This window comes from Clostridioides sp. ZZV14-6387 (genome assembly GCF_020657835.1).
Taxonomy (GTDB): Bacteria; Bacillota; Clostridia; order Peptostreptococcales; family Peptostreptococcaceae; genus Clostridioides; species Clostridioides difficile_A.
The window spans coordinates 1-56,935 of the sequence record NZ_JAGWCW010000029.1 but is presented as its reverse complement, the minus strand read 5'-3'; the positions used below and the strand labels follow the sequence as shown (position 1 = coordinate 56,935).

Annotated in this window: 53 protein-coding genes and 1 pseudogene; 46 read left to right on the top strand and 8 right to left on the bottom strand. The window is 29.9% G+C overall.

Annotated features, from left to right (window positions below; all coding sequences use genetic code 11):
- Positions 1–117 precede the first annotated feature (117 nt).
- The 5 genes and pseudogenes from KGF38_RS16180 to KGF38_RS16160 form a co-directional block, all read left to right on the top strand.
- Positions 118–330, top strand: a pseudogene (locus KGF38_RS16180) (winged helix-turn-helix domain-containing protein); the annotation flags it as partial.
- The gene (locus tag KGF38_RS16175) at positions 320–1,507 is read left to right on the top strand and encodes a sensor histidine kinase (protein ID WP_161803389.1); all 1,188 of its coding nucleotides are present in this window, start codon (positions 320–322) and stop codon (positions 1,505–1,507) included. The pseudogene KGF38_RS16180 and the gene KGF38_RS16175, both read left to right, overlap by 11 nt.
- A gap of 273 nt (positions 1,508–1,780) precedes the next feature.
- The gene (locus KGF38_RS16170; RefSeq protein ID WP_021386558.1) at positions 1,781–2,236 is read left to right on the top strand and encodes an S-ribosylhomocysteine lyase; all 456 of its coding nucleotides are present in this window, start codon (positions 1,781–1,783) and stop codon (positions 2,234–2,236) included.
- Entirely contained in the window at positions 2,226–2,945 is a 720-nt protein-coding gene (locus KGF38_RS16165) for a vitamin B12 dependent-methionine synthase activation domain-containing protein (RefSeq protein ID WP_074178765.1), read from the top strand. The genes KGF38_RS16170 and KGF38_RS16165 overlap by 11 nt, the downstream gene beginning before the upstream one ends.
- Positions 2,923–5,304, top strand: coding sequence for a homocysteine S-methyltransferase family protein (locus KGF38_RS16160; protein WP_074178766.1), 2,382 nt, complete (start codon positions 2,923–2,925; stop codon positions 5,302–5,304). The genes KGF38_RS16165 and KGF38_RS16160 overlap by 23 nt, the downstream gene beginning before the upstream one ends.
- Positions 5,305–5,508: 204 nt before the next feature.
- Here KGF38_RS16160 and KGF38_RS16155 read toward each other — a convergent pair whose 3' ends face one another.
- The gene (locus KGF38_RS16155) at positions 5,509–6,738 is read right to left on the bottom strand and encodes an aminopeptidase (protein WP_074178767.1); all 1,230 of its coding nucleotides are present in this window, start codon (positions 6,736–6,738) and stop codon (positions 5,509–5,511) included.
- Positions 6,739–7,106: 368 nt separating this feature from the next.
- On the opposite strand from KGF38_RS16155, the gene KGF38_RS16150 reads away from it, so the two are divergent.
- The 7 genes from KGF38_RS16150 to carB (KGF38_RS16120) all read left to right on the top strand — a co-directional run bounded on the left by KGF38_RS16150 (position 7,107) and on the right by carB (KGF38_RS16120) (position 18,794).
- On the top strand, positions 7,107–8,021 hold the full coding sequence (locus KGF38_RS16150; RefSeq protein WP_074178768.1) for a nitroreductase family protein: 915 nt from the start codon (positions 7,107–7,109) through the stop codon (positions 8,019–8,021).
- Positions 8,022–8,044: 23 nt separating this feature from the next.
- Positions 8,045–8,680: a DUF1847 domain-containing protein gene (locus KGF38_RS16145; RefSeq protein WP_054272024.1), complete on the top strand. Its 636-nt coding sequence runs from the start codon at positions 8,045–8,047 to the stop codon at positions 8,678–8,680.
- A gap of 375 nt (positions 8,681–9,055) precedes the next feature.
- Complete coding sequence (pyrF, locus tag KGF38_RS16140) at positions 9,056–9,772, top strand: orotidine-5'-phosphate decarboxylase (RefSeq protein ID WP_054272023.1); 717 nt, start codon at positions 9,056–9,058, stop codon at positions 9,770–9,772.
- 25 nt (positions 9,773–9,797) lie between these two features.
- Positions 9,798–10,841: a glutamine-hydrolyzing carbamoyl-phosphate synthase small subunit gene (gene carA / locus KGF38_RS16135; RefSeq protein ID WP_054277796.1), complete on the top strand. Its 1,044-nt coding sequence runs from the start codon at positions 9,798–9,800 to the stop codon at positions 10,839–10,841.
- Between the two features lie 52 nt (positions 10,842–10,893).
- Positions 10,894–14,100: a carbamoyl-phosphate synthase large subunit gene (gene carB / locus KGF38_RS16130; protein WP_074178769.1), complete on the top strand. Its 3,207-nt coding sequence runs from the start codon at positions 10,894–10,896 to the stop codon at positions 14,098–14,100.
- Positions 14,101–14,357: 257 nt separating this feature from the next.
- The gene (carA, locus tag KGF38_RS16125) at positions 14,358–15,407 is read left to right on the top strand and encodes a glutamine-hydrolyzing carbamoyl-phosphate synthase small subunit (protein WP_054272032.1); all 1,050 of its coding nucleotides are present in this window, start codon (positions 14,358–14,360) and stop codon (positions 15,405–15,407) included.
- A gap of 180 nt (positions 15,408–15,587) precedes the next feature.
- Positions 15,588–18,794 carry a carbamoyl-phosphate synthase large subunit gene (gene carB, locus KGF38_RS16120; RefSeq protein ID WP_074178770.1) on the top strand — a complete coding sequence of 1,069 codons (3,207 nt, stop codon included), beginning with the start codon at positions 15,588–15,590 and terminating at the stop codon, positions 18,792–18,794.
- Between the two features lie 57 nt (positions 18,795–18,851).
- Here carB (KGF38_RS16120) and KGF38_RS16115 read toward each other — a convergent pair whose 3' ends face one another.
- The 3 genes from KGF38_RS16115 to KGF38_RS16105 all read right to left on the bottom strand — a co-directional run bounded on the left by KGF38_RS16115 (position 18,852) and on the right by KGF38_RS16105 (position 20,079).
- Positions 18,852–19,229, bottom strand: a complete 378-nt coding sequence (locus tag KGF38_RS16115) for a DNA polymerase III subunit delta (protein WP_074178771.1) — start codon at positions 19,227–19,229, stop codon at positions 18,852–18,854.
- 66 nt (positions 19,230–19,295) lie between these two features.
- Entirely contained in the window at positions 19,296–19,745 is a 450-nt protein-coding gene (locus KGF38_RS16110) for a permease prefix domain 1-containing protein (RefSeq protein ID WP_054272019.1), read from the bottom strand.
- A 4-nt stretch (positions 19,746–19,749) separates the two neighbouring features.
- Positions 19,750–20,079: a PadR family transcriptional regulator gene (locus KGF38_RS16105; RefSeq protein ID WP_054272018.1), complete on the bottom strand. Its 330-nt coding sequence runs from the start codon at positions 20,077–20,079 to the stop codon at positions 19,750–19,752.
- Between the two features lie 360 nt (positions 20,080–20,439).
- On the opposite strand from KGF38_RS16105, the gene KGF38_RS16100 reads away from it, so the two are divergent.
- The 4 genes from KGF38_RS16100 to KGF38_RS16085 all read left to right on the top strand — a co-directional run bounded on the left by KGF38_RS16100 (position 20,440) and on the right by KGF38_RS16085 (position 25,420).
- On the top strand, positions 20,440–21,126 hold the full coding sequence (locus tag KGF38_RS16100) for a response regulator transcription factor (protein ID WP_054272017.1): 687 nt from the start codon (positions 20,440–20,442) through the stop codon (positions 21,124–21,126).
- Positions 21,113–22,102: a sensor histidine kinase gene (locus tag KGF38_RS16095; RefSeq protein WP_074178772.1), complete on the top strand. Its 990-nt coding sequence runs from the start codon at positions 21,113–21,115 to the stop codon at positions 22,100–22,102. The genes KGF38_RS16100 and KGF38_RS16095 overlap by 14 nt, the downstream gene beginning before the upstream one ends.
- 82 nt (positions 22,103–22,184) lie before the next feature.
- Positions 22,185–22,874: an ABC transporter ATP-binding protein gene (locus tag KGF38_RS16090; protein ID WP_054272015.1), complete on the top strand. Its 690-nt coding sequence runs from the start codon at positions 22,185–22,187 to the stop codon at positions 22,872–22,874.
- Entirely contained in the window at positions 22,871–25,420 is a 2,550-nt protein-coding gene (locus KGF38_RS16085; RefSeq protein ID WP_074178774.1) for an FtsX-like permease family protein, read from the top strand. The genes KGF38_RS16090 and KGF38_RS16085 overlap by 4 nt, the downstream gene beginning before the upstream one ends.
- A gap of 146 nt (positions 25,421–25,566) precedes the next feature.
- Here the strand turns inward: KGF38_RS16085 and KGF38_RS16080 are convergent, their stop codons facing one another.
- The 3 genes from KGF38_RS16080 to KGF38_RS16070 are packed head-to-tail and all read right to left on the bottom strand — an operon-like array spanning position 25,567 to position 27,982.
- Positions 25,567–26,424 (bottom strand): MerR family transcriptional regulator, encoded by an 858-nt coding sequence (locus KGF38_RS16080; protein WP_054272013.1) that lies wholly within the window; start codon positions 26,422–26,424, stop codon positions 25,567–25,569.
- 20 nt (positions 26,425–26,444) lie between these two features.
- On the bottom strand, positions 26,445–27,110 hold the full coding sequence (locus KGF38_RS16075) for an RluA family pseudouridine synthase (protein WP_074178775.1): 666 nt from the start codon (positions 27,108–27,110) through the stop codon (positions 26,445–26,447).
- Entirely contained in the window at positions 27,110–27,982 is an 873-nt protein-coding gene (locus KGF38_RS16070) for a class I SAM-dependent methyltransferase (RefSeq protein WP_054272011.1), read from the bottom strand. The genes KGF38_RS16075 and KGF38_RS16070 overlap by 1 nt, the downstream gene beginning before the upstream one ends.
- Before the next feature lie 168 nt (positions 27,983–28,150).
- Between KGF38_RS16070 and KGF38_RS16065 the strand changes: the two genes are divergently transcribed.
- Positions 28,151–28,894 (top strand): DUF3298 and DUF4163 domain-containing protein, encoded by a 744-nt coding sequence (locus tag KGF38_RS16065; protein ID WP_074178776.1) that lies wholly within the window; start codon positions 28,151–28,153, stop codon positions 28,892–28,894.
- A 219-nt stretch (positions 28,895–29,113) separates the two neighbouring features.
- Here the strand turns inward: KGF38_RS16065 and KGF38_RS16060 are convergent, their stop codons facing one another.
- Positions 29,114–29,341, bottom strand: coding sequence for a single-stranded DNA-binding protein (locus tag KGF38_RS16060; protein WP_054272009.1), 228 nt, complete (start codon positions 29,339–29,341; stop codon positions 29,114–29,116).
- Positions 29,342–29,543: 202 nt separating this feature from the next.
- Between KGF38_RS16060 and KGF38_RS16055 the strand changes: the two genes are divergently transcribed.
- The 29 genes from KGF38_RS16055 to KGF38_RS15915 all read left to right on the top strand — a co-directional run bounded on the left by KGF38_RS16055 (position 29,544) and on the right by KGF38_RS15915 (position 56,717).
- Complete coding sequence (locus tag KGF38_RS16055; protein ID WP_074178786.1) at positions 29,544–30,113, top strand: recombinase family protein; 570 nt, start codon at positions 29,544–29,546, stop codon at positions 30,111–30,113.
- A 565-nt stretch (positions 30,114–30,678) separates the two neighbouring features.
- Positions 30,679–31,833 (top strand): trans-sulfuration enzyme family protein, encoded by a 1,155-nt coding sequence (locus KGF38_RS16050; protein WP_054277785.1) that lies wholly within the window; start codon positions 30,679–30,681, stop codon positions 31,831–31,833.
- A 49-nt stretch (positions 31,834–31,882) separates the two neighbouring features.
- The gene (locus KGF38_RS16045; RefSeq protein ID WP_054272007.1) at positions 31,883–33,136 is read left to right on the top strand and encodes an MFS transporter; all 1,254 of its coding nucleotides are present in this window, start codon (positions 31,883–31,885) and stop codon (positions 33,134–33,136) included.
- 127 nt (positions 33,137–33,263) lie between these two features.
- Positions 33,264–34,658 (top strand): sodium:solute symporter family protein, encoded by a 1,395-nt coding sequence (locus tag KGF38_RS16040; RefSeq protein ID WP_054277784.1) that lies wholly within the window; start codon positions 33,264–33,266, stop codon positions 34,656–34,658.
- A 14-nt stretch (positions 34,659–34,672) separates the two neighbouring features.
- Positions 34,673–34,903, top strand: coding sequence for a hypothetical protein (locus KGF38_RS16035; RefSeq protein WP_074178777.1), 231 nt, complete (start codon positions 34,673–34,675; stop codon positions 34,901–34,903).
- A gap of 16 nt (positions 34,904–34,919) precedes the next feature.
- Positions 34,920–35,450, top strand: a complete 531-nt coding sequence (locus KGF38_RS16030; protein ID WP_054272004.1) for a hypothetical protein — start codon at positions 34,920–34,922, stop codon at positions 35,448–35,450.
- 144 nt (positions 35,451–35,594) lie between these two features.
- A complete protein-coding gene (locus tag KGF38_RS16025) occupies positions 35,595–36,305 on the top strand; it encodes a UPF0489 family protein (RefSeq protein ID WP_074178778.1) in 711 nt (236 codons plus the stop codon).
- Positions 36,306–36,420: 115 nt separating this feature from the next.
- A complete protein-coding gene (locus tag KGF38_RS16020) occupies positions 36,421–36,918 on the top strand; it encodes an SEC-C metal-binding domain-containing protein (protein WP_054272002.1) in 498 nt (165 codons plus the stop codon).
- A gap of 9 nt (positions 36,919–36,927) precedes the next feature.
- The gene (locus tag KGF38_RS16015) at positions 36,928–37,089 is read left to right on the top strand and encodes a hypothetical protein (protein ID WP_054272001.1); all 162 of its coding nucleotides are present in this window, start codon (positions 36,928–36,930) and stop codon (positions 37,087–37,089) included.
- 109 nt (positions 37,090–37,198) lie between these two features.
- Entirely contained in the window at positions 37,199–38,137 is a 939-nt protein-coding gene (locus KGF38_RS16010; protein ID WP_054277782.1) for a dipeptidase, read from the top strand.
- Between the two features lie 83 nt (positions 38,138–38,220).
- Positions 38,221–39,081, top strand: coding sequence for a sporulation peptidase YabG (yabG, locus tag KGF38_RS16005; RefSeq protein WP_021386497.1), 861 nt, complete (start codon positions 38,221–38,223; stop codon positions 39,079–39,081).
- A gap of 147 nt (positions 39,082–39,228) precedes the next feature.
- Positions 39,229–39,495, top strand: coding sequence for a Veg family protein (locus KGF38_RS16000; protein WP_009892135.1), 267 nt, complete (start codon positions 39,229–39,231; stop codon positions 39,493–39,495).
- A gap of 92 nt (positions 39,496–39,587) precedes the next feature.
- A complete protein-coding gene (locus KGF38_RS15995) occupies positions 39,588–41,138 on the top strand; it encodes a DUF3794 and LysM peptidoglycan-binding domain-containing protein (protein ID WP_074178779.1) in 1,551 nt (516 codons plus the stop codon).
- Between the two features lie 117 nt (positions 41,139–41,255).
- Positions 41,256–42,146, top strand: a complete 891-nt coding sequence (ispE, locus tag KGF38_RS15990; RefSeq protein ID WP_054271998.1) for a 4-(cytidine 5'-diphospho)-2-C-methyl-D-erythritol kinase — start codon at positions 41,256–41,258, stop codon at positions 42,144–42,146.
- Entirely contained in the window at positions 42,130–42,810 is a 681-nt protein-coding gene (locus KGF38_RS15985) for a GntR family transcriptional regulator (protein WP_223195706.1), read from the top strand. The genes ispE and KGF38_RS15985 overlap by 17 nt, the downstream gene beginning before the upstream one ends.
- A 144-nt stretch (positions 42,811–42,954) precedes the next feature.
- Positions 42,955–43,614 carry a stage II sporulation protein R gene (gene spoIIR / locus KGF38_RS15980; RefSeq protein WP_054271996.1) on the top strand — a complete coding sequence of 220 codons (660 nt, stop codon included), beginning with the start codon at positions 42,955–42,957 and terminating at the stop codon, positions 43,612–43,614.
- Between the two features lie 50 nt (positions 43,615–43,664).
- Positions 43,665–44,150: a cell wall hydrolase gene (locus KGF38_RS15975; protein WP_054271995.1), complete on the top strand. Its 486-nt coding sequence runs from the start codon at positions 43,665–43,667 to the stop codon at positions 44,148–44,150.
- A 200-nt stretch (positions 44,151–44,350) separates the two neighbouring features.
- Positions 44,351–45,157 (top strand): glutamate racemase, encoded by an 807-nt coding sequence (gene murI / locus KGF38_RS15970; protein ID WP_054271994.1) that lies wholly within the window; start codon positions 44,351–44,353, stop codon positions 45,155–45,157.
- 16 nt (positions 45,158–45,173) lie between these two features.
- Positions 45,174–45,602 carry a DUF1934 domain-containing protein gene (locus tag KGF38_RS15965; protein ID WP_054271993.1) on the top strand — a complete coding sequence of 143 codons (429 nt, stop codon included), beginning with the start codon at positions 45,174–45,176 and terminating at the stop codon, positions 45,600–45,602.
- A gap of 182 nt (positions 45,603–45,784) precedes the next feature.
- Positions 45,785–47,173: a tRNA lysidine(34) synthetase TilS gene (gene tilS / locus KGF38_RS15960; protein ID WP_054271992.1), complete on the top strand. Its 1,389-nt coding sequence runs from the start codon at positions 45,785–45,787 to the stop codon at positions 47,171–47,173.
- A 33-nt stretch (positions 47,174–47,206) separates the two neighbouring features.
- Positions 47,207–49,174 carry an ATP-dependent zinc metalloprotease FtsH gene (gene ftsH / locus KGF38_RS15955; RefSeq protein ID WP_054271991.1) on the top strand — a complete coding sequence of 656 codons (1,968 nt, stop codon included), beginning with the start codon at positions 47,207–47,209 and terminating at the stop codon, positions 49,172–49,174.
- Positions 49,175–49,473: 299 nt separating this feature from the next.
- On the top strand, positions 49,474–50,451 hold the full coding sequence (locus KGF38_RS15950) for a biotin--[acetyl-CoA-carboxylase] ligase (RefSeq protein WP_054271990.1): 978 nt from the start codon (positions 49,474–49,476) through the stop codon (positions 50,449–50,451).
- Positions 50,444–51,412, top strand: a complete 969-nt coding sequence (locus tag KGF38_RS15945) for a P1 family peptidase (protein WP_074178782.1) — start codon at positions 50,444–50,446, stop codon at positions 51,410–51,412. The genes KGF38_RS15950 and KGF38_RS15945 overlap by 8 nt, the downstream gene beginning before the upstream one ends.
- Before the next feature lie 156 nt (positions 51,413–51,568).
- Positions 51,569–52,186 carry an ECF transporter S component gene (locus KGF38_RS15940; RefSeq protein ID WP_227832531.1) on the top strand — a complete coding sequence of 206 codons (618 nt, stop codon included), beginning with the start codon at positions 51,569–51,571 and terminating at the stop codon, positions 52,184–52,186.
- Between the two features lie 18 nt (positions 52,187–52,204).
- Positions 52,205–52,975, top strand: coding sequence for a type III pantothenate kinase (locus KGF38_RS15935; protein ID WP_021386477.1), 771 nt, complete (start codon positions 52,205–52,207; stop codon positions 52,973–52,975).
- A 138-nt stretch (positions 52,976–53,113) separates the two neighbouring features.
- Positions 53,114–54,082 carry a tRNA dihydrouridine synthase DusB gene (gene dusB / locus KGF38_RS15930; RefSeq protein ID WP_054277779.1) on the top strand — a complete coding sequence of 323 codons (969 nt, stop codon included), beginning with the start codon at positions 53,114–53,116 and terminating at the stop codon, positions 54,080–54,082.
- A gap of 108 nt (positions 54,083–54,190) precedes the next feature.
- Positions 54,191–54,670, top strand: coding sequence for a transcription elongation factor GreA (gene greA / locus KGF38_RS15925; protein ID WP_054271987.1), 480 nt, complete (start codon positions 54,191–54,193; stop codon positions 54,668–54,670).
- A 14-nt stretch (positions 54,671–54,684) separates the two neighbouring features.
- Entirely contained in the window at positions 54,685–56,214 is a 1,530-nt protein-coding gene (lysS, locus tag KGF38_RS15920) for a lysine--tRNA ligase (protein ID WP_074178783.1), read from the top strand.
- A gap of 308 nt (positions 56,215–56,522) precedes the next feature.
- A complete protein-coding gene (locus KGF38_RS15915) occupies positions 56,523–56,717 on the top strand; it encodes a hypothetical protein (protein ID WP_054271985.1) in 195 nt (64 codons plus the stop codon).
- The last annotated feature ends 218 nt before the right edge of the window (positions 56,718–56,935 follow it).

The following is a 56,935-nucleotide window of genomic DNA, read 5'->3' as shown; positions in this document are numbered from 1 at the left end:
AATAAATAACTTATGTAAGAACCGTAGGAACTATGGGGATAGCCTGTGGAGAATTAGTAAGACATATTTTAGTATGCAAAATTCTATGAAGCAGGAACCCTGTGACTTTAGTCATGGGAGGTTCAGATATTGTACTTACTAGCAAATAATAAGGGAAGAGTATATAGTACAGAAGAAATATTTGAAAAGGTATGGAAAGAGAAATATTATCAATCTAATAATACTGTAATGGTCCATATGAGTAGAATAAGAGATAAAATTGAAAAATATACAGATGGAGAAAAAATAATTCATACTGTATGGGGAGTAGGATATAAAATTGAAAAATAAAAGCTTATTAAATCATATGTTTCGTCCTATAATAGATTTTGCAATAAGTTGCATTATTACTTTAATAATTATGTTAACAAGCATTTATATAATAAAATTGTTATATGTTAATACTCATTTATCTACAATTAATTATCTTGTATATAATTTAAGAGATTTAAGAGCATCTATGGGAGAGGGATTGTTTTATCCATCTTTATTTCTAATTTCATCGTTAGCAATTTACTCTTTAATATCATACAAGAGAAATAAGCAAGTTGTAGATTTTATAAAAAAAGCTAATAAAAAGAATCAGAAGTTAGAAGTTATTTTAGATGCTGTAAATTCAATGGATGAAAGTGATTTACAAAAGAATATAGATATCGAGTATGATTTAGAAGAATTAAAGGATAAAGAAGTTGATGATATTGATGAACTAGCACATAAAATTAATAGTATTATTCATCAACTTAGAAACATAACTGTTGAAGAGAGACAAGCTCAGCAAACCAAAACAGATTTAATAACAAATGTGTCACATGATTTAAGAACACCTTTGACATCAATAATGGGTTATTTAGGATTGATAGAAGAAGGTAAGTATAAAGATGAAGTACAGATGATGTATTATGTTAATATTGCATATGAAAAATCGAAAAATTTAAATGTACTCATAAATGATTTGTTTGAACTTACTAAAATGCAAAACAATACAATGAGATTAAATAAGATAGAAATAAATTTAGTAGAGTTATTAAGTCAGATAGTATCTCAATTTGAAATTTATTTTAGGCAGGAATTTATGGTTAGTAGAGTTAATTTTAATGAAGAAAAATTAATTGTAAAAGCTGACCCAAATAAATTAGTAAGAGTATTTGAGAATCTTATGACTAATGCTATGAAGTATGGAAAAGATGGACTCTATGTAGATATAGTCACAGAGAAAAAAGAAGATATGGCGATTGTAAAGGTCATAAATTATGGAGAACCAATTCCAGTATTAGATTTACCAAATATATTTGACAGATTTTATAGAGTTGAAAAGTCAAGAAATAGAAATGCTGGAGGGTCTGGATTGGGTCTTGCAATCACAAAAAATATTGTAAACTTACATGGTGGAGAAATCACTGTTTCAAGCAATAAACATCAAACTGTATTTGAGGTACAACTGCCAATAATACAATCAGTTGAGTTATAAAATAAAAGTATAATTAGATGTATAAATAATATAGCGATAAAGTGTTTACAAAAATAAAAAAGTAATATATAATTTAAGTCAGTTTAATAAGATACTTATCAAGAGTTAGGGGAGAGAGTTAGCTCAGTGATCCTATACCAACCTTTTATTAGGTGGTCCTGCTAACGACGATGAGACGATTTGAAATAATATACTCTTCTTATCAATAATGGATAGGGGGAGTTTTTTTTAGAATTAATGTAATGAATTTAAAAGATAATGGAGGATTAAATAATGGAAAAAGTGGAAAGTTTTAAGTTAGACCATACAAAAGTAAAAGCTCCTTTTGTAAGAAAATGTAGCGTACTTGATGGAGTAAAGGGAGATAAGGTAAGTAAATTTGACCTAAGATTTTTACAACCAAATGTAGAGAGTTTTGGAACTGCTGCTATGCATGGTTTAGAGCATCTGTTAGCAACTTATTTAAGAGATACATTAGAGGGAGTAATAGACTTATCTCCAATGGGATGTAGAACAGGATTTTATTTAATACTATGGGGAGATGTAGATGCCAATACAGTTAAGGTTGGTTTAGAAGAAGCATTAAAAAAAGTGGTTGAATCAGATGAAATGCCGGCAGCTACAGCAATAGAATGTGGGAACTACAGAGATTTATCTTTATTTGGAGCAAAAGAATACGCAAAAGATGTTTTGGACAAAGGATTTTCTTTAAACATATATGGAGAATAATTTAATTGAAAAAGGAAATATAAACATAAATCAAAGTGAAGTTTTAAGATACTTACAATACAGAGGTCAAGAGATAGATAAAGACCTTAAAGATACTATTGATGAATGTGTAGATATAACTAAAAATAAAATAAATCCTAGATATTTATCTAGGATTTATCCTATTAAAATAAATAAAGATAATGTTGTAGAGTTAGAGGGGACAAATTTAACCTTAGAAAGTAAAGATATATATGAACTTTTAAAAGAATGTAATGAATGTGTAATTATGGCAGCTACATTAGGATTAGAGATAGAAAAAGAAATAAAAAGACATTCTTATTCAGATTTAACAAAAGGACTAATAATAGATTCATGTGGAACAACAGCAATAGAAGAAGTATGTGATATCATTCAAGATAATGTAGAAAAGGTTTTTTTAGAACAAAATAAATTTATAACTATGCGATATAGTCCAGGATATGGAGATTTACCAATAGAAAAAAATATAGATATATTAAATGTGTTAAATGCTCAAAAACAAATAGGTTTAACAATTACTTCCAATGGGATTATGATACCTAGAAAGTCAGTAGTGGCTATCATAGGTATTTCTAATATAAAAATAGATGAATCTAAAAAAGAAAAATCGTGTGAAAATTGTAAAAACTATAGAAACTGTACATATAGAAAAGGAGAGAATTCTTGTGGAAATAAGACAATATCTTAAGAATAATATACTAATATTTGATGGTGCAATGGGAACAATGCTTCAACAAAAAGGTTTAAAGTTAGGTGAAAACCCAGAAGTGTTTGGTATTCAAAATCCAGACAAACTTATAGAAATACATACCTCATATTTAGAGGCAGGTTCAAACGTAATTCTTACAAATACTTTTGGATGTAATGAGCTAAAATTAGATAGTAACTATACAGTAGAAGAAGTGATTGATAATGCTGTTTTAGTGGCTAGGAAAGCTATAGAAAATGTAGATAAAACTAAACCTAGATATGTAGCATTAGATATTGGGCCTATAGGAGAGATGTTAGAGCCTATGGGGACTTTAAGTTTTGATAGAGCATATGAAATATTTAAAAGACAAGTATTACAGGGCGCAAAATCTGGTGTTGATGTGATAGTAATAGAGACTATGATGGATTTATATGAAGCTAAAGCAGCTGTATTAGCTGCAAAGGAAAATTCTGATTTACCTGTTTTCTGTACTATGACATTTGATGAAGGAGGAAGAAGTTTTACTGGATGTATGCCAGAGAGTATGGTGGCTACTATAGAAGGATTGGGTGTTGATGCAATAGGAGTAAACTGTTCATTAGGACCGAAACAACTTTTACCAATAGTAAAAAAAATAGTATCAAGAGCTACAATACCTGTGATGGTTCAAGCAAATGCTGGTTTACCAAATATAGTTGATGGAGAGGCTATATATGATGTTGATGCAAAAGAGTTTTTTGAAGGTGTTAAGAAATTCGTTGAGGTTGGTGCTACTATAATAGGTGGATGCTGTGGTACAAATCCAAGTTTTATAAAAGAAATATCTGATAATATAAATTCTGTTGTAAAGGGAAATATAGAGAAAATTGACAAATGTGTAGTTTGTTCACCATCAAAATTTGTAGAAGTAGAATCACCTATAGTTGTTGGAGAAAGATTGAATCCTACAGGAAGAAAATCTCTTCAAGAAGCATTGAAAAATGAAAATTTAGATTATGCAATAAACTTAGGACTAGAACAAGTAAATGCTGGGGCACAAATATTAGGAGTAAATGTTGGTTTACCAGAGGTAGATGAGAAAAAATTAATGCCAAAATTAATAAGAGAAATACAGGCAGTAGTAGATACACCTTTACAAGTCGATTCTTCCAATGTAGAGGCATTAGAACAAGGGCTTAGATATTATAATGGTAGAACAATAGTAAACTCTGTAAATGGCAAAGAGGAGTCTTTAGAAAGTATATTACCAATAGTCAAAAAGTATGGTTCATGTGTAGTTGGACTTACTCTTGATGAAAAAGGTATACCTAAAAAAGCTGAAGAAAGGTTTGAAATAGCAAAAAGAATAGTAGATAGAGCAGTTTCTTATGGAATAAAGCCAAAAGATATATTTATAGATTGTTTATCATTAACTGTGTCAGCACAACAAGAGGAAGCAATAGAGACGATAAAGGCTATAACAATGGTAAAGACATTGGGAGTAAAAACTATTTTAGGTGTTTCAAATATTTCATTCGGACTTCCAAATAGAAAAGCACTTAATGCTTCTTTTCTAACATTAGCTTTAGGAGCAGGTCTTGATTTAGCAATTATAAATCCAAATGAATATAGTATGATGGAGGCTATTAACTCTTTTAGAATCTTAAATAATACAGATAAAGGATGTATCAAATATATAAATCAATATAGCAATATAAATAATTCAAAAAAATCAGACTCTTCTACGAAAACTGACAAAGATTTGTCTCTAGATGTTTTAGTTGAAAGAGGATTAAAAGATGAAGCAAAAAATGTAACACTGAATCTTTTGAAGGAAAAGGATGAAAATTATATATTAGATGAGATTTTAATTCCTGCCCTTGATAAAGTAGGAAAGAGATATGATAGTGGAGATATATTCTTACCGCAATTGATTCAATCAGCAGAGACAGTTAAAGCTTCATTAAATACAATAAAGGAAACTTTATTAAGTAAAAGTAGTGATAATGTATCTAAAGGAAAAATAATAGTTGCCACAGTAAAAGGCGATATCCATGATATTGGAAAAAATATAGTAAAAATAATGCTAGAAAATTATGGATATGAAGTTATAGATTTAGGGAAAGATGTTCCAATTGAAGAAGTAGTAGAAGTAGCCAAAAAAAGAAATATAAAATTAGTAGGATTAAGTGCACTTATGACTACAACTGTTCAAAGCATGAAAGATACGATTCAAGCATTAAGAGATAATGATATAAATGCGAAAGTATTTGTAGGAGGTGCAGTTTTGACAGAAGAATATGCAGAAGAAATGGGTGCTGACTATTATTCAAAGGATGCAAAATCTGCTGTTGAAATAGCAAAGTTAAATTTTTAGCATGTAAATTAAAATAAAGGTTTTACTAAATAGGATATTTTATATATAATATAGATATAAGTTTTAGATACTTATGTTTGAAACAATAGGAATTAATCTATAAAAATGAGATTAATTAATATAAAAAAATATTTATCATCAACATTAAAAAGGGCTGGGAAGTCTGGTATAACTTCCATCAGCCCTTTTTAGTTAAAGCATAGATTAAAAAGCCCAGTTGCCATTTTTAAAAATTTGTATTTGCTTTCCATCATAAGTTTCTCCTATAATATCCATATCATCAGACCCAACCATAAAGTCTACATGTGTTAAGCTATCATTTATACCATATTCATCCAACTCTTCATCTTTTAAATTGTTTCCACCATCTAGACAAGTTTTGTAAGCAGAACCAATTGCAAAATGGCAAGAAGCATTCTCATCATATAGAGTATTATAAAAAATTATATCTGTATTGGATATTGGTGAGTTGTATGGAACAAGAGCAACTTCTCCTAAATATTGAGAACCTTCATCTGTTTCAATAAGTTTCTTTAAAGTTTCAAGTCCTTTTTCAGCAGAAAAATCTATTATTTTTCCATCTTTAAAAGTTAAGAAGAAATTATCAATTATATTTCCACCATAAACAAGAGGTTTAGTACTATAAACAGTTCCATTCACTTTAAACTTATGTGGCATTCCAAAAATTTCTTCTGTTGGGATGTTAGGATTAAAGCTTATTCCATTAGGGTCTTTAGATGCTCCACTTAACCAAATATGACCTTTTGGCAAATCTAAAGTCAAATCAGTTTTTGAAGATTTATATTTTAAAGTTTTAAAATTATTTTTATTTAAGAAATCCATTTTAGACTTAAGATTTTTATTATGTTCCTCCCATGCTTTTATAGGGTCTTGACCATCTACTCTTGAACACTTAAATATAGCATCCCATAATTCTTCTATTGCTTTTTCTTCTGATAAATTTGGAAATACTTTTTTTGCCCACGCTTTTGTTGGCACAGAAACTATGCTCCATTTACACTTATCAGTTAGAGTATAAGAACGCCATTCTTTTAAAGCCTTACCAGATGCTTTTTGAAAATTTGCCACCCTTTCAGGGTCAACATCTTTTAGTAAGTCAGGATTTTGAGCATATACTGATAAAAATGCCCCGCCTTCTTTTGCTATATCTACATATTGTTCTGCTGTCCATTTTGGGAACTCATGAAATGCTTCATCTGGAGCATATAAATACTTAATAAGAGCACTTTCTTCATCAGACCATTCTATATATACATTTTTAGCACCACATTTATATGCTTCTTTAAGTGCATTTCTTGCAAAATCAGCACATTCTATTGGTGATTTTATAAGTAAAGTTTGACCTGGCTGTATGTTAATCCCGACCTTGATTGCCAATTCAGCATATTTCTCTAAATTTCTATTTAAATCCATGTTTATCCTCCTATATTTTTAATATTGAATAACCTATAAAGTATTATAACATTACTTAGATTTTGGGTCATATTTAAAATATTTATACTCTATAAACTAAGAAATAAAAAATATCTATTTTAATTAAAACAGATTGTTTAGAAGCACAAACTTAATTGGAAGAATATTTTTTGTTGATATTAGTATTAAAGTAGAAATAAAAATACTTTTTTAGTGAAAAGCTATACAAGAATACTGAAAAAAACTTATAATATAATAATGAGATAAATATAAATAATGAAATAAAAAATTTTCTGGCAAAGCTTATATATGTTTAAATATAGTAGTTTATATATTATGAACAGAAGATTTCAGTTAGGAGGGCATAAATGGAGCTTTATGAAGCCATTTTTTATAGAAAATCTGTAAGAAATTTTTCCAGTAATAAGATAAAAAAGCCATTAATGGAAGAAATAAAGAGAAGTTGTAAAAATTTAGAATATTTAAATGAAGATTTAAATATTAAAGCGCATGTTGTTGATAGAGGTCATATAATACATTTCTTAATGGGTAAGGAATGTAAAGTAAAAGCACCTCATTATATAGTAATCACATCAAATAAAGGAGAAGGTTATCTACAAAATATAGGTTTTGCTACAGAAGGTGTAGTTTTACGTCTTACAACATTGGGTGTAGCTACCTGTTGGCTGGAGGGAAACTTAAAGAGAGAAGATATTTTAGAATTTGTAGATATAGGAAATAAAAACTCTGAAGAAGATGAAGAAGACGATTTAGATTATTTAGCTGGAATAAAAACAGAAGAAGATAAGGAAGAAGAAATAGAGTATCCTTATATAATAATAGCTTTTGGATATCCAGCGAGAAATGAGGATTTATTTAGAACAAGATATGCTAGACCTGATAGAAAACCAGTAAAAGATATGATAAATAAAATAAACAGAAATAAAAAGTGGAAAGAAGTATTAGAATTTACAAGAAGAGCTCCATCTGTAAAGAATTCTCAACCGTGGTATTTCCATAAGGATGAACGAGGTCTTCATTTATTTGAAAAAAAACCTAAGAAACATTGTGAAGATATGAATAAAGTTAGCTTAGGCGCAGGATTAAGACATTTTGACATAGCATGTATAAAAAATAAAATAGATGTTTCATATGAAAAACTTCCAATAAGAAATAAAATAGGAAAATCATATTTTATAACTGTAGTTGAGCATGCCAAACCAGAAGAAGAGATACCAGAAGAAAGTGTAAGTCCAGAGAAAGAAGAATCACAAGAAGAATAAAATTTTGGAAGGGGATATTGGATATGTACAAGTGTGGAAAGTGTAATCTTAGGGGTTGTTCTGATGGAAATATGGATAAGCTAATGAAGATATGTCCTACTAGAGAAGTTGAACTACAACAAAAAGCAAAACAACTTTATGAGGAAGAGGAAAATAGAAAAATAGCTTATAATGCTGGATTAGTTGAGTCAGAAGGGTATTGTCAGTATACTAGACTAAAAGAGATAATAGAGTTTGCTAAGAAATGTGATTATAAAAAAATAGGTATAGCATTTTGTATTGGATTAAAAAGAGAAATGCAAACAGTACAAAAAATATTTGAACACCATGGATTTGAAGTATTTTCGGTTATATGTAAAAATGGAGCAATACCTAAGAGCACAGTTGGCTTAGAAGCATCTCAAACAATATCAAAGTGTGCAGATGAAATAATGTGTAATCCAATAGGACAGGCTTTGTTTTTAAATGAAGCTAAAGTTGACCTTAATGTAATTCTTGGATTATGTGTTGGGCATGATACATTAGCCATGAAATATATGGAAGCTCCTATAACAACTCTAATTGTCAAAGATAGAGTAACTGGGCATAATCCAGCTGCTGCGATATATAATGCAGAGTCATATTTTGAAAAAAAATTGTTTGATAAAGATGAAGAATAATTCAAAGACTTATTGACATAAAAAGCAATTAGTGGTTTAATTATAAAAAAAGATAAAACTTTAAATTATCTTAGAGATACATAAAGTTATATTAATAAAGAAAAATATTACAGCTAAATTCCTTAAATTAGTCCAGAGAGACTAAAGGGTTATAGATAGTGTTAATATATAACCTCTAGTAAATCTTCTAGAGGTTTTTGATGAGTATAAAATAAAAATTTAAATATAATAAAGTCTTTTAAACTAGTCCAGAGAGACTGGGAAAGATATCTCATAGCTAAGAATTGAGTTATGTATAGATAAAATCCTTGTGCCTCTTTTGGTGTGAGGATTTTTTTATGAAGATTTAGGCTTTATTAAAAAGGAGATGTAAAAATGATAAATGGTAAAGAAAAATTAATAGTTGCAATTGATACTGACGAATTTGATAAAGCTAAAGAATTAATAGACAAATTAGAGGATAGTGTAGATATATTTAAAGTAGGATTAGAACAATATGTTGCTACAAAAGGAAAAACAATAGATTATCTTAAAGAAAAAGGGAAAAAAATATTTTTAGACCTTAAATTCCATGATATTCCAAATACTATGAAAAGTGCAGTAAGAGCTGCAGTGAGAGATAATGTTTGGTTAATGACAATACATGTATCAGATATGGAAGGAATGAGACAGTGTGCACTAGTTGCTAAAGAAGAAGCAGAAAGATTAAATATAGAAAAGCCTTTAGTAGTTGGAGTAACAGTTCTAACTTCATTAAGCAATCAAGACTTACAAGATATAGGATGCAATATGACAACAGAAGAGTTAGCTATAAAGAGAGCTAAACTGGCAAAAGAATCAGGAATAGATGGGGTTGTTTGTTCAGCACAAGAAGTAGATAAGATAGTAGAAGCATGTGGAACTGATTTTATAACAGTTTGTCCAGGCATAAGACCTAAATCAGCAGAGGTTGGAGACCAAAAAAGAGTTGTAACTCCATTAGATGCAATAAAAAGAGGAGCTCATTATTTAGTTGTTGGAAGACCTATAACAAAAGCAGAAAATCCAAGAGAATCAGCGATTAATATTGTAAAAGAAATAGAAAATGCTTAGATAAAATATTTGGGAGGTAGCTTATATGAAGGGGAAATTAATTTTAGAAGATGGAACAGTATTTGAAGGAAAAGCATTTGGATATCTAAAAGAAACTGTTGGAGAAGTTGTATTTAACACTTCAATGGCTGGATATGGAGAGCTATTAACAGATGCAACTTATTATGGACAAATAGTTACTATGACTTATCCACTTATAGGTAACTATGGGATAAATCTAGAAGATGTAGAATCAAATAAAGTACAAGTAAAAGGATTTATTGTAAGAGAAAAAAGTGATAACCCAAATAATTTTAGATGTGAGATGGATATAGACACATACCTAAAGCAAAATAAGGTAATAGGGCTTGAAGGGATAGATACAAGAGCATTAACTAAAATTATTAGAAATAATGGAACAAAGAGAGGTATCATAACTTTAGAAAATGCATCATTACAAGATGTTGAATCTAAGTTAGCAGAGCATTGTAACAAGGATTCAGTAAAAAATGTTACAAGAAAAGAAATTGAAAATATTAAAGGGACTGGTGCAAAAGTTGTAGTTATAGATTTTGGTGTTAAAAATAGTATACTAGAGTCTCTTAAAGCTTGTAACTGTGATATAACTATAGTACCAGCGATGACTACATCAGAAGAAATTTTAAATATAAATCCTGACTTAATATTATTATCTAATGGACCAGGGAATCCAGAAGATGTAAATGATATAGTTGAAAATATAAAAAATTTAGTAGGTAAAAAGCCACTGACAGGAATCGGTTTAGGACATCAAATTTTAGCCTTGGCATTAGGAGGAAAAACTTCAAAGCTTACATTTGGACATAGAGGAGGAAATCATCCAGTTAAATGTTTAGAAACTGGAAAAGTGTTTATAACTTCTCAAAATCATGGATATAATGTTTCAGAAATGCCAGAAAATACAGAGATAACTCATATAAATTTAAATGACAATACTATAGAAGGAATGAAACATAAAGAATTACCAATATATAGTGTTCAGTACATTCCAGAATACACAACAATAGAAGATTTAGATTGTATATTTAACAAATTCTTAGCATTAATATAGATTTAGTATTATTTACAGATAGTAAAAACCATTTAGATAAGGAGAAAAATTTATGCCTAAATTAGATAGTATAAAGAAAACTTTAGTATTAGGGTCAGGACCAATAATAATAGGTCAAGCAGCGGAATTTGACTATTCAGGGACACAAGCTTGCCAATCTTTAAAAGAAGAGGGAATTGAAGTTGTATTAATAAACAGTAATCCAGCTACGATAATGACTGATAAAGAAGTGGCAGATAAAATATATATAGAACCATTAACAATAGAATTTATAGAAAAAATAATAGAAAAAGAAAGACCAGATAGTTTACTTGCAGGTATGGGTGGGCAAACAGGGCTAAACTTAGCAGTTGAGCTTTATGAAAAAGGGATACTAGATAAATATGGAGTAAAGATAATAGGAACTTCAGTAGAATCTATTAAAAAAGGTGAAGATAGAGATATATTTAGAGATGTAATGAAAGAAATAAATCAGCCAGTAATAGTTAGTGATATAGTTACGGATTTACAAGCAGGTCTTGACTATGCACTTACAATAGGTTATCCAGTAGTTGTAAGACCAGCGTATACATTAGGTGGAACTGGTGGAGGTATAGCCGATAATGAAGAAGAATTAAGAGAAATACTTTCACATGGATTACAATTAAGTCCAGTAGGTCAAGTTCTTCTTGAAAAGAGTATAAAAGGTTGGAAAGAAATAGAATATGAAGTAATAAGAGATTCAAAAGGTAACTGTATTGTTGTATGTAATATGGAGAATATAGACCCAGTTGGAGTTCATACAGGAGATAGTATAGTTGTTGCCCCAACTCAAACTCTAAGCAATAAAGAATGTGCGATGCTTAAAAAAGCATCTTTAGATATATTAAATGCAGTAGAAGTTCAAGGTGGATGTAATGTTCAATTTGCACTTAATCCACATAGTTTTGAATATGCAGTTATAGAGATAAATCCAAGAGTTAGTAGATCATCAGCTTTAGCATCAAAAGCTACAGGATATCCAATAGCTAAAGTTTCATCAAAAATAGCTCTAGGATACACTTTAGATGAGATAGAAAATGCAGTAACTAAAAAAACTTATGCTTGTTTTGAACCAACTATAGATTATGTAGTAGCAAAAATACCAAAATGGCCATTTGACAAATTTAAAAAAGCAAATAGAAAATTAGGAACTAAGATGATGGCAACTGGTGAAATAATGAGTATAGGAAGTAACTTTGAAGCGGCTATTCTTAAAGGAATAAGATCACTTGAAACAGGAAAATATTCATTGGTTCACACACCATCTGAAGAAAGAAGTATTGAGGAACTAAAGAAAAGAGTTGTAGTACCTGATGATGAGAGACTATTTGACTTAGCTGAAATGATAAGAAGAGGCTATAAAGTAGAAATGATAGAGCAAATTACAGGTATAGACAAATGGTTTATAAATAAATTTAAATGGATAGTAGAGCAAGAAGAAAAATTAAAAGTTATGAAAATTGAAGATTTAACTAAAGATTATCTTCTTGAATTAAAGAAAAAAGGATTTTCTGATAAAGGTATATCTGACTTAATGAAAATAAGTCCAGAAAAATTATATGAATTGAGAAGTCTATATAATATAAAACCAGCATATAAGATGGTTGATACTTGTGCAGGTGAGATAGATGCTATATCTCCTTACTATTATTCAACTTATGAACAATATGATGAGGTAGTTGTTAGTGATAAGAAAAAGGTAATAGTGTTGGGCTCTGGGCCAATAAGAATAGGCCAAGGTATAGAGTTTGACTATTGTTCAGTTCATTGTGTAAAATCTTTAAGAAAAATGGACATAGAAACTATAATTATAAACAATAACCCAGAGACAGTAAGTACAGATTTTGATACATCAGACAAGTTGTATTTTGAACCATTAACAGAAGAAGAAGTTCTAAGTATAATCGAAAAAGAAAAGCCAGAAGGTGTAATATTACAGTTTGGTGGGCAAACAGCTATAAAATTAGCTAAGTTCTTACACGAAAAAAATATACCTATATTAGGTACTGATTTTGATGATATAGATGCAGCAGAAGATAGAGAGAAGTTTGATGACTTATTAGAAAAACTAGATATAAATAGACCAAAAGGAAAAGGCGTATGGTCACTTAGTGAAGGTATTGAAATTGCTAATGAATTGGGTTATCCAGTATTAGTTAGACCATCTTATGTACTTGGTGGTCAAGGCATGGAAATAACTTATAATGAAGAAAAATTATCTCAATACTTACAGGATGCATTTGATAGGGACCACAAAAACCCAGTACTTATAGATAAATATCTAACTGGTAGAGAAATAGAAGTAGATGCGATATGTGATAGAGAAGATATATTAATACCTGGTATAATGGAGCATTTAGAAAGAGCTGGAGTTCACTCTGGAGACAGTACAACAATGTATCCAAGTCAAAATATATCTGATGAAATAAAAGAAAAGATAGTAGAATACACTAAAAAAATAGCTTTAGAACTTAATGTAATTGGTATGGTTAATATACAATTTATAGAATTCCAAAATGAATTATATATAATTGAGGTTAATCCTAGAGCTAGTAGAACAGTTCCATATATAAGTAAAGTTAGTGGAGTACCAATAGTTGACTTAGCAACTAAGTGTATGTTAGGAGCAAAATTAAAAGATTTAGGATATGGTACAGGAGTTTACAAAGAGCCAAAATTAGTATCAGTAAAAGTGCCAGTATTCTCAATGTCTAAATTATCTAAAGTTGAAGTAAGTCTAGGACCTGAGATGAAGTCTACAGGAGAGGTTCTAGGTGTAGGAGAAAACTTAGAAGAAGCTTTATACAAAGGATTTTTAGCAGCAGGTAGACATATGTCTGATGAAAGAGGAGTAGTGCTTGCTACTGTTAATAATCTTGATAAAGATGAGTTTATAGAGATAGCAAAAGATATGAAAGAGTTAGGATACACTTTTGTCGCTACAGAAGGAACAGCTAAGAGTCTAAGAGAAAATGGAATAGAGGCTGATACAGTAAATAGAGTAGAAGAATCTAGACCAAATATATTAGATGCTATAAGAAATAAACAAGTTGATATAGTAATAAATACACCAACTAAAGGAAATGATTCTACAAGAGATGGATTTAAGATAAGAAGAACAGCAATTGAGTTCTCTACCGAAATAATGACATCTTTGGATACATTAAAAGCTTTAGTAGAAGTTAAGAAGAAACATCTAAACAAAGATAAGTTAAAAGTTTACAATATAGCTGAATAGACATTAATTTGATTTTATAGTTTAAGAATTTAATTATTAAATTAAAAATAAGAAGTTATTTTTTCTATGAGTTTTTACTTTTGAGATAACTTCTTTTTTTTAAGAAATTTGTAGTATAATAGAAAAAGATAAAAAATAAGTGTAAATAAGTATAAAACTAGAATGTAAAAGTGAAAAATATATATAGATATTTAAAAGCTTATATTTAGTTAATGTTCTTTAGTTTACCTAAAGAGAATTATAGGAGGTACTGTAATATGAAAGCAAGGTTAATATTAGAAGATGGCACAATTTTTATAGGAAAGGCATTTGGATATTTAGAAGAAAGTGTAGGAGAAGTAGTATTTAACACTTCTATGATAGGATATGGTGAAGTTCTAACAGACCCTTCTTACTATGGTCAAATAGTTACTATGACTTATCCTCTTGTAGGGAATTATGGTATAAATTTATCATCAGCAGAATCTGAAAAAGTACAAGTAAAGGGATTTATAGTAAGAGAGAAAAGCGATTCTCCAAGTAATTTTAGATGTGAAATTGATATAGACCAATATCTAAAGCAAAATAAAGTTATTGGGCTTGAGGGAATAGATACAAGGGCTTTGACTAAGATACTTAGAAATAATGGAACAATGAAAGGGATAATTACATTAGAAGACAGTAAGTTAGAAGATGTTAAACATAAATTGGATAAGTTTTCGAATACAGAAGCAGTTAGAACAGTTACAAGAAAAGAAGTAGAGCATATAAAAGGAAATGGCCCAAAAGTGGCTGTTATGGATTTTGGAGTTAAGAGAAACATATTAAGATCATTTGCAGCTCGTGGATGTGATATAACAATATTTCCAGCCACAACATCTCCAGAAGATGTATTAAGTATAAATCCTGACTTAATATTCTTGTCAAATGGACCTGGAGATCCAGAAGACCTAGAAGATGTTATAGCAAATATAAAAGCTCTTATCGGTAAAAAACCTATAGTTGGAATATGCCTAGGACATCAACTTTTAGCTTTAGCTCTTGGAGGAAAGACTGCTAAACTTAAATTTGGACATAGAGGTGGTAATCACCCAGTTAAAGATTTAGAAGAGGGAAAAGTATTTATAACTTCTCAAAATCATGGATATTATGTTTCAGAAGTTCCTGAACAAATGAAAATGACACATATAAATTTAAATGATAATACTGTTGAAGGAATGAGACATGAGAGTCTAGATGTATACAGTGTTCAGTACCATCCTGAAGCTTGCCCAGGACCAAAAGATAATGATTATATTTTCGACAAGTTTTTAGAGTTAGTAAAATAAATAGTACTAAGATATAATTAAAAAATAAGAATAATTTAAATCAAAAAATCATTGGTTTAATTAACATAGATATGTATAATAAGGAAATCTAAATTTGAGATGAAATAAAGTAATTAAAATTGATTATATAGATGATAAAGATAAGAACCGTGAAAATTGTTTAGATAAGGAGAAAGAGTTATGCCTAAATTAGATAGTATAAAGAAAACTTTAGTATTAGGGTCAGGGCCAATAATAATAGGTCAAGCGGCAGAATTTGACTATTCAGGAACACAGGCCTGCCAAGCATTAAAAGAAGAGGGAATAGAAGTCGTATTAGTTAATAGTAATCCAGCTACTATAATGACTGATAAAGAGATTGCAGATAAAATATATATAGAACCATTAACAATAGAATTTATAGAAAAAATAATAGAAAAAGAAAGACCAGATAGTTTACTTGCAGGTATGGGAGGTCAAACAGGGCTTAACTTAGCTGTAGAACTACATGATGCTGGGATATTAGAAAAATACAATGTAAAAGTTATAGGAACATCTATAAACTCTATAAAAAAGGGCGAAGACAGAGACTTATTTAGAGAGGTAATGAAAGAAATAAATCAGCCAGTAATAGTTAGTGATATAGTTACAAATTTAGAAGCAGGGCTTGAATTTGCTGATAAAATAGGCTATCCAGTAGTTGTAAGACCAGCATATACATTAGGTGGAACTGGTGGAGGTATAGCCGATACTGAGGAAGAATTAAGAGAAACTCTTACACATGGTTTACAATTAAGTCCAGTAGGTCAAGTTCTTCTTGAAAAGAGTATAAAAGGTTGGAAAGAAATAGAATATGAAGTAATGAGAGATGGAAATGGTAACTGTATAACTGTATGTAATATGGAAAATGTAGACCCAGTTGGAGTTCATACAGGAGATAGTATAGTTGTTGCTCCAAGTCAAACTTTAAGTGATGAGGAGTATCAACTACTTAGAAAAGCATCAATAGATATAATAAATGCAATAGAAGTTCAAGGTGGTTGCAATGTTCAAATAGCTTTAAATCCACATAGTTTAGAATATGCGATAATAGAAATAAATCCAAGAGTTAGTAGGTCATCAGCTTTAGCATCAAAAGCTACAGGCTATCCAATCGCAAAAGTAGCAGCTAAGATAGCTCTAGGATACACTTTAGATGAGATAGAAAATGCAGTAACTAAAAAAACATATGCTTGCTTTGAGCCAACATTAGATTATGTAGTAGTAAAAATACCAAAGTGGCCATTTGATAAATTCAGACATGCCAATAGAAAATTGGGAACTAAGATGATGGCAACTGGTGAAATAATGAGTATAGGAAGTAACTTTGAAGCAGCTATTCTTAAAGGAATAAGATCGCTTGAGACAGGAAAATATTCATTAGTTCATGCTCCATCAGAAGGTAGAACATTAGAAGAATTAAAGGCTAGAGTAGTAGTACCTGATGATGAGAGACTATTTGACTTAGCTGAAATGATAAGAAGAGGCTATAAAGTAGAAATGATTTCAGAAATAACTGGTGTTGATAAGTGGTTTATAAATAAATTTAAATGGATAGTAGAGCAAGAAGAAAAATTAAAAGTTCTAAAAATAGAAAACTTAGACAAAGAGTATTTACACGAATTAAAGAAAAAAGGATTCTCTGATAAAGGTATATCTGACTTAATGAAGATAAGCCCAGAAAAATTATACGAGTTGAGAAGTCTATATAATATACAACCAGTTTATAAAATGGTTGATACATGTGGGGGAGAATTTGAAGCTTTATCACCTTACTATTATTCAACTTATGAGCAATATGATGAAGTAGTTGTTAGTGATAAGAGAAAGGTAATAGTATTGGGCTCTGGGCCAATAAGAATAGGCCAAGGTATAGAGTTTGACTATTGTTCAGTTCACTGTGTAAAATCTTTAAGAAAAATGGGTATTGAGACTATAATTGTAAATAATAACCCAGAGACAGTAAGTACAGATTTTGATACATCAGATAAGTTATATTTTGAACCATTAACAGAAGAAGAAGTTTTAAATATAATTGAAAAAGAAAAACCAGAAGGTGTGATATTACAGTTTGGTGGGCAAACAGCTATAAAATTAGCTAAGTTCTTACATGAGAAAAATATACCTATATTAGGAACAGATTTTAGAGATATAGATGCAGCAGAGGATAGAGAGAAGTTTGATGATTTATTAGAAAAACTAGACATAAATAGACCAAAAGGAAAAGGTGTATGGACAACTAACGAGGGTGTTGGGATTGCTAAGGAGTTAGGTTATCCAGTATTAGTTAGACCATCTTATGTACTTGGTGGTCAAGGTATGGAAATAACTTATAATGAAGAAAAATTAATTCAATATTTGGATGATGCGTTTGATAGAGACCACAAAAATCCAGTACTAATAGATAAATATCTAACTGGTAGAGAAATAGAAGTAGATGCGATATGTGATAAAGAAGATATATTAATACCTGGTATAATGGAGCATTTAGAAAGAGCTGGAGTTCACTCTGGAGACAGTACAACAATGTATCCAAGTCAAAATATATCTGATGAAATAAAAGAAAAGATAGTAGAATATACTAAGAAAATGGCTTTAGAGCTTAATGTACTTGGTATGGTTAATATACAATTTATAGAATTCCAAAATGAGTTATATATAATTGAGGTTAATCCTAGAGCTAGTAGAACAGTTCCATATATAAGTAAAGTTAGTGGAGTACCAATAGTTGACTTAGCAACTAAATGTATGTTAGGGGCCAAATTAAAAGATTTAGGATACGGTACAGGAGTTTACAAAGAGCCAAAATTAGTATCAGTAAAAGTGCCAGTATTCTCAATGTCTAAATTATCTAAAGTTGAAGTAAGTCTAGGACCTGAGATGAAGTCTACAGGAGAGGTTCTAGGTGTAGGAGAAAACTTAGAAGAAGCTTTATACAAAGGATTTTTAGCAGCAGGTAGACATATGTCTGATGAAAGAGGAGTAGTACTTGCTACTGTTAATAATCTTGATAAAGATGAGTTTATAGAGATAGCAAAAGATATGAAAGAGTTAGGATACACTTTTGTCGCTACAGAAGGAACAGCTAAAAGCTTAAGAGAAAATGGAATAGAGGCTGATACAGTAAATAGAATTGAAGAGCCTAGACCAAACATATTAGATGCTATAAGAAATAAACAAGTTGATATAGTAATAAATACACCAACTAAAGGAAATGATTCTACAAGAGATGGATTTAAAATGAGAAGAACAGCGATTGAGTTCTCTACTGAGATAATGACATCTTTAGATACATTAAAAGCTTTAGTAGAAGTTAAGAAGAAGCACCTAAATAAAGACAAGTTAAAAGTTTATAATATAGCTGAGTAGAGTAAGTTTATTAAAATATTTTAAAGGCGTTAGCCATAGAGGCTTTCGCCTTTTATTTTAATCAATAAATAGAGGATAAAGATGATAATCATGAATTTCTTCATGTATAAGATTTTCATATTTATCATAAGAATATTTAATTGTAACAACTATCTTATCTCCCTTAGATACATTTTTATAAAGTTTTTTACTCTTGATAGAATATATATCATTTTTGTATGAAGCATTAACTATAAAAATCTCTGATTCGTAATCAAATGTACCCATTATTGGATTATAGTGTTTTGAATCTTCTCTATAGCAAAAACTATCAACAGTCATTATATAAGTGCCAAATGAAATCCATTTAGTATCTTTAAATAGATTTACTTTTTCATTGATATATGAAACTCCTGGAGTATCAAGAAATTTTTCCAATAGCATTTTTTTATCCATATAAAAAGCCCCCTTCATAATCTTTATTTATAGGAATAAGTAAGAATTTAAAATACAGTTATTTAGCTACATTTTGTAATCCTTTTTTATCTCTTTTTTTAATTTCTTAATTAAAATACTTAGCATTATTAATACAATTATTGATATTATTAAAGCTATAATCAACCATGGTGGAGCTACATGACCAAAACTTCTATTGATTGTAAGTGCAGTAGCGGCAAGAAGCCATCCAAATAAGTTCAAAAATACAATTCTTAAATTTGATGATTTTCGTAATAAAACCTTTTTAGGTTCTATTTTTTGTTTAAATATTGAACGTAATTCTACTGATACTTCGTTACTGCCATCAAATCTTTCTATTGCCTTATTTTGTGCCTCATTTATATCATATCCATTCTCAATAAACTCATTTGTAGAATCCATTAGATGTTCTCTTAATTCTTCTTTTAAGTCTTGAATTTCTTTACTAGTATCATTTTTATATAGTGTTCCTAAATACTCTTCTATTATTTTCATAAATCTATTCACCTCTCTTTAGAAATTTGTTCATAACATTTTGTATAAAGTTCCACTCTTGAATTTTTACTTCTAAATTTTCTTTTCCATAATCAGTTATATTATAATATTTTCTTCTACTTCCAAGACCTTGGTCGTTTCCCCAATATGATTTTATTAGACCTTTGGATTCTAATCTTTTAAGAGATACATAGAGAGTACTTTCCTTTAATTCAAAGCTTGTTTCGTCTCTAACCACTTTTGCTATTTCATATCCATATGAATCACCTTTGTTTAGTATTGATAATATTAAAGTATCAATATGACCTTTAAGTACTTCTTTGTTCAAGTCCATAAATTCACCTACTTTGTTTTATCATATACCTTATAATATGAGGTATATATAATTATATAATAAGACTTTCAATTTAATTTTTCAAGTATAAATTATAAAAGACACACTAATTTTAGGAATAATAGAAAGAATATACTTTTTCATTATAGAGACTAGGGTGTATGATTATAGACTAATTATGCGAAAATTATTGTACTTATATCGTGCTTTATGACCCAACTTGTATCTTTGTGATAAAAGAAATATAATAAATCAATAAAGGGTTATTTATTATTATATAACAACAAAATAGATTGATAAAATTTGGAAAACTACAGATAGAGAGTATAAAATCAGTAAAATAAAGGGGGATGAAAATAAATGAAGAGGATATTTTTGGTTGAGGATGACAAGGCAATTGCTAAGAACCTTATTCTTTTGCTAAATGCAGAAGGATTTACAGTAATCCATGCTTCCACAAGAAGTGAAGCACTTGATGAGATTGCTAGCAATAAATTTGACTTGGCACTGATTGATATTTCCTTGCCTGATGGAAATGGATTTACAGTTTGTACAGAAATTAAAGAAACACAAGACATCCCAGTTATCTTTCTGACAGCTTCTGGTGATGAATCGAGTGTTGTTACTGGGCTGAACATGGGTGCGGATGACTATATCACTAAACCTTTTCGTCCACGTGAATTGATTGCACGAATTAAAACAGCACTGAGAAAAAGTGAGCGTTTTGGGGCAACTTTTGAAATCTGTGGTCTTTATATTGATACAGCAAGTGGTGTCGTGAAAAAAAATGGTAATGAAGTTTTTCTTTCAGCTCTAGAATATCGATTGTTGCTGGTATTTATTAGTAATCCCAAAAGTATTATTACGAGGGTTAAATTGCTTGATGAATTGTGGGATGCAGCAGGTGAGTTTGTAAATGACAATACATTGACTGTGTACATTAAACGCCTGAGGGAGAAGATAGAGGATGACCCTTCAAGTCCACAGATAATTTTGACTGTTCGTGGAACAGGGTATAGATTAGGGGGAGGACATGTTTCGGAATAGAGAGTTTCGTAGGTTTGCTATTTTGTTCTTATTAATAACTGTTGTCACTGTAACTCTAGGATTTGCAATCAATATGATGGCTGGAATCCTTGTAATTGTATCTGACACTACTTTTGGTACATTATTTCTTATATTTACTAGGGCCAGATACAAAAGTATTGCACATATTTCAGAACAAATTGATATTGTACTTCATAATACTGACCATATGTATATTGCTGAAATAGATGAGGGAGAACTTTCTATTCTTCAAAGTGAGATAACTAAAATGACATTGCGTATTCGGGAACAAAATGAAGCACTAAAAAGAGAAAAAAGACATCTTGCTGATTCTTTAGCTGATATAGCGCACCAGCTTCGAACTCCTCTTACATCAGTAACTCTTATTATGTCATTATTAGAGACTAATACTGATGAAGATGAACGGAAAGGTCTAATACGAGAGACAGAGGAACTGCTCTTGCAGGTGGATTGGTTACTTACCTCTCTATTAAAATTATCTCGATTGGATGCTGGCATTGTGGAGTTTCAAAGTGAACAGATAGACATAAATGACTTGATATATGCTTCTATTAGACCATTTATGATTTCAATGGAGCTACATAATATCGATTTACAAATAGATATTCCTAAAAGGATGATTATTAATGGTGATTCAAGTTGGCTTTCGGAAGCAATTCAAAACATCCTCAAAAACTGCATAGAAAAAGTAGGAGATGGTGGTAAGATTGAGATTGTTTGTGAGGATAACACACTGTTTACTGAGATTACCATTCATGATAGCGGAATGGGAATTGGAAAAGAAGATTTGCCATTTATTTTTGACAGGTTTTATCGTGGGAAAAACACAAACATGGCAGGGTATGGGATTGGATTGTCTCTATGCAAGATGATTATAACACGTCAAGGAGGAACAATTAATGCGAAAAATCATCCACAGGGTGGTGCGATATTTGCTATACGTTTTCCAAAGTGACTAATCTCTCATCTTAAAGTCACAGAGATGTAAGCTGAAAGTTCTATTATATGGGTAAACCATAAGAAAGGAGACTCACATAATGGAGTTTTTAAAAATTGAAAATTTATGCAAGGTATATGGAAAAGGTGAAAATCAGGTTACTGCACTTGACAATATTTCACTTACTATCCAAAAAGGAGAATTTACTGCTATTATAGGCTCCTCTGGGTCTGGTAAATCTACATTGCTACACGCCATTGCAGGTGTAGATGTGCCAACAAGTGGAAAGATATACCTAGATGGGCAAGATGTATATGGCCAGAGTAATGAAAAACTTGCTATTTTTCGTAGACGTCAAGTTGGATTGATTTATCAGTTTCACAATCTGATACCAACACTAAATGTAGTGGAAAATATTACTTTGCCTATACTTATGGATAAGCGTAGGGTTAACAAGGAACGACTAAATGACCTGTTGGAGTTACTTGGCTTAAAAGAGCGAAGAATGCACTTGCCAAATCAACTTTCTGGAGGTCAGCAACAACGTGTAGCGATCGGTCGTGCTTTAATGAATGCACCAGCAGTTATGCTTGCTGATGAACCTACTGGTAGCTTAGACAGTAAAAATGGACAGGATATTATCCAGCTATTGAAAGAAAGCCATAATAAATATCATCAGACCCTTATAATTGTCACACATGATGAAAATATTGCATTACAGGCAGATAGAATTATCTGTATTGCAGATGGAAAAGTAGTGCGTGATGAAAGGCTGGTGAATCGTTCATGAACATTTTCAACAAAGTTGCACTGCAAGGTATGAAAAAAAATCGTACACGAACTCTTGTAACAATTATAGGGGTCGTACTATCTGCTGCCATGATTACGGCAGTCACAACATTTGGAGTTTCTTTGATAGACTATTTGACAAAAGGTGCTATTTCGAAGTATGGTGATTGGCATGTTGAGTTTTTAGATGTTGATTCATCTTTCATCCAGAAACAGGCAGGTAATGATGAAGTTACAAATACCACAGTATTTGAAAATATCGGCTATGCAACACTTAGTGGCAACAGAAATCCAGATAAGCCATATCTTTTTATAGCTGGATTCAACAAAGAAACCTTTGATACTGTGCCTATAGATTTGATTTCAGGAAGATTGCCTAAAAACAGTGGAGAGATTCTTGTTTCCAGTAAAGTTGCAACAGATGGTGGTGTCAAATTCGCAGTAGGCGACACTGTTTCATTAGATATAGGTAGACGTATAAATGATGTAAATGAGAGGCTTGGTCAAGGTGATTTATACACTGCTGGAGGGGAAACTCTTGTATCACAAGATAAGAGGATATATAAAGTTGTTGGTATATGTCGAAAGCCTATCTTTGAGGAATCTTCTGCACCAGGATATACCTTGATAACTAAAGCTGATGCACAATTCAAAGGGGATAGTTTTAGCTTGTTTGCCACATTGAAAAATCCTCGTAAAGCCCATTCTTATGTAAGTAGCACTGGAGAACGTGCTTATGTTTTCAATGATAACGTGTTACGTTTCATGGGAGCTTCTGACAACAAGCTATTCAATGTGTTTTTATATTCGGTTGGTGGGATTGTGCTTGCTATCATAATGATTGGCTCGATTTTTCTAATCTATAATTCGTTTAATATGTCGTTGAATGAACGAACACAACAGTTTGGAATCCTTTCATCTGTTGGAGCCACAGCAAAGCAGTTACGGAATTCAGTGTTGTTTGAGGGATTTTGTATTGGTACTGTTGGGATACCAATTGGTGTCGCAGTTGGAATACTCAGTATTAAGCTTGTGATTTCTGTTATTTCCAAAAACTTTGCAAATGTTCTATATACTAACGTCCCTCTGACCTTGACTTTATCTATTCTCGCAATTATTGTTGCAGTAGTGGTTAGTATGGTTACTATCTTAATCTCAGCTTATATTCCGGCCAGAAAGGCAGCTAATACACCAGTGATGGAGTGTATACGCCAGACTAATGAAGTAAAAGTCGAATCTAAAGCTGTGAAGACATCAAATCTTTCACAACGCATTTATGGTTTGGAGGGAACTCTCGCTCTGAAAAATTTTAAAAGAAATAAGAAACGCTATCGCAGTATAGTTTTATCATTAGCTCTCAGTATAGTGTTATTTATATCGACTAGTGCTTTAGTAGGAGATTTAAAACAGATGTCAAGCCAGAAATCAGAGGTTACTGACCATGACATTATCTTTTCCACACAAGGCATGAGTGACAGTGAAATGCTAAAGCTATATGATAAGATGAAGAGTGCTAATGGTGTTTACGAAGGTTTGTATCAAGAAATGATTACTTATTCATGTATCGTTAAAGGAAGTAAGCTTACAGAAAATTACTTACAACATGAAAATATGCATGCAACAAATGAAACAGTCAATTTACCAGTAGATATGCAATTTCTTGATGACAGTACTTATCTGAATATTATCAAAGGTCTTGGCTTAAACACAAAAGAATATACTGGAGAAAATGCAAAGATGCTTGCTGTTTCTATGGCTGTTGAGGATGACCATACTATTGATATTTTTACAAACTCCTCTATGAATGTTAATCTTACCTCTGAAACTGATGGTAATTTGGATAATGTTGAAAAGCAAAATGTAAACATTACATTTGTAAAAATAGTGCCACCTGATTCTCCTCCAAGTGCAAGAAATTCTAAGAATAAGCAAGTAAACTTCAGAATACTAGCTCCTTATTCAGTCAAATATAAGTTTGAGGCTCTTGATGTTTCTACAGGAATCAAGAGTATGGGATTTCAATCAAAAAATCCAACTCAGTCAGTTGCAGAAATGGAAAAGATTATTGAGAGTGAGGGTGTTACAGTTGAGCATAATCTCTACAATATGTATGGAATGATGGACGATAATCGTAATTACATATTCATTGTCAACGTATTCGCCTATACTTTCATCATTATGATTTCACTTATTTCTGTCGCTAATGTTTTCAATACAATTTCTACGAATATCAAGTTGCGTCGTAGAGAGCTTGCCATGCTTCGTTCTATTGGAATGTCTGAGCGTGATTTCCAAAAAATGATGAATTTTGAGTGTATATTTTATGGTATGAGGGCTCTTCTATTTGGGCTACCTATAGCAGTAATTTCTTCCTGGTTAATTCATAAAGAAATGGTAGCAGATGATATTAACTTTATGTTTCCATGGGTAAGTATCGGAATAAGTGTGTTTGGCGTTCTCTTTATCATATTCATTACAATGTTGTATACTACTAATAAGATAAAAAAAGAAAATATTATCGATGCACTGCGAGATGATATGGCTTAATTTAAGGTATATGTTAATTTTATAGAAAAATAATTCTAAGAGATGGCGCATAATAAAAGAATAGTAATTTATACTAAAAATAGGAGGGAATTAGCATTAGCTACATTCCCTCCTATTTTCTTAAAAAATTTACTGAGAAAAGTCAATTAAACTAAACATCTTAAGTCAATTTCTCTCTTTTTAACTTGTATCTGAATTTCAGTTAGAAGTTCTTCTTCATTGTTTGTAGATAAAGGGTCTATTATAGGTATTTCATATATATAATTTTCAATAGGTATTCTTTTATACTCAACATAATCAACTAATTTTTTAAAAGCAGTATAATTTTCTTTGTAAGGTCCCTTATAGGTCATACAGATGAAATCGCCAGCTGAAATTTCTGTTATATATTTTTGCGATTTTGTATCAAATAAATCTCTTTCAACTGTAACAAAGCTATTGTCATAAATGACTTTATCTTCCTTTAAAAATTTATCTATAGATACAAGCCCACTTACGCCACCATAAAATACAGATATATTATCTTCTAATATATTCGCTATTTGTCTTCTTGAAAGTTCCATAGTTTCTTCACTACTTAACCCTTCTTCATATTCTATAGATAATATACTTCTTCTTGGAATATGTTTTCTAACTATTTTATTAACATCATCTACTTTCATACCTTTTTCCATTGTTTCTTTCTTAGTACTTAGCACTTTTTTTATAAGTTCTAATTCTTTAATTTTCTCGTCCACTATATTAATTTTATTAGTTAGCAGTTTTAGAATTTCTTCATTATTTTCATCAAGTTTTGATTTAATTTCCTTTAAAGGCATACCTAGATATTTTAAGTATTTTATAATATCTAATTGTGAAAATTGGTCAATTGAGTAATATCTGTAATTGCTTTCTTGATCAACATGAACAGGTTTAAATAAGTCTATTTGGTCATAGTATCTTAGTGTCTGTATACTTATTTTATGAAGCTTTGACATCTCTCCTATTGAAAACTTTTTACTCATACAATCACCTCATTTGAGATTTAAAATATATTCCATGGATATTTATCAGGTGTATTACATGTAAATTCCATTTTTTCTTTTGTAGTAGGATGGTAGAGTTCTATTTTATTAGACCAAAGAGCTATTTGTTGTCCAACTTTATTTATTTCTTTACCATACCTTTGGTCTCCATATAATGGATGTTTTCTGCTTGAAAATTGAACTCTTATTTGATGAGAACGACCAGTTTTCAAGTTTACTTGAACCAAGCTTAGGTTTTCTTTAAAGTTTAATATCTTATAGTCAAGTTCAGCTTCTTTGGCATCTTTATGATTTTTTTTCACTACAGTTACCATATTAGTCTTTTTATTCTTATATAAAAAATCTTTTAATGTATCTTTACCAGATTTCATATTGCCATGTATAATAGCGAGATAAGTTTTATTAAAGGTCTTATTTCTTACTTGTTCAGACAATCTTGATGCTGCTTTTGATGTCTTTGCAAAAACCATAACTCCACCTACTGGTCTATCTAATCTATGTATTAAACCAATATATACATTTCCAGGTTTGTTATACTTTTTTTTTACATAGTCTTTTAAAAGATTTACCATATCTTTATCATTAGTATCATCTCCTTGAGATAATATATTAACTGGTTTTTCTACAACGAGTAAATGGTTATCTTCATATATGACTCTTATCATTACTTTTTCTCCCATCTTCCAAATATACCACAAGGAAGTATCTTACCATCTCTAGAAGCTGGTATTCCTAATTCTCCACCATATATATCTCCTGCATTTGCTTTTTTGCCTATTGTTGTAGATAGTACATTTTCAAGAACTATTGAAGAAAAGCCTGTTGTATAAGAATTAATCAAGAAAAATAATGGGTCATCTGATAAAACTCCCATACATAAGTCTACAAAACTATATAATTTTTCTTCTATTTGCCATACTTCTCCTTTAGGACCTCTTCCATAAGAAGGTGGGTCCATTATTATCGCATCATATTTTTTCCCTCTTCTTATTTCTCTTTCAACAAACTTTACAACATCATCCACTATAAATCTTACTGTTTGATTTTTAAGACCAGATAACTCTATGTTTTCTTTTGCCCAATTAACCATACCTTTTGCTGCGTCAACATGGCATACTTCTGCACCAGCAGATGCACAAGCTACTGTAGCCCCACCTGTATATGCAAATAGATTTAATACTTTTATAGGTCTGTCAGCTTTCTTTATTTTGTCTATCATCCAATCCCAATTGGCTGCTTGTTCTGGAAATAATCCAGTATGTTTAAATCCAGTTGGTTTAATGTGAAACTTTAAATTTTTATAATTTATAGTCCATTGTTCAGGGTATCTTTTTTTGTGTTCCCATTGCCCCCCACCTTTATTACTTCTATGATAATGTCCATGAGGGTTTTTCCATAATGCCCATTCAGATTCCATTGGCCATACAACTTGTGGGTCTGGCCTTCTAAGTACATAATTACCCCAACGTTCTAATTTTTCTCCATTTCCCATATCTATAAGTTCATAATCTTTCCATTTATCTGCTAATAATAACATATCTTTCCTCCTATAAAATAACTCTCAATCCTATGTATTATACCACAAAATTAGTCATTTTTTGCTGTTTTAGATACTTTCTATTCTTTACATTTACTATTAACATTATTACTGTTTTAAGCATATTATATTGTATCTGATTTTTTTAATAAAAGGGGGAGGATTTTAATGGAAAATAATCAATCTACAAATACTTGTACATATAATATATTATATGTGCAATTTAATGAAGACTTTGAAAGAAGTAAGTATTTTTCTTATGATGTAAAGTATCCGATTATATACAATATCAGAAATCAATCTACTTTCGTAAATCCAGCTATTTTAAATAATATAAACAACGCTGTAAGAATGACTGTAAACAATTTTAAAAATGGCTTAAAGGAAGAAGAACAAGAGTATAATAATGCAGCTTCTCAAAATTCACTTCCAAAACAAAGTTACTGGGTATCAACTAGTTATGCAGTTACTTTTAATAAAAATTATGTACTAAGTATGATATTAAGCCTTATGGGATTTGCTAATAATGCTGGACCTAAATATAATACATTGAATAATTACAACATAGATTTGACAACTGGAAAAGAACTTTTAATTGGTGATATTTTTAGAGATGGGACTGATTATATAAATATAATAACTGACTATATAAAGTCTCAAATAAATGAAAATAGAAATATGTATTATTCTAATGTAGAATTGGTTATACCTGAAGACCAAGCTTTTTATCTTACAGATGATGGAATCGTTATCTATTTTGGAGTCGATGAAATAGCACCTGAAAGCTTCGGGATACCTAAGTTTGAGATGAAATTTTCTGATTTCGGCAATTTTATAAACTCACGTTTCTATTGTATTTCTCCAGATATATATGTTCAATCAAGAGGAAAATCGAAACATTTTATAGTATAAAAATATAGATAATTCTGAGCCCTATTTTAGTATTTATACTGGAGTAGGGTTAAGATTTATCTATCTTAAATAATGTGATTTAAACTGTACTATTTATATGTGTTAATTATATAAATTTAGACATATTGATAAATATTTAAAATATCACGATTGTTTTGTATTAAAAGTTTTAACTTTTGAATCCACAAGAGGTTTATATTATTATATACATTTAAGTCACTATTTTTTTTTATACATTTGCTGATAAGCAGAGTTTTTATTGATGACCTCTACATCCAAATTGGGATTACTTACCACTTCATATAAAAAGAGCTTTCCTAATTTTAATCTGATATTCATCTCCAACCTGTTCCATTCATAGCCTTTGAACAATTCTTTTAATAAAAAAACTTCTCCACAATTGATGTTTTTTAATTCATCTATTGCTTCTTTTAACAGACTATTCATATTATTTCCTCCAATTTGTATAAACTCATTAATTTCATTATATTGGTAAATTTTGACAGAGTCAAACAAATTATAAAGGAATTATTATGGTGTCAAAAGTTAACAGTATTGACACCAAAAAACCATTTTAGTAAAATGGATAAAGATGATTAGATACAAGCCTCTAGGCAACTTCTGTACTAAATCTTTATGTTAGGAAGTGATTATTATTATATATGGATATTGTCGTGTAAGCACAAAAAATCAAACAGATAACAATAGTCTGTATCAGCAACAACAGGAAATATTGAGTAAATATAATGATGCTAAGATAATAAAAGAAACTTATACAGGTACTACTACAAATAGACCTAAGTTTGAAAAAGTTATATCATCTTTAAAAAAGGGCGATTTACTTGTTGCAACTAAATTAGATAGACTAGCTAGGAGTACATCAGAAGGAATACAATTAATAGAGGGATTGTTTGCTAAAGAAGTGAGTGTTCACATTTTAAACATAGGACTCTTAGAAAATACTTCAATGGGAAAATTCTTTCTAACTACATTGCTTGCAGTTGCAGAGCTTGAAAGAAATATGATAATAGAGCGTACTCAATTAGGTAAAGAATTTGCTAGAAAGAAAAAGGATTTTAAAGATGGTAGACCAAAGAAATACAGTAATCAACAGATACAATATGCATTAGGTTTATTAAACTCTAAGCCATATAGAGAGGTTGTGAAGATGACTGGCATCTCTAAAAGTACACTTATTCGTGCAAAGAAATCAATATAATAGAGGTGTAATTTATGAAAAATTAGAGGTATAAATAAACTAAAGATATTTATACTTCTAACTAATCTTATTTTCAGCTATAATGCATAAAAGATTCTTAAAGTTTTTGTAAGTTATTTTTTTATATTATATAATTTTATTGTCAGGGTATGACTGATTAAAAATATTAAGTAATATTAAAATATTTAACTGTAGTATATCTATAAAGAGGTAATAACTCTTTAAAAATTTATGTGTTACATAAAAAATTAATGATTTATGTAATTATCTAAGGCACAATATAAAAATAGGTATATCTTAGAGTAACATTAGTTATTCTAAGGTATACCTATTTTTGTGCTAAATATTTTAAACATTGTAAAAAAAATATCAAAAACATATTGACTCTATAGTTACTATAGAGTTTATAATTAGAACTGTAAAAAGACAAAATAAATGTCAGATTTTTAGAAATTATAACAAATATAAAAGTATACTTAAAAAATTTGTATTAAGATTAAGTCAAATTGGTGAAATTTGGCAGGGAAAACGTTGTATAAATAAGTCAAACCAGGAGGGAATTAAAATGAGCAATAATATTAATCAAGATTTGGAGACAAAAATAATACATTGGGGACATAGTGCAGACCCAACGACAGGGGCATTAGCTACACCAATATGTCAAACAGCAACATTTGCAGCAAAAACAGTAGAGCATTTTGAAGAGTTATGCATGACATGGGGATATGTATATACGAGAGAATGTAATCCTACACTTACAGAGTTAGAGACTAAATTAGCTATGCTTGAAAATGCAGAAAGTGCTATATCTAGTACATCAGGCATGGGAGCAATAACATCTACTATCTTAGCATTAGTAAAAAGTGGAGACCATATAGTTAGTTCAGATGGTATATTTTCACACACTAAATTATTTATGTCTGAATTATTATCTAAATTTGGAGTGGAAGTTACATTTGTAGATGCAGTAAATCCACAAAATATAAAAGATGCAATGAAACCAAACACTAAGATAGTTTATATAGAAAGTCCTTTAAATCCATCTTTAGATTTAGTAGATATAAAAGCAATAGCAGAAATTGCTCATGAAAATAAGAGTTTAGCTATAGTTGACAGTACTTTTGGTACACCAATTATACAAAGACCAATAGATCTAGGTGCAGACTTAGTAATACATAGTCTTACTAAATTTATAAATGGACATGGAGATACTTTAGGAGGATCAGTAGCAGGTTCAAAAGAATTAATAGATTTAGTTAGATGGCCAAGTTTATGTTGTTTTACAGGAGCATCTTTACCACCAATGAGTGCATGGATGATTCTAAGAGGTATGAAAACGTTAGATATGAGAATGAAAAAGCACTGTGAAAATGGATTAGCAGTAGCAGAGTTTTTAGAGCAGGAAGAAAGTGTAGAATTAGTAAAATATCCAGCACTAAAATCTCATCCTCAATATGAACTTTGTAAAACTCAGATGAACGGTTTAGGTGGAGGAGTAGTCTCATTTAAACTAAAAGATGGTATCAATGGTTTGACAAGAGACCAAGCTAGTAGAAGATTAATGAACTCTTTAGAACTTGCAACAATAGCAACAAGTTTAGGAGAAGAGCATACATTAGTTCAAATGAATGGAGAGAATCTAATAAGAATAGCTGTAGGATTAGAATCTTCAAATGACATAATAAATGATTTTAAACAAGCAATCGAAAAATTAAAATAAAATTACATGCATAAATTTATAAATAAAAAATTTTAAGGAGAGAAAATCAATGGAGAACAAAAGTAATGTTAAAAGATTTCTAATAATATTCATATTGGCATTTGGAACAACAGCTATGTATAGTTTACCATATATGAAATCATCATTTTATGACCCAATGCAACAAGCTTTAGCATTGAGTCATACACAAATAGGGAACTTATTGAGTTTATACGGATTAGTAGGAATGGTATCTTATTTTATAGGAGGATGGTTTGCGGATAGATTCTCAGTTAGAAAGCTGATAACTTTTTCTTTAATCACTTCAGGGTTATTAGGGTTTTATTTTTCAACATTCCCATCATATAGTATGATACTTTTAATATTTGTATTATGGGGATTCACAACAATATTAACTTTCTTCTCAGCATCTGTTAAAATTGTTAGAATGCAAGGAAGTGAATCAGAGCAAGGTAGAATATTTGGTTTTTATGAAGGATTATCAGGTGTATCAGGTACATTAATTTCTTTTATAGGTCTTTACTTCTTTGGTAAATTTGCTGAAATAACAATAGGATTCAAATATGTAGTATGGTTATATTCTGCAGCATCTATAATATGTGGTATACTTTTATTCTTCTTAGTAGAAGAGAAAAAAGATACTGGAGCATCAGATGAAGGTCTAAGCATTAAGTCATTATTAAAAGTAGTTACAATGCCAAAAGCTTGGTTAATTGGTCTTATAATATTTTCAACTTATCTAGTATTCTCAAGTTTAACTTATTTAAGCCCATATTTATCAGAAGTTTATGTAATGCCAATGACTCTAGTTTCAGCTCTATCAATAATTAGAACTTATGTTATAAAAATGGGAGCATCTCCTATTGCTGGTGTCATAACAGATAAAGTTGGTTCATCTATAAGAGTAATGTTTGTAGGATTTATACTAATGACAGTAAGTACAGCTGCTTACTTGGTAATTCCTAAAGGAGCGGGATTTATATGGATAGCTGTAATAAATATGATAATACTAAGTGTAATCTTATTTGGATTTAGAGGTATATACTTTGCATCTGTTTCAGAATCTAATATATCTTTAGAAACTACAGGAGCTGTAGTTGGATTTGCTTCATTTATAGGATTTTCTCCAGACGCATTTTATTACACTGTAGCAGGTAATTGGTTAGACAAATATGGACAAACAGGATATACTTATATATTCATTTTATCTGTAGTGTGTGCAGTTATAGGTATATTTGCTACTTATGCTCTAAATAAAATAAATAAAAAAGAAAATAAGAATTTGAATAACAAGATTGCTTAATAACAAGATTGATTAAATACTTATAATTATTATATAACTCTACCTATTTTTTATGAAAATGGGTAGAGTTGTTCATATTTAAATATTAAAGAAGGAAAATTAAAATATAAGAACGTGGAGATTAGATATGTTAACATTGTGGGAAAATGGAATTATAGTTATATTTGCATTTATATTATTAGGGATAGGTTATTATTTTTCTAGAAATGTAAAAGATATGGAGAGCTATTACCTAGGAAATCGAAGTTTACCATGGTCATTGATAGTAGGTACTTTAGTTGCCTCATGGTATGGGGGAGTTGGTACAGTAGGTAGTGTGGAGTATGCGGCTATATATGGAATATCTGCTTGGGCAGTTTGGTCAATAGCTGCACATATTGGAAGAATGCCTTTAGCATTATGGGTTGGACCAAGAATCCACATAAGAACCAATATAACAGTTCCTGATTTATTAGAAAGTTTTTATGGGAAACATGTTGCTATAATTGGGGCAATCTTAATGTTTATATATTGTGCACAACTTGGAGAAATAACAGCTATGGGAACTATAGGTAATGTAGCTTGGGGAATAGATAAAGAATTGATAGGCCTAATAATGGTAGTTGTAGTCGTTGTACTTACAGTACTTGGTGGACTTATGGGAGTTGCCATTACAGATATGGTATTATTTTTCTGCATGGTATTTGGTCTAACTATGGTTATGCCAGGTCAATTTGAACAAATAGGAGGTTTCCAAGGGCTTACAGAAGCACTTAAAGACGCGCCTCAGCTTATGCATCCTACAAAAGGAATGTCAGCGATGAAAGCACTGATGCTAATTGTATATTCTTTTGGAGCTTATTCAGACCCAACTTTTTATCAGAGATTTTCGGCAGCAGACTCTCCTAAAGTTGGTAGAAGAGCCTTATTAACTTGTTTCTCACTATGGATATGTTTTGATATGGTTTTAACTATGACAGGTCTTATAGTAAGAGCTACTTATCCAGAGATGGCACCAGCCGCTGGGTATATAACTTTAGTTTTGGAGACATTGCCACAAGGAATAAGAGTAATATTCATAATAGGAATTTTAGGTTCTATAGTATCAACATTAGATAGTTATTATCTAGCAGCAGGAGCTACATTAGCCAATGATATATATGGAAGAATTACTAAAAAGGAGTTATCTCAGAAACAATTAGTAAAATTTACTAGGATAGGTGTATGTTTAGCAGCAGTTATGGGACTTAGTGTAGCGTTTAGATTTGAAAATGTATATGATGCATGTATATTTGTAGGAAGTATTTGGATGGGCTCTGCATTTGTACCTATAGTAGGTGGACTTCTTGGAAGTGGAAGAAGAACATCTATGGGTGGTATTTTAGGAATGATTGTAGGAGGAGTGACTTTTGGTTACTTTAAAATATTCCCAGTTCAAAGCTTTGAGTTAGAGCCTCTTGTAGTGGCTATACCTCTTTCATTTATTGCATGGATGATTGGAAATAGAATAGGTAAGAATTTAAATACACAAAATAATCTATAAAAGGAGAAACTGCTATGTCTAAATTAGTGTCTAAGGTAAAAAAAGATTTAGAAATAAAATGGCTTGGGATAGATGGTTTTCTAGTATTATTGTACTTTTTAATAACAGGATTTATATTTTATGGTATAGTGACTAGAAATGATATTATAGTTGGCAAGATAATTCCATATGGAGTTATGACAGTTGTAGTTATAATATTTTTTGATTACATATATAGAGTTCTAAAAATGACAAGAAAAAAATAAGAAAGAGAATGATTTTATGGATATAAGAGCATTACCTATAAAAATTACAAAAGATAAAGCTATAGATATAGCTAAAAGTGGAAAAAACTCTTTAATTAGCAAATTGATATTAAAGAATAAGGATACTCATGAAGTTAGACTTCACTATATAGAGTTTAAAATTGTTACGCTTAAAATTCATAAAAATAAATCTATTTTTATGAAGAAAAAGCATTCTAATAATATAAATGAATTGAAAATTTTGGTGAATGGTTCTACTGGTGCTGGTAGTATAGTGCAAGAGTTGCCAGTGTGTGAAATGGTTAAAAACGTAGATTGTAATATTGTACAATATAGTGATAAAGATGAAAGAAGAGTAAGAGCAAAGGCAAATAAGATGGCTATGAGGTTAACTCATAGGTTTATGGGAGGAATTCCAGAGATTGAAATAGTTAAAATCGAAAGTATTTTTAGGCCATACTGGGTAGTATTTTTTGGAAAAGTCGAATTGAATACAAGAGTTAGTTATCTTCCAATTGAAGCTGATGGCTTTGTTATAGGAATGTAAAATATTTTGCACTTATTGTATAATACATATTAAGGGAAGATGTTATATTTAGTTGTATAAGATGTCTTCTATAGTAGATAATATGATTTGCAATAAGTGCATTTTAAGTTTTACAGATTATAAAAATGGAGGAAATTAAGTCTTATGCAAAATTATGAATACAATGGATTTTATATAGAAAAGCCAATGGGAAATAATGTATTCTCATATGATAAAAGAGATAATAAGAGTATATATGTACCAAAACTTATAAGTGGCACATTAGATGATGTAAAGTTGGGTAATAAAGTAGTTTTTAATGAAGTAGATGAAAATGAGGAAATAAAAGCAATAGGATTGGAGAATATGGTCGAATATGTCCTGGGAAATAAAAAAATATATGTATTTGATAATCATAATCATGCATTTTATTTTTGGTTAAAATCTATGCTGAATGATGAATTTACAAGAGGATGCAAGTTAGTACATGTAGACCAACATAAGGATACTAGAGAACCTGAGAACTACGATGTAGATATAAACAATATAGAAGATGTATTTAGGTATACAAATGAGGTTTTAAATGTAGGAAGCTTTATAAAACCAGCATTGCAACATAAAATATTCTCGGAATTAATAATAATAGATAGTTTATATGGATTTGATTTAGATATAGAGCCAGAGTTTGTTCTCGATATAGATTTGGATATATTTTCAAGTGATATGGATTACATACCGTTTGATTTCAAACTGGATAAGATAAAAAACTTAATTAAAAAAGCTAAAGTCATAACAATTGCTACAAGCCCTTACTTTATAAACCAAGAGTATGCTATAAAAGTATTAAAAGAATTGTTTAATTATGATATAATATAAGAGTTAACTTTAAATAGAATATGGTATAATCAAAAAGAAGAAACTTACAATCTAACCAAAAGATTTTATACTATAAAAACTATAAAAATATAGATTTACTTAGGAGGAAAAAAGTATGAGTTTATATACTGAATGGAGAAATTTAAGCGATAATCATGAAAATCAAGAAGCAGAGGTAAAATTCTGGGAAGAATATTTAAAAATTGAAGCTGGAATATACAATGAAATATTAAACAATAAAATGGATGTTGTTGAAGGTAAAGTAAGTGAATTGGCTGAAAAATTTGGAACTACTAATGAATTTTTCATGGGATTCATAGATGGAATCAGTGAAAGTCTAAAAGAAGATATAGTTCTAGAAGATGTAGAAGCTGATAAAGAGGTTTCTATAAAAATAGATTGGGAAAAATTATATAACAATATGGTGACTGTTGAAGCTCATTGGCTATATAATTTACAAGGTTGGGAAGAAATATTACCAGCAGAACAAAGAAAAGAAATAATAAAAGCGTACAAAAAATCTAAAACAGTAGTTAAAGAAGCAAAAATAGGAAGAAATGATTCATGCCCATGTGGAAGTGGTAAAAAATATAAGAAATGTTGTGGGAAGTAAGGTAGTCTTATGTTTATTTTAAGATTTGCAGACGATGATGACAATTTATCAGTTAAAGATTTTACATCTTTAACTGATTTAAAAAAATATATTAGTGAAAATGATATAGATAAAACATGGCATCAAATTGAAGAAGTTAAAAGAGTAATACCCAACTTAAAAGAGGAATAAGATTAAGTAATATAAAAAAGAATATTAAAAAATAGTTGTCAATAGTTGTCTATAAGGACAACTATTTCTATTTTTGGATATAAATATAAAATATACAGGGGGTATAAATATGAAATTTATTGATTTACATTGTGATACTATAGCAAAGCTAATGGAAAATGTAGAAACAAGTGAACTTAAGTCTAACAAGTATTCTGTTGATATAGACAGATTGAAAAAAGGGGATTCGTTAGCTCAAACATTTGCTCTTTTTGTTGATACCGAAGAAGTAAAGCATCCTTTTGATTATTGTATGAGCATGGCAAATAAATTTCATGAGGAAATGAAAAAAAATAGTGATGTAATAGCTTTAGCTACTAATTATGAAGAGATTATGAAAAATCAATCAGAAGGAAAACTTACTGCACTTTTATCTATTGAGGAGGGAGCAGTACTTGAAGGTAAGATAGAGAATTTAAAGAAATTTTACAATTTAGGGGTTAGAATGATGACAATAAGTTGGAATCATGTGAATGAATTAAGTTTTCCTCATAATAAAGTAGAGTATAGAGAAAAAGGTCTCACTGATTTTGGAAGAGAAGTAGTACATAAAATGAATGAATTGGGAATGTTAGTGGATGTTTCGCATATTTCAGATGGTGGATTTTATGAAATTGCTAAGATTTCTTCTAAACCAATAATTGCTACACATTCTAATTCAAGAGCAATGATGAATCATTCTAGAAATCTAACTGATGATATGATTAGAGTATTGGCAAATAAAGGTGGAGTTACAGGTATAAACTTTTTCCATTTATTTTTAAGTGATAAAAGCGAAAGTAAGCTTGAAGATATGGTAAGACATATAAAACATATTGTAAATGTTGGAGGAATAGATGTTGTAGCTCTAGGCTCAGATTTTGATGGAATAGATTCAAAGGTTGAGATTGAGGATATATCTCAGATGGGTAAATTATATGAACCTCTAAAAAAAGAAGGGTTTAGTGAAGATGATATAGAAAAGATATACTATAAAAATGCTTTAAGAGTGATAAAAGAAGTATTATAAGAAATGTTTTTTTGACATTAGGAAACAAAGTTTTATATCGAACATAGTATAAACTAAGATAAAAATTTATTGGAGGTTTAACTATGAAGGTAGGAGACATTGTAGCTAGAAAGTCACATAACAAAGATATAGTATTTAAAATAGTCTCTTTTGGTGTAGATGAAAATAATGAAAAAATAGCTATACTAAAGGGAATTGCATTTAGAGTAATAGCAGATGCTTATATTGATGATTTAGAATTAGTAAAAGCACCTGATATAAAAGATATATTAATAGATAAAAATGTAGAAAATTTATTATATAAGTCAGTAAGAAAAGCTAAAGAAAGACAGAAAAGAATGACAAGAGCAGTTCCAAAACTTCAATTAAATCCTAACACATATGGAATGCCTGGAAAAGTATTACAGATAGATGGAGATAAAGAATATTTAAAAATTTGTTTGGATGTATATGCTCAACTTGGAATACCTGCTGTAGGAGTGGCAGTTTCAGAACAAAATCAATATAAAGAAGTAAGAGCACTGCTAGAAAAATATAATCCGGATATACTAGTAATAACAGGTCATGATGCAATGACAATAAAAAGAGGCGATATAGAAGATATGAGTAACTATAGAAACTCTCTGAACTTTATGAAAACAGTAAAAGAAGCACGTAAATGGCAACCAAATTTGGATAATCTTGTTATATTTGCAGGAGCATGCCAATCAAATTATGAAAAAATAATAAGTGCAGGAGCAAATTATGCAAGTTCACCTGGAAGAATAATGATACATGCTTTAGACCCAGTTTTTGTAGTGGAGAAAATTGCTTGTTCAAGAATCGATGTAGTAGTGCCTATTGATGAGGTTATAGAGCAGACTATTACAGGTGTTAAGGGGATTGGTGGCTCTGAAACAAGAGGCAAATTTAGATGGGCAATGCCAAAAACAATATTACATTAAAAAAAAATAGAATAATTATACTGTATATCTTCAAAAATAGTATTGACATTTTTGCAAAAAATATATAAAATAATTAGTTTAAACATTTGACAAAAATGTTTATATGTGATATTATGTAAACATATAAACGTTAAAGAAGGTGATATTGTGGCTACTGTTCAAACTCTAGATAAGATAAGAGTAAGCTTAGAGAGACATATAGGAAAGAAAATATTGTTGAAAGCTAATAAAGGAAGAAAGCAGATTATTACAAAAGAGGGTATACTAGAAAAAGTTTATCCAAGCGTGTTCGTTATAAAATTAGATGATGAAAGTAATGGATATCCTAGGGTATCTTATAGTTACTCAGATTTATTAACATCTAATGTAAAATTGCAAGTTTTTAGAGATCAAGATAAATTACAGATAAGTTAAAATTATACCTATTAAAAATAGGTGTAATTTTTTTTTTGCTCCTTAAATATAAATATAGTGTGATACTTTTATAATACTTAAGGAGGTAAACTATGGAATTAATTAAAGATGTAATAAAGATTGACAATAGAATAGACTTCGGGAAATTTCAAACATTTATTGAGGTGGAGGCGGTAGTACCAGACAAAAAATTAGATGTATATGAAATCGTAAAGACAGAAGGATACATATCACTTAAAAAAATTGAAATGGCAGATGGGAAGATACTTTGTAGAGGAAGTTTTAATTATAATGTAATTTATATTGCAGATGATAAAAATACTATTTCTAATGTAGATGGAAAAGTAGATATAAACGAAGTTATAGAGAAAGATAATGTTGTTCAAGATATGGAATACATGTTATTCTCAGAAGTAGAGCATATGGATTGTACTATAATGAATGAGAGAAAAATCAAAGTAGGAGCTCTTATGAATATAAGAGGAAGTTTATTTGAAAAGCAAAGATTAGATATAGTAAAAGATGTATCACAAGTAGAGGGGATACAGAAACATAGAAAAGAAATTTGTTTCCAAGATATAGTTGGAATAGAAAAAGCAGAAAGTTCTATAAGAGATACTATAACTATAAATACAGAAGAAATTCAGTCTATAATAAGTTTAAATCCATCTATTAGAGTAAAAGAAAGTAGAGTGACTGATAATAAGGTTATCATTGGTGGAGTGTTGGAAATAAATCCATTAGCTTGTACATATGAGGGTGAACTTGTAGAGTTAGATAGAGTAGGTATTGAGTTTACTCAATTTGTAGAGGTGCCTGGAGTTAGTGATGGCATGATTGAAGAAGTCTTGTTGTCTATGTCAGACTTCAATCATATCTTCAAACAAAATAGTGAAAGTAATACAGGTCTTCTAGAAATAGATTGTATGGCTTCTTGTAAAGTAAAAGTTACAGATGAAGTGACAAGAGAGGTATTGCAAGATGCATATTCTCCTCAAAAAATAATAAAATTTGATCATAAGCCTATTCAATTAAACAAGACTCTAAGAAATAGCGAAGAGACATTTATGGTTAGAGAAGGCATAAGAAATGATAATGATGATATACAAATAAAAGATATTGTAAGCGTTTGTCCAACTATGTCTATAGAAAATAGTTATATTGAAGAAAATAAAAGTATTATACAAGGGATTATAAAAGTTGAGATTTTATTTGTTCCAGTTGAGGGTCTAAAATTAGTTTATAAAATCAGTGAAGAAATTCCATTTGAACATGATATAGAGATGGATAACTTAACTGATACAGCATCTGTATTTAATACAGCATGTATTGATAAAATTGAAGTTGATTTAAATAGAGATCAAATAGATTTAGTTATAAAAATTAAGCGATTTACTGAGGCACTAGACAAGAAGGCAGAAAACTTTATAATCAAAGGTGAAGACCAAGGTGTATATGACTTGTCTAAAGCTCCTAGTATAATTGTATATATATGTAAAGAGGGCGATACTTTCTGGAATATCGCAAAAAAATACAATACAACAGAAAATGAAATTGCAGAGCTTAATGATATAAAACTGGATGAACCAATTAAGCCTGGCAAGTGTCTTATTTTAGAAAAAAAAGTCGTATTAGTAGATTAATATTAAAAAATTTAAAGTAATTAAGTATAATAGGGTATTATAATACCCTATTATTTTATTTTTTGTAGTATAATATTATTGTTAGTGATGCATTATTCTTTAAACAAGGAGGATAGAATGGATTTTATAAAACTAAAAAGTAAGGCAAAAATAAATTTATCCATTGATGTCTTAGGAAAAAGGCAAGATGGTTATCATTTTGTTGAAATGATAATGCAAACGATAGATTTATACGATATAGTAAAAGTAAAAGGATTAAATGAAGATGAAATAAAGGTAAAAAGCACTAGTTTAGATATTCCTTTAGATGAAGATAATATTGTTTATAAAGCCGCCAAAATACTTAAGAATAAATTTGATATAAAAAAAGGTGTAGAAATATTCATAGAAAAAAATATCCCTGTAGCAGCAGGAATGGCTGGAGGAAGTTCTAATGCAGCTGCGGTATTAGTAGGTCTAAATCAATTATGGAAGCTTGAATTATCTGAAGATGAATTAAAAGACATAGGATTTAATTTAGGAGCAGATGTTCCATTTTGTATATCAGGACAACCTGCTTTAGCTCAAGGAGTTGGAGAAGAGCTAACTAATATCAAAGGTTTGCCATGTGATATAAATATATTGATATGCAAACCAGATTTATTTGTTTCTACTAAGGAAGTTTATCAAGGTTTAGATTTGAATAATATTAAAAAAAGACCAAATAATAAATATTTGATAGAGTGTTTAAAGTCTGAAGACATAAAAGCTTTATCAGAAAATATGGTAAATGTTCTCGAAAATGTTACTATAAGTAAACATAAAGAAATAGATAATATAAAGCAAGTCATGATGAAAAATAATGCTTTAGGTTCTATGATGAGTGGAAGTGGTCCTACAGTTTTTGGACTATTTGAAAGTAAAGAAGATGCTCTAATTGGAAAAAAAGAATTATTAAAAAAATATAAACAGGTATATGTTGTTAATAGCAGTCAAAAAGGGGTTGAAATTTGTGGAGAATTTAACTAAACTGAACTTGGATAATTACAAGCCATTGAGAGATGTAGTTTTTGAGAATTTAAGAGAAGCAATCTTAGAAGGAAAATTAAAGCCTGGTCAAAGGCTAATGGAAGTACAACTAGCAGAACAATTAGGAGTAAGTAGAACTCCAGTAAGAGAGGCAATAAGAAAGCTTGAATTAGAAGGTTTAGTTGTTATGTTGCCTAGAAAAGGTGCTTATGTAGCAAATATGTCATTAAAAGATATTATGGATGTATTAGAAGTAAGAGCGAGTTTAGAAGGTTTAGCAGCATATCTTGCAGCTGAAAGAATCAGTGATGAAGATATCAAAAAACTTAAAGATATATCAGAAGACTTTAAAAAAAGCACTTTAGAATGTGATGTAGATTCATTATTAAGACTTGATGTAGAATTTCATGAATGTATATTTAAAGCAACAAACAATAAAAAATTAATCCAATTGATAAACTCACTATGGGAACAAGTATATAGGTTTAGAGTTACTTACATGTCTGATTATGACACATCGCACAATATCGTTGAAGAACATAGATATTTACTTGATGCTATAATTAAAGGAGATAGTGAATTATCTAAGCAATATGCTACTGAACATATAGAAAAAGCAGAACAGTTTATGATAGATAAAGCTATGATTAATAAAGACTTATAAAATATAAAGTAAAAAAAGCTATTTTAAAATGATTATAATCATTTTAAAATAGCTTTTTTTATTAATATTAAAAAATATTATGAATAAATTAAATTAAATTGGACATAATTGATGATATAAATTTATCTTAAGGGGGAATTTTCAGTGAGAAAAGTTAAGATTAGATTGGGATTATTAATATTAAGTTTTATATCAGTTATATCAATAATGACAATAGTAATAAATGGTGAAGTAAAAAAAGTCGATAATATATCAAAAGACTATAAAGATAAATTAATAAGATTTCATGTTATAGCAAATAGTAATACAGATGAAGACCAAGCACTTAAATTAAAAGTTAGAGATGAAGTGATAAAATATCTACAACCTAAGCTTCAAAATTCAAAAAGTATAGAAGAAAGTGAAGCGATTATAAAAAGAGAATATAGTAGTTTGGAAGAAATAAGTAAAAATATTATTCTTGAAAATGGATATAATTACAGTGTAAAGGTAGGTATACAATATAGTAATTTTCCTACTAAACAATATTCTAATATAGTTCTTCCAGCTGGTGAATATAAAGCTTTAAAAATTATCATTGGAAAAGGTGAAGGGAAAAATTGGTGGTGTGTCATGTTTCCTCCATTATGTTTTGTTGATGAATCTAATGGAGTGATAGATAAATCTACAGATGATAAGTTGAAAGAAGTATTAACAGATAAAGAATATAAGTTGATAAAACAAGATACACCAAAGAAAACAAGTAGAGTAAAAATTAAATTTAAGGTACTTGAAGTAGTAAAAGATTTAGAGAAAAAGTTCTAAAAATAAGATTTTAAGGAGTGGTTTTAATCATGGACAGGTGGAGTAAACTGATGGCTATACTATTAGCTTTTACTTGTATATTTATGCCTATTGAAGAGGTGTTTGCATATGAACCAGCAGAGAAAGTTAATAAAATAAATAAAAAAGAAGAAAATATAGCAAAGAAGGAAGTCATAAATTTATCTAATGACGATTTGATGCTATTATCTAGGTTGGTTGCAGGAGAAGCTAGAGGAGAAAGCTATGAGGGACAGGTCGCTGTAGCAGCTGTAGTAATAAATAGGATATTGGACCCTAGATTTCCAGACACAATAGAAGAAGTCATATATCAAAAAAATGCATTCTCAGTTGTGCTTGATGGTTCGATAAATATGGCACCAACAGATTCAGCATGTAAAGCAGCTCAAGATGCACTTTATGGAACTGACCCAACTAATAAAGCAGTATATTTCTGGAATCCAGAAATAGCCACTTGCAAATGGATAAATAGACTAAGTCCATATATGAGAATAGGAAATCATGTGTTTGCAAAATAAATATAAATTTTGAGTAGTGAAAGGAGTTGTCTTTTTCTAGAAATTATTTTCTAATTTGAGATAGCTCCTTTATTTTTTGTGTAAAATAAACTATAATAATCATTTAGGTAATAATATATTAACTATGAATATAAATATAAATTTTAGCGATAAATAAGTTGTTGTTAAACACAAAAATGTAAAGTAGGTGTTGTATAAAGATGAGTAATAAGCCAATAGGAGTTTTTGATTCAGGATTAGGTGGATTAACAGTTCTAAAAGAGATAATGAAAATATTACCAAATGAGGATATAATATACTTTGGAGATACTGCCAGAATACCATATGGTTCAAGATCTAAAGAAACCATAATTAAATATACTTTTCAAGCTATAAACTTTCTAAAGACTAAAGATGTAAAAGCTATAGTTATAGCATGTAATACTGCTACTGCAAGGAGTTTAAAAGAAGCCCAAGAAAAATATGATATACCTATAATTGGTGTTATAGAAGCAGGAGCTAGAACTGCTGTAAGTTCTACAAAAAACAAAATTGTAGGAATAATAGGAACTGAGGGAACTATAAGTTCAAAAGCATATAATTTAGAAATATCTAAAATAGATGAAAGCATAGAAATTGTTAACAAAGCATGCCCTTTATTTGTACCTATTGTTGAAGAAGGATGGGCAAATACAGAAGTAGCTAAATTAACAGCAAAGATATATTTACAAGAATTAAAAGAAAAGAATATAGACTCTTTGGTATTAGGATGTACTCATTACCCTATTTTGAAGAGAACAATAGGCGAAGAAGTTGGAGAACATATAAAACTGGTTAACCCAGCTAAAGAGACTGCTAAAGATTTAAAGACGATTTTAGAGGTACAAAATATGATAAATAACAAAGAAGTTCATGGAGCATATCAATATTATGTATCAGACATACATGAAAAGTTTTCGGATATAGCAAGAGAATTCTTAAAGAAAAAGATTGATAAGATTCAAAAAGTAGAAATACAAAAATATTAGCGTATATGAAGAATCTATGGAGGGAAAATCGTTGAGTGTAAAAATAAGTATAAATACTAGACAATATGATGAAAAAGGAAATATGGACACCATAGAGATGACTACCTTTGGTAAAATTTTTTATAAAAATGATGGAATATATGTTATTTACAAAGAAAAAGAAGAAAATATAGAGATAACTAATACTATAAAGATACTTAAAGATAAAGTTAGTATCAAAAAATTTGGTGCTATTAACTCAACAATGTTGTTTAAGTGTGGAGAAAATAGCACTACAAAATATGTGACCCCACAAGGTACTTTATTAATTGATATTAATACAAGGGAATTGGATATAAATATACAAGAAGGGGAACACATAAAATTGAAAATAGACTATAATATAAAGATACAAGATTTATTTTTAGGTAGGAATAAAATAGATATATACATAGGTATTAAATAATAACTATAGCTATTTTCTAGAAATTTTATAAAGGTAGTGAAAAAACTACCTTTTATTTAATTTATTTGGTATTATTATATTTATATTAAACTTTAATTTCTTAAAATTGATACAAGGGTTTAGCGTTTTTTTATAGAAAGTATACTTAAAAGTGAATAAAACTAAGTGTAAGAGGGATAAATATGATATTTGATAAGGTACTAGGTACTATAAATAAACATAATTTAATACAAAAAGGCGATAAAATAGTTTTAGGTCTTTCTGGAGGGCCTGATTCGGTTTGTTTATTGCATGTACTAAATAGATTAAAACAAGATTTTAATATAGAAATATATGCAGCACATTTAAATCATCAGATAAGAGGGATAGAAGCTCAAAAAGATGCATTATATGTATCTAAACTTTGTGAGGAAATGGGAATTGTATTCTTTGTAAAGTCTATTAATGTACCAAAATATTGTGAAAATGAGGGAGTGTCATTAGAAGAAGGAGCGAGGAAATTAAGATATGAAATGTTTTTTGAAATTAAGGATAAGATTAAAGCTAATAAGATAGCCATAGGTCATAATCTTAATGACCAAGCTGAAACTGTTATGATGCGTATCATGAGAGGAACAGGTCTAACAGGTTTAAAAGGAATTGATTATATTAGAGATAATTGTATAATTAGACCAATATTAGATGTGGAAAGAAGTGATATAGAGGATTATTGTGAAGCTTATAATTTAAATCCTAGAATAGATAAAACAAATTTAGAGAATATATACACTAGAAATAAGATAAGGTTAGACCTTTTACCATATATGAAGGATAATTTTAATTCAAATGTAATAGAATCTATAGTGAGGATGAGCAATAGTTTAAAAATTGATAACGATTATATTGAGAAAGAGGCAGAGGCTAAATTTATAGAAGTTTCAAGTGTAAAAGAAAAGGGCTTTGTAGAGATAAATTTAGACGATTTTATTTGCTTACATGATGCTATCAAAGTTAGGGTTCTTAGAAATTCTATAAAACATATACTAGGAGATACTAATTTTGTTGACCAAAGACACATAGAAGATATAATGTCTTTAGAGGATAATTCAAAAGTAAATAAAATGTTAACTCTTCCAAGAAATATATTTGTTTATAGAAAAAAAGACAGTATAATATTAACCAATGAGGAAATTGTTAATGAGGAGATTGAATTTTATTACAATGTACCTAGTAATGGGTTTATTAAAATAAAAGAATCAAAACAAATTATTGAGACCCAAGTAATGAGTATAGATAGGTATAAGAGTATGAAATTAGACAATTCATCTAAAGGGTTTGATTTTAATAAGGTAAAAGGGGGTATAGTAATAAGGAGCAGAAGGCAAGGTGATAAGATAAAACTTGCTATGGGAAGTAAAAAAGTGAAGGATTTATTCATAGATTTAAAAATCCCAAGAGAAGAAAGATGCAAAATTCCTATAGTCGCAGATAGTGAAGGGATAATATGTGTTGGAGATTATAAAATCAGTGAGAATTATAAAATTGATGAGAACACAAAAGAAGTATTAAAAATTAATTTTAACAAATTATAGAGCAAAGCAATGTATGAAAGGAGGGCTTCTATATTGAATAAGTTGCTAAAAGGGGCAGGTTTTTATCTACTTGTTTTTATAATTATAGTGGGTATAGTTCAATTCTCAGGTAAGCCTACAGAAAAAATAAAAGATTTAAAATTCTCTGAAGTATATAGAGAATTAACCGATGAGAATATATCAAGATTATACTTTGTAAATCAAACTTCAGTAGAAGGTACTATAAAAGATACAAATACAAAGTTTAAGTCATATGTTCCAACAGAAGTAATGGGAAATAAACTTGCAGATGAGGTGTTAGACCAAGCCAAAGCTGGGAAACTAACTTTTGGTGGTGAAGCTAAGCCATCTACACCTTGGTTTGTCGAAATGTTGCCTACATTACTGTTAATATTCTTTATGGTAATTCTTTGGTTCGTATTTATGAATCAGTCTCAAGGTGGAGGCGGAAAGGTTATGAGCTTTGGTAAATCAAAGGCTAAGGTTCATAAAGATGATGAAAAAACTAGAGTTACATTTAAGGATGTGGCTGGATTAGATGAAGAAAAAGAAGATTTACAGGAAGTAGTAGACTTCTTAAAGAATCCTAAGAAATATATTGAATTGGGTGCAAGAATACCAAAAGGTATGCTTATGGTAGGTCCTCCTGGAACTGGTAAAACATATCTATCTAGGGCTGTCGCAGGGGAAGCAGGAGTTCCATTCTTTAGTATAAGTGGTTCTGATTTCGTTGAGATGTTTGTTGGGGTTGGTGCTTCGAGAGTAAGAGATTTATTTGAACAAGCTAAGAAAAGTGCTCCAGCCATAATATTTATAGACGAGATTGATGCAGTTGGTAGAAAAAGAGGTGCAGGTCTTGGTGGAGGTCATGATGAAAGAGAGCAGACTCTTAATCAACTTCTAGTTGAAATGGATGGATTTGGAGTAAACCAAGGTATAATAATCATGGCTGCTACAAATAGACCAGATATACTTGACCCAGCATTACTTAGACCAGGAAGATTTGACAGACAAGTTGTTGTTGGTACACCAGATGTAAAAGGAAGAGAGGCTATATTTAAAGTTCATTCAAGAAATAAGCCACTAAGTGATGATGTTAAAATGGATGTATTAGCTAGGAGAACACCAGGATTTACTCCTGCAGATATAGAGAACTTAATGAATGAAGCTGCAATATTGACAGCTAGAAAAAGAGAAAAGAAAATTAAGATGGAAACTATAGAAGAAGCTATAACTAAGGTTATAGCAGGTGTGGCTAAAAAATCAAAAGTAATAAGTGAAAAAGAAAGAAGACTTACAGCATATCATGAAGGTGGGCATGCAGTTTGTGCTCATGTACTTGAGGAGGTAAGTCCTGTTCATCAAGTTACAATAGTACCAAGAGGAAGAGCTGGAGGATTTACAATGCAGCTTCCTGTTGAAGATAAATTCTATGCTACAAAAAATGAAATGAAAGAAAATATTGTAGTTTTACTTGGAGGTAGAGTAGCAGAAGAGTTAGTACTTAAAGATGTATCTACAGGTGCTTCAAATGACTTAGAAAGAGTTACAGCTACTGCAAGAAGTATGGTAACAAAATATGGGATGAGTTCTAAGCTTGGTCCAATGTCATTTGATAGTGATGATGAAGTGTTCTTAGGTAATAGTTTTTCAAGTAAGAGAAATTATTCTGAAGAAGTTGCCTTTGAGATAGACCAAGAAACAAAACGTATAGTTGATGGTGCATACGATAAGACAAGAAGTATACTACAAGAAAATATGGATAGATTAGAGTATGTGGCACAAGCCTTACTTATATATGAAACTTTAGATGCAGAACAATTTGTAAAAGCGTTCAATAAAGAATTACCACTAAATGATATTGAAAATGCAATTACAGAGGAAAATTCGCCTAAAGAAGTTGAAGAACAACTAACTATAAAATTAGAAAAAGATGAAGAAAGAAACAATGTTATTGATATAAATAAAAATTTAGATAATAAATCTGATGAAGATAAATAATTTTAAAATATTGGTCATTTTAAAATTATTATCTGTTATGGATTAAATACTAAAACTGAAAGTATAATATTAAATTACTGAGCAGAGTATATTTGCAGGTGTTAATTTGATTGATACTTTCAGTTTTTTTATTATTTTACAAAGGTTTAAGTAAAATATCTACATAAAATATAAATCTGATTATGATAATATATTGAAAAGGAAATTTGAAATTAATAGTATTAAAAGTCTATGAATAATGTATAATTATTTATTAGAAGAAAATAAGTCATGAAATCATGTCATATTAGAGGTGAAATATGCGAGATAAGATAATAGAAATTATATTAAATAATAAATCTGAATTTATTTCAGGGGAAGAATTATCAAAACAATTAGGAGTATCACGTGCAGCTATATGGAAACATATGAAGGCTCTAAAAGAAGAAGGATATAATATAGAGTCTGTAAATAAGAAAGGATATAGATTATCAGAAAACCCAACTGATTTATTAAGTCCCCAGAATATTTACTATAAATTAAATACAGAGTTTATTGGAAAGAATGTCATACATCTTGAAACTATAGATTCAACTAATGAATATGCAAAAAGAATAGCTACAAATAATATAGATGGAACTGTGATTTTAAGTGAACATCAGGATATGGGAAAAGGTCGATTGGGAAGAAACTGGGATTCTAAACCTCATGAAGGAGTCTGGATGAGCATTATTTTGAAACCAGATATGGAACCATTTAAAGCACCATTTATAACTTTAATAGCAGGGGCAAGTGTAACAAAGGCCTTAAATAATTTAGGAGCAAATACTCTAATAAAATGGCCAAATGATGTTATTTTAAATGGTAAAAAAATATGTGGTATATTAACAGAGTTATCTGCTGAGATTGAAAGAACAAACTATGTTGTTCTTGGAATTGGAATAAATGTTAAGACAATGGATTTTGAACCAGAAATAGCTGAGAAAGCTACATCACTATATAAAGAAGGATATAAATTATCTAGAGTAGATATTGTTAGAAATGTATTGACTGAATTTGAAAAATTGTATTTAGATTATATTGTAAATAACTCTAGAGAAAAAACTTTAAAAATGTGTAGAGATTATTCTGCAATTATAGATAAAAATATATATGTATTAAAAGGTAATGATAAGGAATTAGTGAAATGTATGGACATAAATGAGGATGGAAATTTGTTAGTTCAAAGCAGTGATGGAAATGTAAAAGAAATCATTTCAGGTGAAGTTTCTATAAGAGGAGAGAAGGGATATGTATAATAGTATTTTGGATGTAGAAGGTATAAAGGTTGGGCAAGTGGAGGATAGAGATGGTCTTACTGGATGTACAGTAGTAATATGTGAAGAAGGAGCTACTTGTGGTGTTGATGTAAGAGGTTCTGCTCCAGGGACTAGAGAAACCGATTTATTGGACCCTGTGAATATGGTTCAAAAAGTTCATGCAGTAGTTTTGGCTGGTGGTTCTGCATATGGTCTTGAATCTACTTGTGGTGTAAGTAGATACTTAGAGGAAAAAGGAATTGGATTTGATGTAGGTGTAGGAAAAGTACCTATAGTTGTTGGAGCAGTGTTATTTGATTTGGCAGCAGGAGATTTTAAGTGTAGACCAGATTTACAAATGGGTTATAGAGCTTGTGAAGTCGCAAGCAAGGATATTTTAAATCAAGGAAATTATGGAGCAGGATGTGGAGCCACTGTTGGAAAGATAAGAGGTCAGGAGTATGCCATGAAAGGTGGTATAGGTAGTTATTCCATAAAATTGGATAATGGTCTAATTGTATCTGCATTGGTTGCTGTAAATGCTCTTGGAGATGTTTATGAAAATGGTAAGGTTATAGCAGGGGCTTTAAATGATAAAAAGACAGAGACTATTGATACATATAAGCTAATGAAACAAGGTGAAAGTAAAGGTGGATTTAGTATAGATAATACTACAATTGGAGTAATTGCAACAAATGCTAAGTTAACTAAAGCTGAATGTAAAAAGATATCTCAAATGGGTCATGATGGTTATGCCAAAGCCATTTTTCCTATTCACACACCTCATGATGGAGATACAATATTCACAATATCAACAGGAAAAATAGAAACAGATATAACATTATTAGGTTCATTAGCTGTAGAAGCAGTAGAAAAAAGTATAATAAATGCGGTGAAAAAAGCAGATAGTGTAAAAAATATAATAGCGTATAAAGATATAGTAAAAAAACGAGAAATATGATGAAATTAGCATATTTTTCTTGTCAAATTGTTGACAATAGTAATTCGTCTTGATAAAATTATTCTTGTTAGAGCGGGCATCCTAGAATGGTAGCCTGACTCAGAAATATAAGAAAAAAGACCGAAAAACAAAAAAATTAAGTAGTCCGGCATCGTTATGAGCTGGAACGGAGGTGTATTTTTTATGATGAACACAAGTGCATCAGTAAGAAAAGTAAATGTAAGAAAAATGACTATAATAGGAGTACTATCAGCTATTTCTATTATGCTATCTATGACTCCATTGGGATTTATTCCAGTTGGACCTACAAAAGCAACTATAATGCATATACCAGTTATTATTGGGGCTATTATAGAGGGGCCAATAGTTGGGGGTGCAATAGGGTTTATATTTGGAGTATCAAGTCTCTTAAACGCTATAATAAATCCAACCATAACATCCTTTGTTTTTATAAATCCGTTAGTTTCAATATTACCAAGAGTTATGATAGGTATATTGGCTTATTATGTATATCAATTAATAATTAAGGCTACAAATAAGGTATACATATCAGGTTTAATTACAGGAGCGATAGGTTCCTTGTTAAATACAGCTGGAGTTTTAGGAATGATATATGTCTTATATGCTGACAAATATCTTCATGCAATGGGTCAAAGTGGTTCAGCAGGAAAAGTAATAATGGCTCTTGCCGCAGCAAATGGAGTACCAGAAGCAATAGTAGGAGCTTTAGTAGTAGCTGCCGTTGCCACTGTACTTAAGAAAAGCAAAAAATAGAAAGAAGGTTAATGACATATGCTTCTAGTATTTGATGTTGGAAATACTAATATGGTTTTAGGTATATATAAAGGTGATAAATTAGTTAATTATTGGAGAATTAAAACAGATAGAGAAAAAACATCTGATGAATATGGAATCCTAATAAGTAGCTTATTTGAGTATGATAATGTGGATATAAATTCTATTAATGATGTGATAATATCATCTGTAGTACCAAATGTTATGCATTCTCTTGAAAACTTTTGTATAAAATACTGTAAAAAACATCCATTAATAGTAGGTCCAGGCATAAAAACAGGTCTAAATATAAAATATGATAATCCAAAGCAAGTCGGAGCAGACAGAATAGTTAATGCTGTAGCAGGAATAGAAAAGTATGGAGCACCAAGTATACTTGTTGACTTTGGAACAGCAACTACGTTTTGCGCTATCTCTGAAAAAGGTGAATATCTAGGTGGAACAATAGCGCCAGGAATAAAAATATCTAGTGAGGCATTATTTCAAAGTGCATCTAAATTACCTAGAGTAGAATTAACTAAACCAGGTATGACTATTTGTAAGAGTACTGTATCAGCTATGCAATCTGGAATAATTTATGGATATGTTGGTTTAGTGGATAAAATAATAAGCATGATGAAGAAAGAATTAAATTGTGATGATGTTAAAGTTATAGCTACAGGTGGATTAGCTAAACTGATTGCTTCAGAGACAAAAAGTATAGATTATGTAGATGGTTTTTTAACACTAGAAGGATTAAGAATAATATATGAAAAAAACCAAGAATAATTAATATACAGGGAATTGGGTTATATATCCAATTCCCTTTTTATGATAGTTTCATAGCTTTATGTGGTATATTATAATGAGGAAATATGAACTTTAAAATCAAATCGTAAAATAAAGGAAAAAAATAGGAGAAAAGCAATGAAAATAGGAAATTTAGAATTGAAAAATAAAGTTTTTCTATCACCTATGGCAGGAGTAACAGACCTACCATTTAGATTAATTTGTAAAGAACAAGGTTGTGGACTTTTATATACAGAAATGATAAATGGTAAGGCACTTTGCTATGATGATGAAAATACTAAAAAAATGCTTAAGATAGAAGAGGAAGAACATCCAGTAGCTGTTCAGATATTTGGTTCAGAGCCAGATTTTATGGGAAGAGCAGCAGAGATAATGAATGATTATTCAAATGAGATTCTCGATATAAATATGGGATGTCCAGCTCCAAAAGTAGTTAAAAATGGAGATGGGTCAGCACTTATGAAAAATCCTAAGCTCGCTGAGAAGGTATTAAAGGCAGTGGTGAAGAATTCAAAAAAGCCAGTAACTTTAAAGATAAGGAAAGGGTGGGATGATAATAGTGTAAATGCTGTTGAAATAGCAAAGATAGCAGAAGCTTGTGGAATAAGTGCTCTAGCGATACATGGAAGGACTAGAGAACAGTTTTATACAGGTAAAGCAGATTGGAATATAATTGCAGAAATTAAGAAAAATTTAAACATACCTGTTATAGGAAATGGTGATGTATTTACAATAGAAGATTCAATAAATATGTTAGACAAAACTGGTTGTGATGCTATAATGATAGGTAGGGGTGCTCAAGGTAACCCATGGATATTCAAAAGAATAAACCATTATATGAATACAGGTGAGATTTTGCCAGAGCCAACTCTTAACGAAAAAATAAGTACTGCCATTAAGCATTTAAAACTTGCAGTAGAAGAGCATGGAGAGTATGTAGCTGTAAGAGAAATGAGGAAACACATCGCTTGGTATTTAAAAGGACTTAGGAATTCTGCAAGATTAAGGGATGAAATTAACAAAATAGAAGACTATCAAGAAGTTGTGTCGAAATTGGAGTACTATATGGAAGACTCCTTGACATAAAAATAATAGTGACTTATAATATAGCGCATAAATTAAAAAAAGATTATAAAATTTTTAAAATATAATTAGGAAAATTCCTAAGAAATCTGTGAAGGAGTTGTATTTATAATGGAAGAAAATAAAGAGTTTTTATTGACACAAGAGGGATATGATAAATTAGAAGAAGAATTAGAAAACTTAAAGGTTGTAAAGAGAAAAGAAGTTGCAGAGAGAATCAAGGTTGCTATATCTTTTGGTGATTTATCTGAAAATGCTGAGTATGATGAAGCTAAAAAGGAACAAGCACAAGTTGAAGAAAGAATTCTAAAATTAGAAAATATGGTTAGAAAAGCTGTTATCATAGATGAAAGCAAAATAGACCTTAATGTTGTTACAATAGGATCAATAGTTAAAGTTAAGGATTTAGAATTTGATGAAGATGTTGAATATACTATAGTTGGTTCGACAGAAGCAGACCCATATGATGGTAAAATATCAAACGAGTCTCCTGTAGGGAAAGCACTTTTAGGTAGAGCTGTAAAAGAGATTGTAGAAGTGCAAGTTCCTGATGGAGTTGCTAAGTTTGAAATATTAGAAATAAGAAGATAATCTGGAGGAAAAAAATGAAAAATAATCAACAAAGCAATGAAGAAGCACAAATTCAGGAAGACCTTAGTGAAGTACTTCAAGTAAGAAGAGATAAACTAAAAAAATTACAAGAATCAGATAGAGACCCTTTTAAAGAAAGTAGATATGATAGAACTCATTATTCTACTGAGATAAAAGATAACTTTGATTCTCTTGAAGGTAAAACTACAAAAATAGCAGGACGTATAATGAGTAAGAGAATACAAGGTAAGGCTGGTTTTATAGATATTCAAGACCAAGAAGGAAGAATTCAATCTTATGTAAGATTAGATGCTATAGGGGAAGAAGAGTATAGTGTATTTTCAACATATGATATTGGAGATATAGTTGGAATTGAAGGGGAAATATTTAAAACTAAAAAGGGTGAGATATCTGTAAAGGCTAAATCTGTAGTATTACTATGTAAATCTTTACAAGTACTACCAGAAAAATATCATGGATTAAAAGACCAAGAATTAAGATATAGACAAAGATATGTTGACTTAATAGTAAATCCAGAAGTAAAAAATGCTTTTTTAACTAGAACAAAAGCGTTAAAAGCATTGAGAACATACTTAGATGATAGAGGATTTTTAGAGGTTGAGACTCCAATATTAAATACTATAGCAGGTGGAGCAAATGCTAGACCATTTATAACTAACCATAATACTTTACATATACCAATGTATTTAAGAATAGCTAATGAATTATACTTAAAGAGACTTATTGTTGGTGGATTTGATAAAGTTTATGAAATGGGAAGAATGTTTAGAAATGAAGGTATGGATTTAAAACACAATCCTGAATATACTGCAATAGAACTATATCAAGCATATGCTGATTATACTGATATGATGGAAATAACAGAAAATGTTATTGCACATATGGCAGAAGTTGCTACAGGAAGTATGATAATTAACTATCAAGGAACAGAAATAAACTTTACACCTCCTTGGAAAAGAATGAGCATGGAAGAGTGTGTTAAAGAGTATTCTGGGGTAGATTTTTCTACTATAGATACAGACGAAGAAGCGTTAGAAGTTGCTAAAGAAAAAGGTATAGAAATAAAACCTGGAATGAGAAGAGGAGAAGTAATAAATGCTTTCTTTGAAGAGTTTGGAGAAGATAAATTAATCCAACCAACATTTATAACTCATCATCCAGTTGAAGTATCTCCATTATCTAAAAGAAATAATGAAGACCCAAGAAGAACTGATAGATTTGAAGCATTTGCTAATAAATGGGAATTAGCTAATGCGTTTTCTGAACTTAATGACCCAATTGACCAAAAAGGAAGATTCATGGACCAATTGAGAAAAAGAGAATTAGGTGATGATGAAGCCTTTGAAATGGATGAAGACTTCTTAAAAGCATTAGAGGTAGGTTTACCTCCCACAGGAGGATTAGGAATCGGTATAGATAGAGTAATTATGTTATTAACTAACTCTCCATCTATAAGAGATGTATTATTATTCCCTACTATGAAACCTATTGATAATAATCTAAATAAAGAAGAAGAGAACTAAAAAATATAAGCATTCTACTAAGTTTTAAATTAAGTATAGCTGTTAAATTAGCAATAAATAGCTTTATTTTATTTAAAGTGTTACTGTAGAATGCTTTTTATATGTGACAAATTACTTTTTAGATATTTAATTTATAAATTACCAACAAACATTAAAAAATGATATTAATTTTTGTTGATTGAGACTTTATATTTAGAAAATATGATTGAAAGTAATTTATTATGAAAATATTTAGAATAATTTTTGAGAAGGTAAAAGGAATATTTTCTGAGAATACTATATATAAAAAATTATTGGGGGAATGTCTGATGTTTCAAGTAATTGATTTTTTATGTTTATTCTGTGTTGGATTTTTAGTTCTTGATGTTATGGTATATTTTTGTAAAGATGCAATGGATATCTTTGAAAGTACAACTAAGGTTAATAAAGTTAAGAGCATAAATGTTTGGGCAGATAGAGTCAGAGCTAATTCATATTCTTATGAAAATAAAATTGCAAAATAGGTAAAACTATATATGCAGGTATTGCTTGTAATATCAAGGGTTATATCTATTAGTTTTAATTGAATTTATTAAAAAAAACAAAGAGTTATAACCTTTTTAGAAATAAAAAATAAAAAAATATTGAAAAAGTGTTGACGAAACATTTTTAAGATGATATAGTATTACTTGTCCTTAAGAAAAGGGCAAACATGAAAAATGAACTTTGAAAATTAAACAGT

Coding starts and splice junctions, on each gene's coding strand:
- greA (WP_054271987.1), top strand. CDS start 54,191: ATGGAAGAAAATAAAGAGTTTTTATTGACACAAGAGGGATATGATAAA.
- yabG (WP_021386497.1), top strand. CDS start 38,221: ATGAAGGTAGGAGACATTGTAGCTAGAAAGTCACATAACAAAGATATA.
- KGF38_RS16110 (WP_054272019.1), bottom strand. CDS start 19,745: ATGAAAATAATAGAAGAGTATTTAGGAACACTATATAAAAATGATACT.
- KGF38_RS16115 (WP_074178771.1), bottom strand. CDS start 19,229: ATGGATAAAAAAATGCTATTGGAAAAATTTCTTGATACTCCAGGAGTT.
- KGF38_RS15915 (WP_054271985.1), top strand. CDS start 56,523: ATGTTTCAAGTAATTGATTTTTTATGTTTATTCTGTGTTGGATTTTTA.
- KGF38_RS16025 (WP_074178778.1), top strand. CDS start 35,595: ATGCAAAATTATGAATACAATGGATTTTATATAGAAAAGCCAATGGGA.
- KGF38_RS16090 (WP_054272015.1), top strand. CDS start 22,185: ATGGAGTTTTTAAAAATTGAAAATTTATGCAAGGTATATGGAAAAGGT.
- carB (WP_074178769.1), top strand. CDS start 10,894: ATGCCTAAATTAGATAGTATAAAGAAAACTTTAGTATTAGGGTCAGGA.
- KGF38_RS16045 (WP_054272007.1), top strand. CDS start 31,883: ATGGAGAACAAAAGTAATGTTAAAAGATTTCTAATAATATTCATATTG.
- pyrF (WP_054272023.1), top strand. CDS start 9,056: ATGATAAATGGTAAAGAAAAATTAATAGTTGCAATTGATACTGACGAA.
- KGF38_RS15950 (WP_054271990.1), top strand. CDS start 49,474: ATGCGAGATAAGATAATAGAAATTATATTAAATAATAAATCTGAATTT.
- KGF38_RS16060 (WP_054272009.1), bottom strand. CDS start 29,341: ATGAATAGTCTGTTAAAAGAAGCAATAGATGAATTAAAAAACATCAAT.
- lysS (WP_074178783.1), top strand. CDS start 54,685: ATGAAAAATAATCAACAAAGCAATGAAGAAGCACAAATTCAGGAAGAC.
- KGF38_RS16020 (WP_054272002.1), top strand. CDS start 36,421: ATGAGTTTATATACTGAATGGAGAAATTTAAGCGATAATCATGAAAAT.
- KGF38_RS16015 (WP_054272001.1), top strand. CDS start 36,928: ATGTTTATTTTAAGATTTGCAGACGATGATGACAATTTATCAGTTAAA.
- KGF38_RS15995 (WP_074178779.1), top strand. CDS start 39,588: ATGGAATTAATTAAAGATGTAATAAAGATTGACAATAGAATAGACTTC.
- KGF38_RS16010 (WP_054277782.1), top strand. CDS start 37,199: ATGAAATTTATTGATTTACATTGTGATACTATAGCAAAGCTAATGGAA.
- KGF38_RS16085 (WP_074178774.1), top strand. CDS start 22,871: ATGAACATTTTCAACAAAGTTGCACTGCAAGGTATGAAAAAAAATCGT.
- KGF38_RS16030 (WP_054272004.1), top strand. CDS start 34,920: ATGGATATAAGAGCATTACCTATAAAAATTACAAAAGATAAAGCTATA.
- carA (WP_054277796.1), top strand. CDS start 9,798: ATGAAGGGGAAATTAATTTTAGAAGATGGAACAGTATTTGAAGGAAAA.
- KGF38_RS16170 (WP_021386558.1), top strand. CDS start 1,781: ATGGAAAAAGTGGAAAGTTTTAAGTTAGACCATACAAAAGTAAAAGCT.
- KGF38_RS16165 (WP_074178765.1), top strand. CDS start 2,226: ATGGAGAATAATTTAATTGAAAAAGGAAATATAAACATAAATCAAAGT.
- carB (WP_074178770.1), top strand. CDS start 15,588: ATGCCTAAATTAGATAGTATAAAGAAAACTTTAGTATTAGGGTCAGGG.
- KGF38_RS15975 (WP_054271995.1), top strand. CDS start 43,665: ATGGCTATACTATTAGCTTTTACTTGTATATTTATGCCTATTGAAGAG.
- KGF38_RS16035 (WP_074178777.1), top strand. CDS start 34,673: ATGTCTAAATTAGTGTCTAAGGTAAAAAAAGATTTAGAAATAAAATGG.
- KGF38_RS16150 (WP_074178768.1), top strand. CDS start 7,107: ATGGAGCTTTATGAAGCCATTTTTTATAGAAAATCTGTAAGAAATTTT.
- KGF38_RS16070 (WP_054272011.1), bottom strand. CDS start 27,982: ATGTTATTATTAGCAGATAAATGGAAAGATTATGAACTTATAGATATG.
- KGF38_RS16155 (WP_074178767.1), bottom strand. CDS start 6,738: ATGGATTTAAATAGAAATTTAGAGAAATATGCTGAATTGGCAATCAAG.
- dusB (WP_054277779.1), top strand. CDS start 53,114: ATGAAAATAGGAAATTTAGAATTGAAAAATAAAGTTTTTCTATCACCT.
- tilS (WP_054271992.1), top strand. CDS start 45,785: ATGATATTTGATAAGGTACTAGGTACTATAAATAAACATAATTTAATA.
- KGF38_RS16100 (WP_054272017.1), top strand. CDS start 20,440: ATGAAGAGGATATTTTTGGTTGAGGATGACAAGGCAATTGCTAAGAAC.
- KGF38_RS16075 (WP_074178775.1), bottom strand. CDS start 27,110: ATGATAAGAGTCATATATGAAGATAACCATTTACTCGTTGTAGAAAAA.
- KGF38_RS16145 (WP_054272024.1), top strand. CDS start 8,045: ATGTACAAGTGTGGAAAGTGTAATCTTAGGGGTTGTTCTGATGGAAAT.
- KGF38_RS16105 (WP_054272018.1), bottom strand. CDS start 20,079: ATGGACTTGAACAAAGAAGTACTTAAAGGTCATATTGATACTTTAATA.
- KGF38_RS15965 (WP_054271993.1), top strand. CDS start 45,174: ATGGAGGGAAAATCGTTGAGTGTAAAAATAAGTATAAATACTAGACAA.
- ispE (WP_054271998.1), top strand. CDS start 41,256: ATGGATTTTATAAAACTAAAAAGTAAGGCAAAAATAAATTTATCCATT.
- KGF38_RS16080 (WP_054272013.1), bottom strand. CDS start 26,424: ATGAGTAAAAAGTTTTCAATAGGAGAGATGTCAAAGCTTCATAAAATA.
- KGF38_RS16095 (WP_074178772.1), top strand. CDS start 21,113: ATGTTTCGGAATAGAGAGTTTCGTAGGTTTGCTATTTTGTTCTTATTA.
- KGF38_RS16040 (WP_054277784.1), top strand. CDS start 33,264: ATGTTAACATTGTGGGAAAATGGAATTATAGTTATATTTGCATTTATA.
- KGF38_RS15945 (WP_074178782.1), top strand. CDS start 50,444: ATGTATAATAGTATTTTGGATGTAGAAGGTATAAAGGTTGGGCAAGTG.
- KGF38_RS16065 (WP_074178776.1), top strand. CDS start 28,151: ATGGAAAATAATCAATCTACAAATACTTGTACATATAATATATTATAT.
- KGF38_RS15935 (WP_021386477.1), top strand. CDS start 52,205: ATGCTTCTAGTATTTGATGTTGGAAATACTAATATGGTTTTAGGTATA.
- KGF38_RS16050 (WP_054277785.1), top strand. CDS start 30,679: ATGAGCAATAATATTAATCAAGATTTGGAGACAAAAATAATACATTGG.
- KGF38_RS15940 (WP_227832531.1), top strand. CDS start 51,569: ATGAGCTGGAACGGAGGTGTATTTTTTATGATGAACACAAGTGCATCA.
- murI (WP_054271994.1), top strand. CDS start 44,351: ATGAGTAATAAGCCAATAGGAGTTTTTGATTCAGGATTAGGTGGATTA.
- carA (WP_054272032.1), top strand. CDS start 14,358: ATGAAAGCAAGGTTAATATTAGAAGATGGCACAATTTTTATAGGAAAG.